Annotated in this window: 55 protein-coding genes (2 of these 55 only partly in view); 31 read left to right on the top strand and 24 right to left on the bottom strand. The window is 72.5% G+C overall.

Features of this window, described 5'->3' with window-relative positions:
- Together ung and ACZ69Q_RS14570 are read left to right on the top strand one after the other, a co-directional pair.
- Window positions 1-517 carry the 3' portion of a uracil-DNA glycosylase gene (gene ung / locus ACZ69Q_RS14575; protein ID WP_471041429.1) on the top strand. The gene continues 167 nt to the left of window position 1, outside the view, so 517 of the gene's 684 nt are visible here — the last part of the coding sequence; its start codon lies beyond the left edge, outside the window; it ends in the stop codon at window positions 515-517.
- Between the two features lie 105 nt (window positions 518-622).
- A complete protein-coding gene (locus tag ACZ69Q_RS14570; RefSeq protein WP_471041555.1) occupies window positions 623-1,078 on the top strand; it encodes a hypothetical protein in 456 nt (151 codons plus the stop codon).
- A 31-nt stretch (window positions 1,079-1,109) separates the two neighbouring features.
- Here ACZ69Q_RS14570 and ACZ69Q_RS14565 read toward each other — a convergent pair whose 3' ends face one another.
- From ACZ69Q_RS14565 to ACZ69Q_RS14555, 3 genes are all read right to left on the bottom strand, one after another.
- Window positions 1,110-1,622, bottom strand: coding sequence for a hypothetical protein (locus ACZ69Q_RS14565; RefSeq protein WP_471041427.1), 513 nt, complete (start codon window positions 1,620-1,622; stop codon window positions 1,110-1,112).
- Between the two features lie 112 nt (window positions 1,623-1,734).
- Complete coding sequence (locus ACZ69Q_RS14560) at window positions 1,735-2,247, bottom strand: DinB family protein (RefSeq protein ID WP_471041425.1); 513 nt, start codon at window positions 2,245-2,247, stop codon at window positions 1,735-1,737.
- Between the two features lie 19 nt (window positions 2,248-2,266).
- The gene (locus tag ACZ69Q_RS14555) at window positions 2,267-2,905 is read right to left on the bottom strand and encodes a TetR/AcrR family transcriptional regulator (protein ID WP_471041423.1); all 639 of its coding nucleotides are present in this window, start codon (window positions 2,903-2,905) and stop codon (window positions 2,267-2,269) included.
- An 84-nt stretch (window positions 2,906-2,989) separates the two neighbouring features.
- On the opposite strand from ACZ69Q_RS14555, the gene ACZ69Q_RS14550 reads away from it, so the two are divergent.
- On the top strand, window positions 2,990-4,192 hold the full coding sequence (locus ACZ69Q_RS14550) for an FAD-dependent monooxygenase (RefSeq protein ID WP_471041422.1): 1,203 nt from the start codon (window positions 2,990-2,992) through the stop codon (window positions 4,190-4,192).
- A 13-nt stretch (window positions 4,193-4,205) separates the two neighbouring features.
- Entirely contained in the window at window positions 4,206-5,111 is a 906-nt protein-coding gene (locus ACZ69Q_RS14545; RefSeq protein WP_471041420.1) for a Gfo/Idh/MocA family protein, read from the top strand.
- On the opposite strand, the gene lnt is transcribed toward ACZ69Q_RS14545, so the two are convergent.
- Both lnt and ACZ69Q_RS14535 read right to left on the bottom strand, forming a co-directional pair.
- On the bottom strand, window positions 5,035-6,621 hold the full coding sequence (lnt, locus tag ACZ69Q_RS14540; RefSeq protein WP_471041419.1) for an apolipoprotein N-acyltransferase: 1,587 nt from the start codon (window positions 6,619-6,621) through the stop codon (window positions 5,035-5,037). The two genes, ACZ69Q_RS14545 and lnt, sit on opposite strands and share 77 nt — an antisense overlap.
- A 73-nt stretch (window positions 6,622-6,694) precedes the next feature.
- A complete protein-coding gene (locus ACZ69Q_RS14535; RefSeq protein WP_471041417.1) occupies window positions 6,695-7,180 on the bottom strand; it encodes a nuclear transport factor 2 family protein in 486 nt (161 codons plus the stop codon).
- 94 nt (window positions 7,181-7,274) lie between these two features.
- Between ACZ69Q_RS14535 and ACZ69Q_RS14530 the strand changes: the two genes are divergently transcribed.
- On the top strand, window positions 7,275-7,913 hold the full coding sequence (locus ACZ69Q_RS14530) for a DUF4291 domain-containing protein (RefSeq protein WP_471041415.1): 639 nt from the start codon (window positions 7,275-7,277) through the stop codon (window positions 7,911-7,913).
- Window positions 7,914-7,992: 79 nt separating this feature from the next.
- Here the strand turns inward: ACZ69Q_RS14530 and ACZ69Q_RS14525 are convergent, their stop codons facing one another.
- The 3 genes from ACZ69Q_RS14525 to ACZ69Q_RS14515 all read right to left on the bottom strand — a co-directional run bounded on the left by ACZ69Q_RS14525 (window position 7,993) and on the right by ACZ69Q_RS14515 (window position 9,751).
- Window positions 7,993-8,172: a hypothetical protein gene (locus ACZ69Q_RS14525; RefSeq protein WP_471041414.1), complete on the bottom strand. Its 180-nt coding sequence runs from the start codon at window positions 8,170-8,172 to the stop codon at window positions 7,993-7,995.
- Between the two features lie 168 nt (window positions 8,173-8,340).
- Complete coding sequence (locus tag ACZ69Q_RS14520) at window positions 8,341-8,859, bottom strand: DUF1877 family protein (RefSeq protein ID WP_471041412.1); 519 nt, start codon at window positions 8,857-8,859, stop codon at window positions 8,341-8,343.
- Window positions 8,860-8,875: 16 nt separating this feature from the next.
- Entirely contained in the window at window positions 8,876-9,751 is an 876-nt protein-coding gene (locus ACZ69Q_RS14515; protein WP_471041411.1) for an undecaprenyl-diphosphate phosphatase, read from the bottom strand.
- A gap of 292 nt (window positions 9,752-10,043) precedes the next feature.
- On the opposite strand from ACZ69Q_RS14515, the gene ACZ69Q_RS14510 reads away from it, so the two are divergent.
- Entirely contained in the window at window positions 10,044-11,252 is a 1,209-nt protein-coding gene (locus ACZ69Q_RS14510; RefSeq protein ID WP_471041409.1) for a Gfo/Idh/MocA family protein, read from the top strand.
- Complete coding sequence (locus ACZ69Q_RS14505; RefSeq protein ID WP_471041407.1) at window positions 11,249-12,175, top strand: DUF6807 domain-containing protein; 927 nt, start codon at window positions 11,249-11,251, stop codon at window positions 12,173-12,175. Before ACZ69Q_RS14510 ends, ACZ69Q_RS14505 begins: the two co-directional genes overlap by 4 nt.
- A 34-nt stretch (window positions 12,176-12,209) precedes the next feature.
- Here the strand turns inward: ACZ69Q_RS14505 and ACZ69Q_RS14500 are convergent, their stop codons facing one another.
- Window positions 12,210-12,680: a winged helix-turn-helix transcriptional regulator gene (locus ACZ69Q_RS14500; RefSeq protein WP_471041405.1), complete on the bottom strand. Its 471-nt coding sequence runs from the start codon at window positions 12,678-12,680 to the stop codon at window positions 12,210-12,212.
- 164 nt (window positions 12,681-12,844) lie between these two features.
- Here ACZ69Q_RS14500 and ACZ69Q_RS14495 point away from each other — a divergent pair, with 164 nt between their 5' ends.
- Complete coding sequence (locus tag ACZ69Q_RS14495; RefSeq protein WP_471041404.1) at window positions 12,845-14,014, top strand: thiolase family protein; 1,170 nt, start codon at window positions 12,845-12,847, stop codon at window positions 14,012-14,014.
- 67 nt (window positions 14,015-14,081) lie between these two features.
- Here ACZ69Q_RS14495 and ACZ69Q_RS14490 read toward each other — a convergent pair whose 3' ends face one another.
- Window positions 14,082-14,864 (bottom strand): TVP38/TMEM64 family protein, encoded by a 783-nt coding sequence (locus tag ACZ69Q_RS14490; RefSeq protein ID WP_471041402.1) that lies wholly within the window; start codon window positions 14,862-14,864, stop codon window positions 14,082-14,084.
- A gap of 49 nt (window positions 14,865-14,913) precedes the next feature.
- Here ACZ69Q_RS14490 and ACZ69Q_RS14485 point away from each other — a divergent pair, with 49 nt between their 5' ends.
- From ACZ69Q_RS14485 to ACZ69Q_RS14475, 3 genes are all read left to right on the top strand, one after another.
- On the top strand, window positions 14,914-15,636 hold the full coding sequence (locus ACZ69Q_RS14485) for a DNA alkylation repair protein (protein ID WP_471041400.1): 723 nt from the start codon (window positions 14,914-14,916) through the stop codon (window positions 15,634-15,636).
- A 272-nt stretch (window positions 15,637-15,908) separates the two neighbouring features.
- Window positions 15,909-17,078 (top strand): elongation factor Tu, encoded by a 1,170-nt coding sequence (tuf, locus tag ACZ69Q_RS14480; RefSeq protein WP_471041398.1) that lies wholly within the window; start codon window positions 15,909-15,911, stop codon window positions 17,076-17,078.
- 97 nt (window positions 17,079-17,175) lie between these two features.
- A complete protein-coding gene (locus tag ACZ69Q_RS14475) occupies window positions 17,176-18,021 on the top strand; it encodes a spermidine synthase (RefSeq protein ID WP_471041396.1) in 846 nt (281 codons plus the stop codon).
- On the opposite strand, the gene ACZ69Q_RS14470 is transcribed toward ACZ69Q_RS14475, so the two are convergent.
- Complete coding sequence (locus tag ACZ69Q_RS14470; protein WP_471041395.1) at window positions 17,983-19,284, bottom strand: MFS transporter; 1,302 nt, start codon at window positions 19,282-19,284, stop codon at window positions 17,983-17,985. The two genes, ACZ69Q_RS14475 and ACZ69Q_RS14470, sit on opposite strands and share 39 nt — an antisense overlap.
- 133 nt (window positions 19,285-19,417) lie before the next feature.
- Between ACZ69Q_RS14470 and ACZ69Q_RS14465 the strand changes: the two genes are divergently transcribed.
- The 4 genes from ACZ69Q_RS14465 (at window position 19,418) to ACZ69Q_RS14450 (ending at window position 24,632) form a co-directional block, all read left to right on the top strand.
- A complete protein-coding gene (locus ACZ69Q_RS14465) occupies window positions 19,418-19,879 on the top strand; it encodes a DUF4442 domain-containing protein (protein WP_471041553.1) in 462 nt (153 codons plus the stop codon).
- Between the two features lie 473 nt (window positions 19,880-20,352).
- Window positions 20,353-22,194: an RICIN domain-containing protein gene (locus ACZ69Q_RS14460; protein ID WP_471041393.1), complete on the top strand. Its 1,842-nt coding sequence runs from the start codon at window positions 20,353-20,355 to the stop codon at window positions 22,192-22,194.
- 175 nt (window positions 22,195-22,369) lie between these two features.
- Complete coding sequence (locus tag ACZ69Q_RS14455; RefSeq protein WP_471041392.1) at window positions 22,370-23,914, top strand: carboxylesterase/lipase family protein; 1,545 nt, start codon at window positions 22,370-22,372, stop codon at window positions 23,912-23,914.
- A 73-nt stretch (window positions 23,915-23,987) separates the two neighbouring features.
- Window positions 23,988-24,632 carry a DedA family protein gene (locus ACZ69Q_RS14450; RefSeq protein ID WP_471041390.1) on the top strand — a complete coding sequence of 215 codons (645 nt, stop codon included), beginning with the start codon at window positions 23,988-23,990 and terminating at the stop codon, window positions 24,630-24,632.
- Between the two features lie 9 nt (window positions 24,633-24,641).
- Here the strand turns inward: ACZ69Q_RS14450 and ACZ69Q_RS14445 are convergent, their stop codons facing one another.
- Window positions 24,642-25,172, bottom strand: coding sequence for a gamma carbonic anhydrase family protein (locus tag ACZ69Q_RS14445; RefSeq protein ID WP_471041389.1), 531 nt, complete (start codon window positions 25,170-25,172; stop codon window positions 24,642-24,644).
- Window positions 25,173-25,281: 109 nt separating this feature from the next.
- On the opposite strand from ACZ69Q_RS14445, the gene ACZ69Q_RS14440 reads away from it, so the two are divergent.
- Entirely contained in the window at window positions 25,282-26,112 is an 831-nt protein-coding gene (locus tag ACZ69Q_RS14440; protein ID WP_471041387.1) for an acyltransferase, read from the top strand.
- Window positions 26,113-26,176: 64 nt separating this feature from the next.
- Here ACZ69Q_RS14440 and ACZ69Q_RS14435 read toward each other — a convergent pair whose 3' ends face one another.
- Window positions 26,177-27,034, bottom strand: a complete 858-nt coding sequence (locus tag ACZ69Q_RS14435; protein ID WP_471041385.1) for an EamA family transporter — start codon at window positions 27,032-27,034, stop codon at window positions 26,177-26,179.
- 108 nt (window positions 27,035-27,142) lie between these two features.
- On the opposite strand from ACZ69Q_RS14435, the gene ACZ69Q_RS14430 reads away from it, so the two are divergent.
- Window positions 27,143-27,715: a helix-turn-helix domain-containing protein gene (locus tag ACZ69Q_RS14430; RefSeq protein ID WP_471041383.1), complete on the top strand. Its 573-nt coding sequence runs from the start codon at window positions 27,143-27,145 to the stop codon at window positions 27,713-27,715.
- 43 nt (window positions 27,716-27,758) lie between these two features.
- Entirely contained in the window at window positions 27,759-28,316 is a 558-nt protein-coding gene (locus tag ACZ69Q_RS14425; protein ID WP_471041381.1) for a YbaK/EbsC family protein, read from the top strand.
- 10 nt (window positions 28,317-28,326) lie between these two features.
- On the opposite strand, the gene ACZ69Q_RS14420 is transcribed toward ACZ69Q_RS14425, so the two are convergent.
- The gene (locus ACZ69Q_RS14420) at window positions 28,327-29,532 is read right to left on the bottom strand and encodes a cation diffusion facilitator family transporter (protein ID WP_471041379.1); all 1,206 of its coding nucleotides are present in this window, start codon (window positions 29,530-29,532) and stop codon (window positions 28,327-28,329) included.
- Between the two features lie 61 nt (window positions 29,533-29,593).
- Between ACZ69Q_RS14420 and ACZ69Q_RS14415 the strand changes: the two genes are divergently transcribed.
- Complete coding sequence (locus ACZ69Q_RS14415; protein WP_471041377.1) at window positions 29,594-29,953, top strand: ArsR/SmtB family transcription factor; 360 nt, start codon at window positions 29,594-29,596, stop codon at window positions 29,951-29,953.
- 57 nt (window positions 29,954-30,010) lie between these two features.
- Here the strand turns inward: ACZ69Q_RS14415 and ACZ69Q_RS14410 are convergent, their stop codons facing one another.
- Both ACZ69Q_RS14410 and ACZ69Q_RS14405 read right to left on the bottom strand, forming a co-directional pair.
- The gene (locus ACZ69Q_RS14410; RefSeq protein WP_471041376.1) at window positions 30,011-31,234 is read right to left on the bottom strand and encodes a 4-hydroxybenzoate 3-monooxygenase; all 1,224 of its coding nucleotides are present in this window, start codon (window positions 31,232-31,234) and stop codon (window positions 30,011-30,013) included.
- A 69-nt stretch (window positions 31,235-31,303) separates the two neighbouring features.
- Window positions 31,304-31,711: a CoA-binding protein gene (locus ACZ69Q_RS14405; RefSeq protein ID WP_471041374.1), complete on the bottom strand. Its 408-nt coding sequence runs from the start codon at window positions 31,709-31,711 to the stop codon at window positions 31,304-31,306.
- A 331-nt stretch (window positions 31,712-32,042) separates the two neighbouring features.
- On the opposite strand from ACZ69Q_RS14405, the gene ACZ69Q_RS14400 reads away from it, so the two are divergent.
- From ACZ69Q_RS14400 to ACZ69Q_RS14380, 5 genes are all read left to right on the top strand, one after another.
- Window positions 32,043-32,801 carry a hypothetical protein gene (locus ACZ69Q_RS14400; RefSeq protein WP_471041373.1) on the top strand — a complete coding sequence of 253 codons (759 nt, stop codon included), beginning with the start codon at window positions 32,043-32,045 and terminating at the stop codon, window positions 32,799-32,801.
- Window positions 32,798-33,340 (top strand): SixA phosphatase family protein, encoded by a 543-nt coding sequence (locus ACZ69Q_RS14395; RefSeq protein WP_471041372.1) that lies wholly within the window; start codon window positions 32,798-32,800, stop codon window positions 33,338-33,340. Before ACZ69Q_RS14400 ends, ACZ69Q_RS14395 begins: the two co-directional genes overlap by 4 nt.
- Before the next feature lie 111 nt (window positions 33,341-33,451).
- Window positions 33,452-34,078 (top strand): YigZ family protein, encoded by a 627-nt coding sequence (locus ACZ69Q_RS14390; RefSeq protein WP_471041370.1) that lies wholly within the window; start codon window positions 33,452-33,454, stop codon window positions 34,076-34,078.
- Window positions 34,079-34,212: 134 nt separating this feature from the next.
- Entirely contained in the window at window positions 34,213-35,376 is a 1,164-nt protein-coding gene (locus tag ACZ69Q_RS14385; RefSeq protein ID WP_471041368.1) for an exonuclease SbcCD subunit D, read from the top strand.
- A complete protein-coding gene (locus tag ACZ69Q_RS14380; protein ID WP_471041367.1) occupies window positions 35,373-38,408 on the top strand; it encodes an AAA family ATPase in 3,036 nt (1,011 codons plus the stop codon). Before ACZ69Q_RS14385 ends, ACZ69Q_RS14380 begins: the two co-directional genes overlap by 4 nt.
- A 16-nt stretch (window positions 38,409-38,424) precedes the next feature.
- Here ACZ69Q_RS14380 and ACZ69Q_RS14375 read toward each other — a convergent pair whose 3' ends face one another.
- Entirely contained in the window at window positions 38,425-38,871 is a 447-nt protein-coding gene (locus ACZ69Q_RS14375) for an Lrp/AsnC family transcriptional regulator (RefSeq protein WP_125527225.1), read from the bottom strand.
- Window positions 38,872-38,965: 94 nt separating this feature from the next.
- Here ACZ69Q_RS14375 and ACZ69Q_RS14370 point away from each other — a divergent pair, with 94 nt between their 5' ends.
- The 3 genes from ACZ69Q_RS14370 (at window position 38,966) to ACZ69Q_RS14360 (ending at window position 40,935) form a co-directional block, all read left to right on the top strand.
- Window positions 38,966-39,457: a rhodanese-like domain-containing protein gene (locus tag ACZ69Q_RS14370; RefSeq protein WP_471041365.1), complete on the top strand. Its 492-nt coding sequence runs from the start codon at window positions 38,966-38,968 to the stop codon at window positions 39,455-39,457.
- Window positions 39,458-39,514: 57 nt separating this feature from the next.
- Window positions 39,515-40,030 carry an immunity 21 family protein gene (locus ACZ69Q_RS14365; protein WP_471041363.1) on the top strand — a complete coding sequence of 172 codons (516 nt, stop codon included), beginning with the start codon at window positions 39,515-39,517 and terminating at the stop codon, window positions 40,028-40,030.
- Window positions 40,031-40,101: 71 nt separating this feature from the next.
- The gene (locus tag ACZ69Q_RS14360) at window positions 40,102-40,935 is read left to right on the top strand and encodes an SDR family oxidoreductase (RefSeq protein ID WP_471041362.1); all 834 of its coding nucleotides are present in this window, start codon (window positions 40,102-40,104) and stop codon (window positions 40,933-40,935) included.
- A 15-nt stretch (window positions 40,936-40,950) separates the two neighbouring features.
- Here the strand turns inward: ACZ69Q_RS14360 and ACZ69Q_RS14355 are convergent, their stop codons facing one another.
- Complete coding sequence (locus ACZ69Q_RS14355) at window positions 40,951-42,639, bottom strand: DUF885 domain-containing protein (protein ID WP_471041360.1); 1,689 nt, start codon at window positions 42,637-42,639, stop codon at window positions 40,951-40,953.
- Between the two features lie 64 nt (window positions 42,640-42,703).
- Entirely contained in the window at window positions 42,704-43,210 is a 507-nt protein-coding gene (locus ACZ69Q_RS14350; RefSeq protein WP_471041358.1) for an Lrp/AsnC family transcriptional regulator, read from the bottom strand.
- 93 nt (window positions 43,211-43,303) lie between these two features.
- On the opposite strand from ACZ69Q_RS14350, the gene ACZ69Q_RS14345 reads away from it, so the two are divergent.
- On the top strand, window positions 43,304-44,521 hold the full coding sequence (locus tag ACZ69Q_RS14345) for a trans-sulfuration enzyme family protein (RefSeq protein WP_471041551.1): 1,218 nt from the start codon (window positions 43,304-43,306) through the stop codon (window positions 44,519-44,521).
- A gap of 12 nt (window positions 44,522-44,533) precedes the next feature.
- On the opposite strand, the gene ACZ69Q_RS14340 is transcribed toward ACZ69Q_RS14345, so the two are convergent.
- The 5 genes from ACZ69Q_RS14340 to pdxR all read right to left on the bottom strand — a co-directional run bounded on the left by ACZ69Q_RS14340 (window position 44,534) and on the right by pdxR (window position 53,578).
- A complete protein-coding gene (locus tag ACZ69Q_RS14340) occupies window positions 44,534-45,967 on the bottom strand; it encodes a GNAT family N-acetyltransferase (RefSeq protein WP_471041357.1) in 1,434 nt (477 codons plus the stop codon).
- 154 nt (window positions 45,968-46,121) lie between these two features.
- On the bottom strand, window positions 46,122-48,782 hold the full coding sequence (locus tag ACZ69Q_RS14335) for a DUF7824 domain-containing protein (protein ID WP_471041355.1): 2,661 nt from the start codon (window positions 48,780-48,782) through the stop codon (window positions 46,122-46,124).
- Window positions 48,779-50,188, bottom strand: a complete 1,410-nt coding sequence (locus ACZ69Q_RS14330) for an SWIM zinc finger family protein (protein ID WP_471041353.1) — start codon at window positions 50,186-50,188, stop codon at window positions 48,779-48,781. The genes ACZ69Q_RS14335 and ACZ69Q_RS14330 overlap by 4 nt, the downstream gene beginning before the upstream one ends.
- Window positions 50,189-50,341: 153 nt before the next feature.
- Complete coding sequence (locus ACZ69Q_RS14325; protein WP_471041351.1) at window positions 50,342-51,913, bottom strand: alkaline phosphatase D family protein; 1,572 nt, start codon at window positions 51,911-51,913, stop codon at window positions 50,342-50,344.
- Between the two features lie 186 nt (window positions 51,914-52,099).
- Window positions 52,100-53,578, bottom strand: coding sequence for a MocR-like pyridoxine biosynthesis transcription factor PdxR (gene pdxR / locus ACZ69Q_RS14320; RefSeq protein ID WP_471041350.1), 1,479 nt, complete (start codon window positions 53,576-53,578; stop codon window positions 52,100-52,102).
- 47 nt (window positions 53,579-53,625) lie between these two features.
- Between pdxR and ACZ69Q_RS14315 the strand changes: the two genes are divergently transcribed.
- From ACZ69Q_RS14315 to ACZ69Q_RS14305, 3 genes are all read left to right on the top strand, one after another.
- Complete coding sequence (locus ACZ69Q_RS14315) at window positions 53,626-54,543, top strand: DMT family transporter (protein WP_471041348.1); 918 nt, start codon at window positions 53,626-53,628, stop codon at window positions 54,541-54,543.
- Window positions 54,544-54,607: 64 nt separating this feature from the next.
- On the top strand, window positions 54,608-55,102 hold the full coding sequence (locus ACZ69Q_RS14310; RefSeq protein ID WP_471041347.1) for a hypothetical protein: 495 nt from the start codon (window positions 54,608-54,610) through the stop codon (window positions 55,100-55,102).
- On the top strand, window positions 55,086-55,617 hold the 5' portion of the coding sequence (locus ACZ69Q_RS14305; RefSeq protein ID WP_471041345.1) for a bifunctional lysylphosphatidylglycerol flippase/synthetase MprF. It continues 431 nt past the right edge of the window; only the first 532 of its 963 coding nucleotides appear in the window; its start codon is at window positions 55,086-55,088; its stop codon lies off the right edge, out of view. The genes ACZ69Q_RS14310 and ACZ69Q_RS14305 overlap by 17 nt, the downstream gene beginning before the upstream one ends.

Here is a 55,617-nt window from a genome sequence, read left to right as displayed (position 1 = left end):
CGACAAGGTGAAGGTCCTGATCCTCGGCCAGGACCCCTACCACGGCGAGGGCCAGGGCCACGGCTTGTGCTTCTCGGTCCGTCCCGGGGTCAAGACCCCGCCTTCGCTGCGGAACATCTACAAGGAGATGCAGCAGGAGCTCGGCCACCCCGTCCCGGACAACGGCTATCTGATGCCCTGGGCCGAGCAGGGCGTCCTGCTGCTCAACGCGGTGCTGACGGTCCGCGCCGGCGAGGCGAACTCGCACAAGGGCAAGGGCTGGGAGAAGTTCACCGACGCCGTGATCAAGGCCGTCGCCGGGCGGCCCGACCCCGCGGTGTTCGTGCTGTGGGGCAACTACGCGCAGAAGAAGCTCCCGCTCATCGACGAGACCCGGCATGTGGTGGTCAAGGGGGCGCACCCCTCGCCGCTGTCGGCGAAGAAGTTCTTCGGGTCCCGCCCGTTCACCCAGATCGACGAGGCGGTTGCCCAGCAGGGACACGAGCCGATCGACTGGCGCATCCCGAACCTCGGCTGACCGGCGTCCCGCCGGCCCGGTGCCGTACGGAGCCGCCTGACCGGGAATGCCGGTGGGGGCGGCTAGCGTCGGGTGGGACCAGCCGACGAGGGGCCGGAGGACGCGGTGGCGGAGCGACAGGGGCAGACGGCGCCGGACGCCGTGCTGACGCGGATCGGGCAGGTCGTGATGCTCCATCACGCCGGGGACCGCGAGGAGGCCCGGCGCCGCCTGCTGGATCTGTGGGCGGAGCTCGGCGAGGACGCCGCCCCGCTGCACCGGTGCACGCTGGCCCACTACCTGGCCGACACCCAGGACGACCCCACGGACGAACTGGCGTGGGATCTGCGGGCGTTGAAGGCGGCGGAGGGGGCCGGCGGCGAGGTCGCCGTACGCGCGCTGTACCCCTCGCTGCACCTGAGCCTGGCGGCCGACTACGTGAAGCTCGACCGCACCGAGGCGGCCATCGCCCATCTGCGACGGGCACGGGGCGCGGCGGACGTGCTGGGGGACGACAGCTACGGAGACGGAGTGCGAGCGCAGATTCTGCGGCTGGAGGGACGGCTGGGGGAGGGCGTCTAGGGGGCCGGGCCGCCGGCGCGCGGGGTCGCCCTCAGCGTCCGTACGTCCGGTCGCAGATCTGCGACTCGGGGCTGTCCGGCCTCCAGCCGCCGTATTTCCTGCCCAGTGCGCAGACGTCACCGTTGCCCTGGACCTCCTTGGGCAGCGACTGCGACACGTCCGGGACCGGGACGGCCGGCTGTCGCGGGCCGTGGGAGCCGGGGTGCGGGCGGCCGGGTTCCCCGTGCTCCCGGTGATCTTCCTGAGCGTGCGAGCGCCGGGCCGGGGGCGTCGGCCGTTCCGGTGACGGGGGCGTGGGGGGCGCCGTGTGTGCGGCGGACGGCGAGGGCTCGGGGCTCCGGGACGGGTCGACGAGCGTCAGGGCTTCACGGGCCGGCGCCTGCACGACCTTGGGGTCGGTATGGACCCCCGGCCCGGGGACCGGCGGCCGGGACGGTGCCGTCGGCGCCCCGGAGACCGGCGGGTGATGGACCGTCGTGCAGCCGCCGAGGGCCGAGACGGCCACGGTGACCAGGAGCGTTGCGGTGGTCGTCGTTCGATGCACGCGCGCAACTCTGCTGGGTGGTCCGCCCGTTGGGACAGCGGACGAGCAGAGGTTGGTCCACACGGGTGATCTCCGGCCCCGTACGGGGGGAGCCGGGCCGCCCCGGCTGACGTCAGTCGCCGGTCGCGCCGTCGATGTGCTCGCGCAGCAGGTCGGCATGCCCGTTGTGCCGGGCGTACTCCTCGATCATGTGCGTGTAGATCCAACGCAGGTTGAACTGCTCGCCGGTGCGCCGGCTGCGGCCCTTGGAGAGGTGGGCCATGTCCAGTCCGGCCGTGTTGCGCCGGGCGACGGCTATCTCGGCCTGCCAGGTCGTGTACGCCTCCTGCCAGGTGTCCGCCTCGGTGAGGTGGAATTCGCCGTCCGGGTCCTCCTCGGAGCCGTAGATCGGCCCGGCGTCGTCGTCCATGAGCACCTGACGGAACCAGCCCCGCTCCACCTCCGCCATATGCCGTACCAGTCCCATCAGGGACAGCTCGGACGGCTCCAGGGAGGCGGTTCTGAGCTGGGCGTCGGTCAGGCCCTGGCACTTCCACGCGAGGGTCTGGCGGTGGTAGTCCAGCCAGCCCTCCAGCATCGGGCGCTCGTCGGCGGTGAAGGCAGGCTCGTTGCGTTCTGTCGTCATGCCCGCATCGTCGCTCAACTCACCCGGGCCCACCAGGGGTTTTGCCGGGCGCGGGCGCACCGTGGTGCGGCTCGCCGAACATCCCGCCGAGCAGCTCGCGCAGCCCCGCCCGCACCTCCTCAAGGCTCGGCACCTCCGTGCTGAAGGAGCCGGCCACACAACTGAACATCAGCCCGTCCGCCCAAGCGACCAGCGACAGCACGTGCCGGGCCGGGGTCGTCGAGCCCAGCGCGGTCACCAGGGCGGCGAGCTGGTCGCGGAAGCGGGCGCCGGTCGCGTCGAAGTAGGCGCGCAGCTCGGGGCGGCGCGTGGCCTCCAGGGCCAGTTCGTAGCGGGCGAGGGTGAGTTCGCGGTTGCGGGTCAGGGCGCGGTGTGTGGCCAGCGCCAGACCGTCGACCAGCGAGTCGAGACCGCCGCGCGGGTCCGGCAGCTCCTCCAGCGCCAGGACCTTCGCCTCGCGGTCCGCGAGGCGGCGCACCGTCAGCTCCAGCAGCGCCTGCCGGGTGCGCGCCACATTCGAGGTGGAACCCTGCGGCAGCCCGGCCGCCTCGTCGACCGCCCGGTGCGTGAGCCCGCGCATCCCACGCTCGGCGAGCAGCGCGAGGGCGGTGTCGGCGACGAGATCGGCGCGCGAGGCGCCCGTGGTGCGTTCGGACATGGAGATCAACCTACCCCTCTCACTACGTCTGTAGTACAGTCGGCGCCTGGAGGTACTACACCTGTAGTCAGCTCAGGAGGAGCCATGGCACAGTCGAGGCGGGCCGTAGTCATCGGCGGCGGCATCGGGGGCCTGACCGCGGCGGTCGCTCTGCGCATCGGCGGCTGGGACGTGACCGTGCTGGAGCGGGCCCCGTCGCTGGAGCCGGTCGGCGCGGCCATCTCCCTCGCGCCCAACTCGCTGCGGGCGCTGGACGTCATCGGGGTCGGCGAGGAGATCCGCGACCTCGCGGCCTGGCAGGGCGACGGAGGACTGCGCACCCCGTCCGGGCGCTGGCTCTCCCGCACGGACGCCGACGCCGTGGCCGCCCGCTTCGGCGGCCCCCTCGTCCTGCTGCACCGGGCCACCCTCATCACCAGCCTCGCCGCACGGCTCCCGTCCGAGGCCGTCCGCACCGGGGTCGCCGCGAGCCTCGCCGGCCCCGGCGACGCCGGCCGGCCGGCGCGCGTGAGCACACCGGACGGCGACCTGGAGGCCGACCTGGTGGTGGCCGCCGACGGCATCCAGTCCGCCGTACGGCGGGCGCTGTTCCCGCACCACCCCGGGCCCGTCTACTCCGGGTTCACCACCTGGCGGGTCGTCATCCCCGTGCCCGGCGCAGAGTTCGCCTCCCACGAGACCTGGGGGCGGGGCCGCATCTGGGGCTCGCACCCGCTCAAGGACGGCCGGGTCTACGCCTACGCCGCGGCCGTCACACCCGCCGTGCAGCGCGCCCCCGACGACGAGAAGGCCGAACTGCTGCGCCGCTACGGCGACTGGCACGACCCGATCCCCGCGATCCTCGCCGCCGCCCGCCCCGAGGACGTCCTGCGCCACGACGTCCACCACATCGCCGACCCGCTGCCCGCGTACCACCACGGCCGGGTCGCCCTGATCGGGGACGCCGCGCACGCGATGCCGCCGACGCTGGGGCAGGGCGGCAACCAGGCCATCGAGGACGCCGTCGTCCTGGCCCACCACTGCGACGACCTCGCCGACTACACCGCGGCCCGCCTGCCGCGTACGACCGCCATCGCACGCCAGGCCGTGCGCATCGGCAGGCTGAACATGATGACCGGCCGCGCCGGGATCGCTCTACGGAACACGGCGCTGGCCGCGGTGTCCAAGGCCGCGCCGCTGCTGTTCCTGCGGGGCTTCGAGGGCATCGCCGACTGGCGGCCGCCGCAGGCGCCGTATGCTGCCGGGAGGACCCGGCAGGCAACCGCTGGACCGGCCGGCAACCACTAGAGGAGACAAGCCTGTGAAGGTCGGCTGCATCGGACTCGGTGACATCGCGCAGAAGGCATACCTGCCGGTGCTCGGCGGCCGGCCCGGGGTCGAACTGCATCTTCAGACCCGTACGCCGGCGACGCTCGCCCGGGTCGCCGACGGCCTTCACCTTCCCGCCGGGCAGCGCCACGAGGACCTCGACTCGCTGCTCGCCCAGGACCTCGACGCCGCGTTCGTGCACGCGCCCACCGGCGCCCATCCGGAGATCGTGACCCGGCTGCTGGAGGCGGGCGTGGCGACGTATGTCGACAAGCCGCTCGCCTACCGGCTCGCCGACTCCGAGCGGCTGGTGGCGCTCGCCGAGCAGCGCAACGTCAGCCTCGCCGTCGGCTTCAACCGGCGCTACGCCCCGGGCTACGCGCAGTGCGCCGACCATCCGCGCGAGTTGATCCTGATGCAGAAGAACCGGATCGGGCTGCCGGAAGAGCCGCGCACGATGATCCTGGACGACTTCATCCACGTCGTGGACACCTTGCGCTTCCTGGCGCCCGGCCCGGTCGACGACGTGACCGTGCGCGCCCGCGTGGTGGACGGGCTGCTGCACCACGTCGTGCTCCAGCTCGCCGGGGACGGCTTCACCGCGCTCGGTGTGATGAACCGGCTCAGCGGCTCGGCCGAGGAGATCCTGGAGGTGTCCGGGCAGGACACCAAGCGTCAGGTCGTCAACCTCGCCGAGGTCGTCGACCACAAGGGGCAGCCGACGCTGCGGCGGCGCGGCGACTGGGTGCCGGTGGCCCGGCAGCGCGGCATCGAGCAGGTGACGCTCGCCTTCCTCGACGCCGTGCGCGCGGGCAAGGTGCTCAGTGCCCGGGACGCGCTGGCGACCCATGAGCTGTGCGAGCGGGTCGTACATGCGGTTCAGGAGCGGACCGCCTGAACCGGGGCCGCGGCGTCCGCATACCCTCGCTCACGCACCAGGCGGCCATGATCAGCAGCGCCACGTGCACCGGCCAGTCGCCGAAGCGGACGTAGGGCGTGACACCGCCGGACAGCGGCACCTCGTAGACCGCGCTCGTGCTCGCGCTGGTCCCCAGCCAGGGCCCTATGCGCTGCCCGCTCGGGCCGTACACGGCGGAGACGCCGGTCAGCGTCGCGTGCACCATCGGCCGGCCGGTCTCGGCGGCGCGCAGCGCGGCCAGCGAGGCATGCTGTTCCGGGGCCCAGCTCTGCTGGAACGTCGACGTCGCCGACTGGGCGATCAGCACCTCGGCGCCGTGGTCCGCGAGATTGCGGCTCATGTCGGAGAACGCGGACTCGAAGCAGACCATCGGACCGATCCGCAGCCCGTGCCCGGCGTCCATCACGACCTGCCGCGTGCCGCGCCTGCGGTCCTCGCCGGCCGCCTTGCCCACGGACGTGGCCCAGCCCAGCATCGAGCGCATCGGTATGTACTCCCCGAAGGGGACCAGCCGCATCTTGTCGTAGCGGGCGCCGGTCGGGCCGTCCGGGCCGACGAGGATGGAGCTCTTGTAGATGCCGGGCTTGTCGGAGCGCCGCGCGTCCACGTTGACCAGGATGTTCACCCCGGTCTCGCGGGAGAGCGCCGCGAGCCGGCGGGCGAGGTCGGGCCGCTCGCCGAGGTCGAAGCCGACGCTGCTCTCGCCCCACACGATCAGGTCGACGTCCTGGCCTGCCAGCTCACGGGTGAGCTGCTCCTCGCGTTCGAAACGCCGGTCCGGACCGTCCGGGCCGCCCTGGATGACCCCGGGCTGTACGACGGCTATCCGGACCCGGTCCCGGACGTCGGGGCGCGGGGACCACGCCCAGGCGGCCGAGGTGGCCACGGCCGTGGCGGTGAGACCGGCCACCGCGGGGACCCGGGATGCGCGCACCGTCACCAGCACGGCGACCGCGACGTTCACGGTCACCACCAGGAAGCTGATCAGCCATACCCCGCCGACGGAGGCGAGCCGCAACGCGGGCTCCACCTGCCACTGGCTGGAGCCCAGCACGCCCCACGGGCCGCCGAGGCCCTGCCAGGAACGGACGAGCTCGATCATCAGCCATCCGGACGGCAGGACGGCGAGCGCCGCGGCCACCCGGCCGGGGGAGGGGGTGGGCGCGCCCAGGAAGCGGCGCACCAGCCAGGCCCAGGGAGCCCACAGGGCGCCGAGCAGGCCGGCGATGACGAACGTGAAGACATGCAGGTTGGGAATCAGCCAGTGGTGCATCGCCAGCATGAAGCCGAAGCCGCCCCACCAGCCGTCGTGCAACGCCTGCCTGCCGGTCGGCGCCGTGCGGATCAGGGCGATCCACGGGACCAGGGCGACGTAGGCGAACCACCACAGGGACGGCTGCGGGAAGGCGAGTACGGGCAGCGCACCGGCGAGGACGGCGGCGGTGGAGCGCCGCCAGGGTGAGGCGAGCCAGTCGCTGATCGTCTTCATGCGGCCTCCCTACCCACCTCGTGGTACTTCCAGTGTGCTCACAGGCACTGACAGTGGGACAGTGGGCGTCCGCTCAGTCGATCACGGCCGACGCGGTCCGCTCGGGCAGCCGGCGCCATTTCTCCTGGACGACGACCTCGCGCAGCCGCCAGCCGTCGTAGGTGCGCAGCAGCCCGAAGGTGTACCGCCCGCCGCACACGAAGTCGGGGGCCGAGGAACCCTCGCCGTCCGCCGCGAACCGCATCGGATTGACGTAGTCGGCCTGGACGCCGGCCGTGTCGCCGGTGTCCTGCTCCAGGACCCCGAAGCGCACTCGGCGGTTGACGATGAGGTGCTGGCGCATCGAGAACAGCCGCAGACTTTCCGCGAGCCACGCGGCGATGCTGCGGGCGTCCCCCTCGATGCCACCGGCCGAGCGGTAGTCCGCGCGTCCGTCGGCGGTGAACAGGCTCCGGTACAACGACCAGTCGCCGTCGTCCACGGCCACCGCGTAGTCGGTGATCACTTCGTCGACCGCCAACCGGTCCCTGAGGGTGGCGACTTCCACACGCTGCGTCATCGGCTCAGTGTTGGGCATGAGGTGGACGGTTCCAAGAGGGCGGACGGCGATATTCGGTGGATGTGGGGTGGAGGTGCGGGTGAGGCTTGTTCCTGTGAACGATCAGAACGACCAGCCGGTCGACCTCGTCCAGTCCGCCCCGCAGGAGCCCAGGTTCCGCATACGGGCACACCACACCGAGTCGACGGTCACCGTCTACCAGGCCTACCGCCCGAAGATCGGCCTGGCCGCGGCTCGCAACGGCCGGTTTCCGTCGTCGTGGAGCCGTGAGCGCATGACGTGGATCAAGCCTTCGTTCCTGTGGATGATGTACCGCTGCGGCTGGGCCACGAAGGAGAACCAGGAGACCGTCCTCGCGGTCGAGATCACCCGCGAAGGCTTCGTCTGGGCGCTGCGTCACGCGTGCCTCTCGCACCATGTGCCCGTGCTGCACGGCGACCAGGACGCCTGGAAGCGGCAGTTGAGGGCGGCGCCCGCGCGTGTGCAGTGGGATCCGGAACGCGATCTGCGCCTCAACCCGCTGCCGTACCGTTCGCTGCAACTGGGGCTCGCCGGTGAGGCGACCGCTCGGTACGCCGACGAGTGGATCGTCGGCATCGAGGACGTGACGCCGCTCGCCACGGAGATCCATGCGCGGGTGCGGGCGGGGGAACTGGAGCGTGCGGCCGAGCTGTTGCCGCGGGAGCGGCCGTATCCGGTTGAGGACGACGTCCTCGCGCACCTGCGGGCTTAGGGGCGGCGGCGTGGCCTCGGGAAGGGCCGTCGGGGCTTGCCCGGTGTCAACTGGGGCTGTTCTTCCCAGGACTCCCTCTTCAAGCGGCCTTGATGACCTCGCCGCGGATGGCGGCGGCCCACTCGACCACCAGCAGTTCGTACTCCGCGCGCTCCTGAGGCGACAGCGAGCCGCCCGCGCGCATCCACAGGGCGCGAATCGCCTCGTTCACCTCGGTGGCAGACCGCACGGAACCAGGGCCTAAGGAATCGGGGGACATGCCGACAAGCCTAGGGGCAAGAACTGACGGTGCGCTACCGGACGGCTACGCGCAACGTATGTGATTGGTCACGGATTTCGGGCGGGCCCCGCATACTGACCGGCGCGTCAGCGAATCCGCGGCTCGGAACGCGGCCCGCACCCGTGGCCGGGGCCGTGAACCCGGGGCTCAGTCCGTCCAGACGATTACGCAGTGCCCGCGCCGCGCTGCCCCGCCGTAGAACTCCCGCATCGCTGCGAAGTGGTGGGTGAGGTAGACCCGTACGTCACCGTTGAAGCCACGGCCGAACCCGCAGGCGGCGGCCGCCTCTTCGGTGGTGGGCGGCAGATCCGCGAGGACGCCGTCGAGGTCGACGCAGCCCAGGGCGCGGGCGATGTCCGCGACGGCGGCGGAGGCGAGGAGCTGCGGCGGGCCGTCGAAGCCGTCGTACACCTCGGCATGATCGAGGAAGCCGATGTCCCCGCCGGGGTCCCCGGAGACGGCCCGGTCGAGGAGTGCGATCAGGTCCGCGCCGGCGGCTGTCGCGCGGCAGTGGCGGATGAGGCCCCAGATCGCCCAGTCCGTGTCGAGGAGGTCCTCGGGTGGCGGGTTCCAGCCGGGTGCCGCCCCGGGCGACTCGGCCGCCGATGCGCGGCACCGCTCCAGGTACTCCGGGGCGACACGGGCGAACTGCTGGGTCAGGGCCATGGTGATGCGGGGCTCGTCAGCCCGCCGACTCCGCCGCGTGCGGGCTCAGGACGCCCGCCGTCACCAGGACGATGATGACGATGCCGAGCACGATGCGGTACCAGACGAACGGCATGAAGCTCTTGGTCGAGATGTACTTCATGAACCAGGCGATCACCGCGTAGCCGGTCGCGAAGGCGATGACCGTGGCGAAGATCGTCGGGCCCCACGAGACGTGGTCGCTCTCCATCGCGTCCTTGAGCTCGAAGAGGCCGGAGGCCAGCACCGCCGGGATCGCGAGGAGGAAGGAGTAGCGGGCCGCGGCCTCGCGCTGGTAGCCCATGAACAGGCCGCCGCTGATGGTCGCGCCGGAGCGGGAGACGCCGGGGATGAGCGCCGCGGACTGGCACAGGCCGAAGATCAGGCCGTCCTTCACGTTCAGGCTCTCCAGCGACTTGCGCTGCTTGGCGGCGCGGTGCCGCCCACCCGTCTCGTCGCGGGCCGCCAGCCGGTCGGCGACGCCGATGACGATGCCGACGACGATCAGCATCGTCGCGGTGATCCGCAGGTCGCGGAACGGACCCTCGATCTGGTCCTTGAGCGTCAGGCCGAGCACCCCGATCGGAATCGAGCCGACGATCACCAGCCAGCCCATCTGGGCGTCGTGGTCCTGGCGCATCTCCTTGTTCGTCAGCGACCGCAGCCACGCCGAGATGATCCGCCCGATGTCCTTGCGGAAGTAGATCAGCACCGCGGCCTCCGTGCCGATCTGAGTGATCGCGGTGAAGGCCGCACCGGGGTCCTCCCAGCCCGAGAACGCCGCGGTCAGCCGCAGGTGCGCGCTGGACGACACGGGGAGGAACTCGGTCAGCCCCTGGACGAGTCCGAGGATGAGTGATTCAAACCAAGACATGAAGTTACGGAGTCCAAGTGCTGATCGTGGCAAGGGGTGATGGGGGACACGCGTCGGCGGCGCAGTGATCGCGAGTGTCGAGGGGCAGCGTAGCGTCCCGCGATGACGGCTCCGGCACAGGGTCCTGGGCGGCCGCCGGCCGACCGCGCGTAAACCGGTGTTGACCTGCTGCGGGGCCGCCGCTTACGTTGCAGCGAGCGGAAAGCGCTTGCTGCACTCGAAGCCGGTCAGCTTGCTGCACTCGAAGCCGGTCACCCGTCGTTCGCCGTCCCGGAGGAGTCTGATCACGCCCATGGCAACATCCGAGGCCCCTTCCGGTTCCGGCGCGCACCGGCCCCGCCCCGCTCCGCTCGCCGGCCGCCGCGTCAGGGTCGCCGTGATCGGCACCGGCGCCATCGCGAGTGACTCGCACCTGCCCGCGCTCGCCAGGCTCGCCGAGGAGGGCGAGACGGAGCTCGTCGCCGCCGTGGACATCGACGCGGCGTCGGTCGAGTCGTTCCGTGCCGTCGCGGGCGGAGACGTCCACGGCTACACCGATCTCGACCTGATGCTCAAGGAACAGCGCCCCGACCTGGTCGTCATCTGCACCCCGCCCACGCTCCACCGGGACCAGACCGTGGCCGCCCTGCGCGCCGGCGCCTGGGTGTGGTGCGAGAAGCCTCCCGTGCCGACTCTCGCCGACTTCGACGCCGTCGAGGCCGAGGAGGGCGCCGAGGGAGGGCCCTACGCCTCGATCGTCTTCCAGCACCGCTTCGGATCCGGCACCCGGCACGTACGGCGCCTGCTGGCCGAGCGGGCCATGGGCCGCCCGCTGGTCGCGCACTGCCAGACCACCTGGTACCGCGACACCGCGTACTACGCCGTGCCCTGGCGCGGCCGCTGGGGGACCGAGGGCGGGGGTCCCGCGATGGGGCACGGCATCCATCAGATGGATCTGCTGCTCGACCTGCTCGGACCGTGGAGCGAGGTGCGCGCCATGGCCGGCCGGCTGGTGCACGACGTGGAGACGGAGGACGTGTCGACGGCCCTCGTGCGCTTCGTGAACGGTGCGATGGCGACCGTGGTGAACAGTGTGCTGAGCCCCGACGAGGTCAGCCGCATCCGCGTCGACTGCGAGCGCGCCACCGTGGAGCTCACCCACCTGTACGGCCACCGCAACGCCGACTGGCGCATCACCCCGGCCCGCGACGTACCGGCCGCCGAGGCCGCCACCTGGCAGGACTTCGGCGCGGATGTGCCCAGTTCGCATCTGGAGCAGCTCCGGGAACTGGTCGCGAGCATGCGCGCCGGGCAGCGGCCGCGCAGCAGCGGCGCGGACGGGCGCACGAGCCTGGAGCTGATCGCCGCGCTGTACAAGTCGGCGTTCACGGACGCGACGGTGCGGGCGGGGGAGATCGGCCCCGGCGATCCGTTCCATGCGGCGATGCACGGGGGTGCGCCGGGCTGGGCGCCGCCCTCCCCGGGCGGCCGGCCCGACGCCGACGAGGAGACCGCGGCGTGACCGGGCTGCGCATCGTCCACTCCTACGGCGACCGCATCACCGTGACCGAGCCGGTCACCGGCGTCGAACTGCTCGCCTACGTCTACCGCGCGGAGGCCGCCTGGGAGGCGCCGAAGCCGTACGTCCACCCGCTGCGGACCCTGGCCGGCGACGTCGTCACCGACTACCGGCCCAACGACCACCGCTGGCACAAGGGCCTGTCGCTGACGGCATCGCATCTGTCGGGGGCGAACCTGTGGGGCGGCAACAGCTACGTCCACGGGCAGGGGTACCTCCAACTCCCCGAGCGCGTCGGGTCGATGGCCCACGCCGGATTCGACGAGGTCTCCTCGGCGGACGGCCGGGTCGTCATCGCCGAGCGTCTGACCTGGCACCCCCACAGCGGCGAGCTGTGGGCCGACGAGCGGCGCCGGATCGAGGTGCACGACGTCGAGCCGGAGTCCGGCTCATGGGCCCTGACCTGGACGACCGCGGTGACGAACCGGCGTGAGCAGCCGCTGCGGTTCGGCAGCCCCACGACCGCCGGGCGGGAGATGGCCGGTTACACGGGTCTGTTCTGGCGCGGCCCGCGCGCCTTCCAGGGCGGCCGGATCATCGCGCCTGACGGCGAGGGCCCCGGCCTGATGGGCGAACAGGCGCCGTGGCTCGCGTACTGCGGCGAGCACGACGGCACCGACGGTCACGCGACCCTGGTCTTCGCGCACGCCCCCGGGAACGACCACGCCGGCGACCGGGGCGCCCACCCCGCCCACTGGTTCGTACGCGACGAGCCCTTCGCGGGTGTGGCCCCGTCCTGGGCGTTCCACGACGAGCTGGAACTGGCGCCCGGCGACACCCTCACCCGTCGCTATCGGGTCGTCGTGGCCGACGGGATGTGGGAGCGCGAGGAGATCGCCAAGTACCTTCGGACGCATCCCTGGTGAGTATCGGGGAGCTCATGGACACCCCGGTCCTATCTCACGCCGCCGAAGGCCCCGCCGTCGTCCATCCCGGCACCTGCGGATGGGCCGTGAGGTCCTCGTGGCGCACCGGGTCGCCGCAGGCCCGGCAGGTGACGACCGGGACCAGTTCGTTGCCGCAGACGTGCTCGATCACCATGGGGCGGTCGTCGTCATGGCGCAGATGGCGGTCGCCCCACGCCATGAGGGTCATCAGGACCGGCTCCAGCTCCAGCCCGGCCTGCGTGGGCCGGTACTCGAACCGCTGCGGGCGCTCGCTGTAGGCCCGCTTCGTGAGGATCCCGGCGTCGACGAGGCGGCGCAGCCGGGTGGCCAGGATGTCGCGCGGGGCGCCGATGTTGCGCACGAGCTGGTCGAAGCGGCCGTTGCCCAGGCACACCTCGCGCAGCACGAGCAGGGAGTACTTCTCGCCGACGAGGGCCAGCGCGTCTGCGATGGAACAGGGGCGCGGATCTTTGGTGGCGGCCATGCCGCTCAGTCTAAGGGGCGGGTTCGGCTTTCCAACCTGGTGGGTTTGATTTTCCAACCCTGAGGGTTATGGTGAGTTCGGATTTCCTACTCACCGGTAATCGCGCCGGTCACCACACCGGCCCACGCGCAGATCACCGCCCGGCGGCCAAGGAGGCCCGCACCATGCGTGACGCAGTCATCGTCGAAGCCGTACGCACTCCTATAGGCAAGGGCAAGCCGAACGGCTCCCTCGCGCACGTCCACCCCGTCCAGCTCCTCGCCCACACCCTGCGCACCCTCGTCGAGCGCTCGGGCGTCGACCCGGCGCTGATCGACGACGTCATCGGCGGCACCGTCGACCAGGTCGGCGAGCAGGCCATGAACACCACCCGCTACGCCGCCCTGTCCGCGGGCTTCCCGGAGACCGTCCCGGCGACCACCGTGGACCGCCAGTGCGGCTCGTCCCAGCAGGCCGTGCACTTCGCCGCGCAGGGCGTGATCTCGGGGGCGTACGACATGGTCGTCGCGTGCGGCGTCGAGTCGATGAGCCGGGTGCCGATGTGGTCGAACGTGCCGCCCGGCAAGGACCCCTTCGGCCCCGGCATCGCCGAGCGCTACCCGGAGGGTCTCGTCCCGCAGGGCATCAGCGCCGAGCTGATCTCCGCGAAGTGGTCGATCGGCCGTGAGCAGATGGACGAGTTCGCCGTCTCCTCGCACTTCAAGGCGGCCGCCGCCTGGGAGCAGGGCCTGTTCGACGCCGAGGTCGCACCCCTGGAGGGCGTCTCGCGCGACGAGTGCGTACGGCCCGGCAGCACCACCGAGATCCTCGGCAGTCTCAAGCCCGCCTACCACGACCCGGCGTTCGCCGAGCGCTTCCCGCAGATCGAGTGGAACGTCACCGCGGGCAACGCCAGCCCCATCAACGACGGCGCCTCCGCCGTCCTCATCACCTCCAGCGAGACGGCGGCCCGACTGGGTCTGCGCCCCCTCGCCCGGCTGCACAGCTTCGCCGTCACCGGTTCCGACCCGCTGCTGATGCTCACGGGAGTCATCCCGGCGACCGAGAAGGTCCTGCGCAGGGCGTCCCTGTCCCTCGGCGACATCGACCTGTTCGAGGTCAACGAGGCGTTCTCCAGCGTCGTGCTGGCCTGGCAGCAGGAGACGGGCGCCGACCTCGACAAGGTCAACGTGCACGGTGGCGCGATCGCCCTCGGCCATCCGCTCGGCGCGAGCGGCACCCGTCTGACGACGACCCTGGTCCACGCGATGCGCGAGCGCGGCGCCCGCTACGCGCTTCAGACGATGTGCGAGGCGGGCGGGCTCGCCAACGCCATGATCGTCGAGTCGGTCTGACGGCCAGGGCGAGAGGCGGTCGGGGGAGCGGCCCGAGAGCCGCTTCGCCCCTGGCGGACCGCCCCCGTCAGCGGCGGCGCAGGTGGTGGCGCTTGCGCCAGGCCACCACCGCGCCCGCGAGCGCGGGCAGCGCGATGGCGGCCACCGCGATCAGGAACACCGGGGACGTCGGCTGCGAGGCCCGGGCTCCGGCGACGACGTACGCGGCGATGTTGGGGATCGAACCGAGCGCCGTGGCCAGCAGGAAGGAGACGTAGCCCATCCGGGAGACGGCGGCGGCGTAGTTCGCGGCCCAGAACGGCACACCGGGGAACAGCCGCACCGCCAGCATCGACCGGAAGCCGTGCCGGCTGAACTGCTTGTCCGCCGCCTTCAGAAGCCGGCCGCGCAGCAGTGGGCGCAGCGCGTCCTGGCCGAGCATCCGGCCGAGCGCGAAGGAGATCCCGGCGCCGATCACGGTTCCGGCCATGGCGGCGCCCATGCCCAGCGCGGAGCCGAAGAGCGCGCCCGCCGCGAGGTTCAGCAGCGGCCGCGGCACGAACGCCACCGTGATGAGTCCGTACCCCACGGCGAACAGCACCACCGCGACCGGGCCGCCGACCTGGGGCGGCCAGCCGTGCGCGAGGAGCTTGTGCGGCTCGAAGAGCAGCACGGACGCGGCGGCGCCCGCGAGCAGCACCAGCAGCAGGGACAGCCGCGACCACGGCGAGAGCAGAGCTCTGCCGCAGCGCGCGGCGAAGCCCGTGGGTAGGGGCGCCGGTACGGGCGCGGTGACGGCGAGTTCGTTGGCGGCGCCCTGCGGCGAGGCGATGGCGGTGCCCCCAGAGCGGGTGGTGGCATCGTCGAGCATTCGGCGACAGTAACCGACGAAGATGTGTGATCGCCGTATGGTTCGTCTCATGGGCGTCACAGGTACGGGAACACTGGAAGTTCCGCGCAGTGCCCTGGCCGACACGGTGCTGGCGCGGCTCGTCCCCGCCTACGCCGAAGCGGCCGACCCGGAACGTGCCGTGGCCATGCGGTCGTACATGAAGGACGTCGCCCCCTTCCTGGGCCTCACGACCCCGGCGCGCCGCGCCCTGACCCGCACCGTTCTCCAGGGCACACCCCGTCCCGACGAGGCCGACTGCATCGCCGTCGCCCTGCGCTGCTGGGAGCTGCCCGAGCGCGAGTACCACTATTTCGCCGTCGACTATCTGCGCCGGCACGTGGGGCGCTGCTCCTCCGGTCTCCTGCCGGTGGCCCGGCATCTGATCGCCACCGTCTCCTGGTGGGACACCGTCGACCTGCTCGCCGCCCATGTCGTCGGCGGACTCGTCGCCGCCGACCCGAAGCTCACCGCGGACATGGACGCCTGGATCGCGGACGACGACCTGTGGGTCGCCCGTACGGCCCTGCTCCACCAGCTCCGCTACAAGGAGCGCACCGACAGCGAACGCCTCTTCGCGTACTGCCTGCGCCAGTCCGGCCACAGCGACTTCTTCATCCGCAAGGCCATCGGCTGGTGCCTGCGGGAGTACGCCAAGACCGACCCTGAGGCCGTACGGGAGTTCCTGGCACGCGAACGCGGCCGGTTCGCGCCGCTGTCGGTGCGCGAGGCGCTGAAGAACATCGGGGCGTAGGGCGCGAACTCCCCATCCGCGGAAAACCATTCGACGTCGGGCATCGCGTCGACGATGATCGACCTCATGTTCCGGCACGCCTTCGTCCTCGCAGCATCCGCAGTCGCGGATGCTCCGAAGGCTGCCGTTCCGGTCTTCCTGGCCGCAGCCGACGGCGCCCGAAGCTGACCCTCTCCGGATAGTCCGGCGGACCCCGCAGGGGGAGGGTCGGCAAGTCCTTGGGGTCCCCATCTGCTTCGCAGAGACTTCTGCAGAGACTTCGAGGTACAGCCATGTCCAAGACGGCATACGTGCGCACCAAACCGCATCTGAACATCGGCACCATGGGCCATGTCGACCACGGCAAGACCACCCTGACCGCCGCCATCACCAAGGTCCTCGCCGAGCGCGGGTCCGGCACCTTCGTGCCCTTCGACCGCATCGACCGGGCGCCGGAGGAGGCCGCGCGCGGCATCACCATCAACATCGCGCACGTCGAGTACGAGACCGACACCCGTCACTACGCGCATGTCGACATGCCGGGCCACGCCGACTACGTCAAGAACATGGTCACCGGCGCCGCGCAGCTCGACGGGGCGATCCTCGTCGTGTCCGCGCTCGACGGGATCATGCCGCAGACCGCCGAACACGTCCTGCTCGCCCGGCAGGTGGGCGTCGACCACATCGTCGTCGCCCTCAACAAGGCCGACGCGGGGGACGAGGAGCTCATCGACCTCGTCGAGCTGGAGGTCCGCGACCTGCTCTCGCAGCACGGCTACGGCGGCGACGCCGCGCCCGTCGTACGGGTCTCGGGGCTGAAGGCGCTGGAGGGCGACCCCCAGTGGACGGCGTCCATCGAGGCGCTGCTCGACGCGGTGGACACCTACGTTCCGATGCCGGAGCGGTATGTGGACGCGCCGTTCCTGTTGTCCGTCGAGAACGTGCTCACGATCACCGGCCGGGGAACCGTGGTCACCGGGGCCGTCGAGCGGGGCACCGTGCGGGTGGGCGACCGGGTCGAAGTGCTCGGCGCCGGGCTGGAGAGCGTGGTCACCGGCCTGGAGACCTTCGGCAGGCCGATGGACGAGGCGCAGGCGGGAGACAACGTGGCGCTGTTGCTGCGCGGCGTCCCGCGGGACGCCGTCAGGCGGGGGCACGTGGTCGCGGCGCCGGGGAGCGTCGCGCCGCGCAGCCGGTTCACCGCGCAGGTGTATGTGCTCTCGGCCCGTGAGGGCGGTCGTACGACCGCTGTCGTCAGCGGGTACCGGCCGCAGTTCTACATCCGTACGGCGGACGTGGTGGGTGACATCGACCTCGGCGAGGCGGGAGTCGCGCGGCCCGGGGAGACGGTCACGATGACCGTCGAGCTGGGGCGTGAGGTGCCGCTGGAGCCGGGGCTCGGATTCGCCATCCGTGAGGGCGGCCGGACCGTGGGGGCGGGGACCGTGACGGCCGTCTCATAGGGGCGGTGCAGGTGAGCGGGGGACTGTGGGGCCGTCGTGGCCGGTCGCGTAGTCCCCCGCTCACCTTTGGGGCGCTTCACCCGGGCACAATGAGAAGGTGAGCGATCCCATACCCGTCACCCGAGCCGTCGACTACGGCGTCGCCAAGCTGATGCCCGACGTCGACCGGAAGCGGGCGTGGCTGCTGACCGTGGACGGGGCTCCGCAGTCGTACGTCGATCTCGACGAGCCGGAGTATCTGGAGTTCGAGTACGCCCGGCGGCTCGGGCACGTACTCGACACCGTCGCGGACGCCGGCCGGCCGCTGGACGTGCTGCATCTCGGGGGCGGAGCGCTCACGCTGCCCCGGTACGTGGCCGCGACCCGGCCCGGCTCGCGGCAGGATGTCGTCGAGGCCGACCGCGGGCTGATGGAACTGGTCGTCGAACATCTGCCGGTTCCGGAAGGGGACGGCGTCCGGCTGCACGGCCGGGACGCGCGCGCCTGGCTGGAGGCGGCACCGGACGACTCGGCCGACGTGCTTGTCGCGGACGTCTTCGGCGGCTCACGGGTGCCGGCGCATCTGACGTCGGTCGCGTACGTCCGTGAGGCGGGGCGGGTGCTGCGCGGCGGCGGTGTCTATCTGGCCAACCTGGCCGACGCCGCTCCCTTCGCCTTCCTGCGCTCGCAACTCGCCACCTGCGCGACGGTGTTCGAGGAGCTGGCACTGATCGCGGAACCTGGCGTGCTGCGCGGGCGGCGGTTCGGGAACGCGGTGCTGGTGGCCGCACACCGGCCCCTCGACACGGCCGCCCTGGCCCGGCGCACCGCCGCGGACACCTTCCCGGCCCGCGTCGAACACGGGGCCGCCCTGCGGGAGTTCATCGGTGGGGCGCGGCCCGTGCGGGACGAGGATGCGGTGCCCTCACCCGAGCCCCCCGACGGGGCTTTCAGCATCGGCTGAGCCGACCGGTTCGCTCGCGGTCACCCGCTTGGTACGGCGCCGCAGGTTGCGCACGTCCGGCACGCACAGCACCGCGGCCGTGACGACGACCACCAGCGCGGCGCAGCCCCACAGCGCCGACGTGCGCCCGAACGCCGTCTCCGCCGGGCCGGCCAGGGCCGTGGCCAGCGGGACCAGGGCGACCGAGCCGAACCAGTCGTAGGCGGCGACCCGGGAGAGCTTGTCCTCCGGTATCTCCTGATGGAGCGCGGTCATCCAGGAGACGCCGAACACCTCCAGCGTCACGCCGGTCAGGAACATCACCGCACAGAGCACGGCGATCGGCACCGGTACGGCCAGCGCGGCGGAGGGCAGGGCGAGCGGGAAGACGCACAAGGTGCCGGCGAGCAGGAGGCGGCGTGGCTTCCAGCGGGTCATCAGCAGGGCGCCCGCGACCGTGCCCGCCCCGAAGAAGCCCAGGGCGAGGCCCCATGGACCGGCCCCGCCCAGATGGTCCCGGGCGACCAGGGGGCCGTAGACGGCGTCGGCCGCGCCCACGACGGCGTTCGCGATGGAGAACTGGACGACGATGCCCCACAGCCACGGCCGTCCGGCGAACTCCCGCCAGCCCTCGCGCAGATCGGCGAGCATGCCGCCGCCCGGCACCCGCTGCGGTATGTGACCGACGTCGAGGAGCGCCCGCATCGACCCGGCGACCGCGAAGGCCGCCGCGTCCGCCGCCAGCACCCAGCCGGGCCCGACCACGGCCACCATGGCACCGCCGAGCGCCGCCCCGCCCACCGCCGCGCCCTGCATCGCCATCCGGAACACGGCGAACGCCCGGCTCGCCTGCTCTCCCCGGACCGACGACAGCAGCATGCCCTCGGCCGCCGGGCTGAAGAACGCCTGGCCGGTGCCGCCGAGCGCGGTCAGCAGCATCATCTGCCACAGCTCGGCCTCCCCGGACAGGACCAGCACGGCGAAAGCGGCCTGCGAGAGGCAGTTGAGGGCGTTGGCCGCGACCATCACCCGGTGCCGGGGGAGGCGGTCCGCGACGGCACCGCCGATCAGCAGGAACAGCACCAGCGGCAGGGTGCGGGCGGCGGCCACCAGGCCCACGTCGCCGCCGTCGCCGCCGGCCTCCAGCACCGCGAACGCCGCGGCGATCAGCGCGCCGTGACTGCCGAGGTTCGTGACGAACGCGGCGGCGGTCAGCAGGCTGTAGTTGCGGCCCGCCCAGGCGGGGCGGCGGGAACGGCGGCGGAGATCGACGGGGGAGGTCACCGGCAGACTATCCCCGCCGCGGCCTCGATTTGCCAAGCGGATTGCAGGTCACGGGCCCGATGAGGCCCACTCCCGCTCGTGCCGCCGGTCACATCGTGCGCAGCCTGTTCCCAAATTCCTACTCATGGGTAACATGACCGTCATGAGCGCAGACCAGATGTCCATCGGCGAGATGCTCGCCGCCACCGTGCCCATGGCCCGGACCCTGAACCTCCAGTTCCTGGAGACCACGCCGGACAAGGCCGTGGTGGCTCTGCCGGACCAGAGCGAGTACCACAACCACGTGGGCGGCCCGCACGCCGGCGCGATGTTCACGCTCGGCGAGTCCGCCAGCGGTGCGATCGTGCTGGCCGCGTTCGGCGACCAGCTCTCGCGCGCCGTGCCGCTCGCCGTCAGCGCCGAGATCGCCTACAAGAAGCTCGCCATGGGAGCCGTCACCGCCACCGCGACGCTGGGCCGCCCGGCCGCCGAGGTCGTCGCGGAACTGGACGCGGGGGAGCGCCCGGAGTTCCCGGTGACGATCGAGATCCAGCGTGCGGACGGCGCCGTCACCGGCGAGATGACGGTCGTATGGACCCTGCGTCCGAATAGCTGAGTTCCGGCAGTACGGCAGCGAACAGGGGCCCCCGTGGGGGCCCCTTTCCTTTTGGTCCGGGGCCGACCCCTCATGCCGCGAGCCGCCCTCACCCGGCCCCTGTGTCCGCAAAGCCCGCCACGAACCCCTTCAGCCGGGTGACCATCGCCGGGAGAACCTCGGAGCTCGCCGTGCGGTATGCGGAGTTGAAGATTCCGTGGATTGATGTTCTTTGGGCGTACACAACTTGACGTCCAGTCCGGTTACGACTCCGAAAACCGGTGCTGATACCGGCGGTAACTCATTTCAATTTCGGGCTCTTTGAACATCGGTCACTCGAACTTCTTGTTTCGTGTGCGCCGCTTGTGCGAAAGTGAGCGGCCCGATAGCCGGTCCACTGGTGACACGGCTCAGGTATGCACCAATCAGGCGCCTGCTTTTCCGAAGGACGTGCATTCCCCGCACCGTCCTGCGGCTGGAAAGGAAATGGCTCAGTGCAATCCCCCTACCCCCCACGACCGCCGTACCCCCCACGGCCCGGGGCGAGCCCCGGTGAGTCCGACCGCGATCTCGTCGCGAACCCGGGCAAGGACGGTGCGGACTCCCGAGCCGTTGCGCTGCTCATGGCGCGGCATTGGCGTGCGACCCACGACTACGCGGCCATCTGCCTGGCCGGCACGGAGAGTTCGGCCTCCATGGTGGCCGCCGCGGCCATGCACCGCGTGCTGTGCCGACCGGCCTCCGGCGCGCTGCGCCCCCAGCTCCTCGTCGCCGTGCGGGACATGGTGAAGGAGTGGGCGGCCGACGACGAAATTTCCGCCCTGCTCCCGGAACTCGGCAAACCGACCGGCGGTCGTGGGCTGCGTGCCGCGCGGCCCACGACGCCCGAAAGGCGGCAAATCGCCGAGCGTGCGTTCCAGGCCCTTTCGGGCGCTTCGCAATGCCTCCTCTGGCACACCGAGGTCGAGGCAGAACCGATAACCATACCCGCCGGTCTGCTGGGGGTCGACACATCCACCGCGTCGGCCGCGCTGGAGGGAGTGCGCGAGCAATTCCGCAGGGGTTGTGTCCGCGCCCACGGCGAACTCGCACCCAGCCGGGAATGCCGTTACTACAACCGTCTCCTCGACGTCCCCATTCGCCGCGGCGGCGCCCTGCTGCCCGATGTCCAGCACCATCTGATGGAGTGCCGTTACTGCAGGCACGCCGCCGAACAGCTCAGCCATTTCGAGGGCGGCCTCGAGGTGCTGCTCGCCGAGACCGTGCTGGGCTGGGGCGCCCGCCGCTATCTCGACTCCCGGCCCGGGCGCGGCGGCTCGTCGCCGGCGGCGTACGGCCACCGCAGACGGGGCGGACGCCACCGCCCGGAACGACTCGCTCCAGCGCGCACCCACGGCAAGGCCCTCGCCGTGGGCGTCACCCTGACCTCCCTCGCCCTGCTCGTGACCGTGCTCACCGCCAAGGGCTGGTCCGACGAGAGCGGCGTGCCCGACGCGCACGCCACCTGGGGCGTGGCCAGCGGCAACAGCGTCCATCCGAGCGCGGCGACCGAGCCGTCGTCCGGCGGCACACCGTCCGCCGCCTCGGCCGAGGACCCCGTCGAGATCGCCCAGGGCCGGCTGCGCAACCTCGACGGCGGACTCTGCCTCGACCTCCGCGCCGGCCAGGTCCGCACCGGAGCCCGGGCCGAACTGGCGGAGTGCTCGTCCGCCGCCTCCCAGCAGTGGTCGTACCGGGACAACGGCGTACTGCGCAGCGCCGTCGATCCAGCCCTCTGCCTCGACTCCGACCCCGACGGGGGTGCGGTCGTCCTGGCGAACTGCCTCGCCCATGCCGGCGAGACGCGCTACGACCTGACGATCCACGGCGAGCTGCTGCTGCGCCGGGCCGAGCGGCTGGCGGTCGCGCGCGGCAAGGGCGGCAGCGTGGTCGTCGCCGAACGCGACGGCTCGCAGGCCCAGCGCTGGATGCTCGACGGCGGCGTGGCGGACGTCGGCGGGCAGGAGTCACGGGACAAGGGGCTCCAAAAGGGCGGCGAAGAGGAGCGAGGCCGGGAGAAGAAGAAGGACGCCGCGCCCGCCGAGCCCGACCGCGGGTCCCCGCGCGACGCAATCCCCGAGCCGCGCGGCGCCGAGCCCACGCAGGACGGGCCGGACCGGCCGGCCGAGCCCCCGCCGTCGCGGTACGAGACGCGGTACGTCCAGGCCGACTCCGGCGACAAGGCCGCGTCCGACGCCCCCGTCGACACCGTCGCGGCGCTCCCCGCCCAGGTGGCGGACACGGTGTCCACGGTCGTCGGCACCGCCACGACGACGCTCGGCTCCGCTCTCCAGTAGTCGGGCGCAGGCACCACCAGGGGCCACTCCACCGGGGTGGCCCCGTTCGTTTCCTGACGGCATTCGGCCGTTTCTCGTTCACATGATTGACACGAGTCACCAGGGTCCATAGTTTTCCCGCCGCGCCAGTGCAGTCCCATGCTCACCAAGCGGAGGTGGACCGGTGATACGTCGTATGTCCGTCGCACTGATGGCCCTGGCGGCCGCGCTCGTCACGCCCGTGCCGGCGCAGGCCGCCGACCCACCCGTCGTCCGCACCGACGCCGGCTGGGTGCGGGGCGAAAGCACCGCGGAGGGACGGCAGTTCCTCGGAATCCCCTACGCGCAGCCGCCCGTCGGAGGGCTCCGCTGGCGGGAGCCGCGTCCGGTGCGGCCCTGGCAAGGCGTACGCGGCGCCGGAGACTTCGGCAACAAGTGCGTACAGGGCGCGAGTTGGGACCCCGGCTATGAGCAGCCGAGCCACACCGAGGACTGTCTCGACCTCAATGTGTACGTCCCCGAGGGTGCCGGAAGGCGCGCGGTCCTGGTCTGGTTCCACGGCGGCGGGCTCACGGCCGGGGCAGGTCAGGACGTCGTCCCCGACACCTTCGCGCGGCAGACCGGCACCGTCGTCGTGACCGTCAACTACCGCCTGGGCGCCATGGGCTTCCTCGCCACGGACGGCCTCGACGGCGAGGCCCGCGACGGGGTCTCCGGCAACTTCGGCATGCTCGACCAGCAGGCCGCCCTGCGCTGGGTGCGGGCCAACGTCGCACGCTTCGGCGGCGACCCGGGGCGCGTGACCATCGCGGGCGAGTCGGCGGGCGGCCGCTCGGTCTGCACCCAGCTCGCCTCACCGACCGCGAAGGGCCTGTTCCGCGCCGGGATCATCCAGAGCGGGGCCTACGGCGACTGCGATGCCCGCACCCACGGGACGGCCGTGGCCGAGGGCGCCGCCTTCGCGCAAGAGCTCGGCTGCGCCGACCTGGCGTGCCTGCGCGCCAAGCCGGCCGCCGAGGTCCTGGCCGCGCAGGGCCGCTTCGACTGGGCGCCGGTCGCCGGCGGCGCGTTCCTGCCCCGGCAGCCGAAGGAGGCGTTCGCGCGCGGAGCCGCAGCCGGCGTGCCGGTCATGAACGGGGCCAACCAGGACGAGGGGCGGCTGTTCGCCTTCGGCCGGTTCGACCTGAACGGCACCCCGCTCACCGCCGACCAGTACCCGGCCGTGATGCGCGCCGACTACGGCGACGAGGCCCTCGCGGCCTACCCCCTGTCGGCCTACCCCTCGCCGACGATCGCCTACGCCACGGCCCAGGGCGACCAGCTCTTCGCCTGCCCGGCGCTCCGCCTCGACAGCGCGCTCGCCGGGCGCGGCAAGGTCTACGGGTACGAGTTCGCCGACCGCACGTCCCCGCCCTTCGCCTCGCTGCGCAATCTCGGCACCGACTTCGACTTCGGCGCCACCCACGTCAACGAGGTGCAGTACCTCTTCAAGCACTTCGGCCTTCGGACCCCGCTGAACGCCGAGCAGGGTGCGCTGGCCCGGCAGATGGTCCAGTACTGGGGCTCCTTCGTGCGCGACGGGGTGCCGCGCGCCGCGGGACAGCCGGCGATGCCGGCCGGGTCCGGCGCGGTGCTGGCCCTGCGCACCGCTTCCGCCGGCGGCAACGAGCCGAGCGTCACAACGCATCGTGAGCATCGGTGCAACCTGTGGGACGCCGAGACCGTCACACAGAACGGGTAGGCTGCCCCGGCGCACGCTCACAGCGGAGCGTGCGCCGGGAACCACAGGGTCCAGCACACGAGAGGAAGCGGCGTTGCACGTCCAGGAATGGCTCGAAACGGTGCCACCGCTGGCGATCTATCTGCTGGTCGGCCTGGTCATCGGCCTGGAGAGCCTGGGCATCCCGCTGCCCGGCGAGATCATCCTGGTCTCCTCGGCGCTGCTCGCCTCGCAGCACGGTGAGATCAACCCCTTCGTGCTCGGCGCCTGCGCCAGCGCGGGCGCGATCATCGGCGACTCCATCGGTTACGCCATCGGCCGCAAGGGCGGCCGCCCACTGCTGGCCTGGCTGGGCGGAAAGTTCCCCAGGCACTTCGGCGAGGCCCACATCGCGACGGCCGAGCGCTCCTTCCAGAAGTGGGGCATGTGGGCCGTCTTCTTCGGCCGCTTCGTCGCCCTCCTGCGCATCTTCGCCGGCCCGCTCGCGGGCGTGCTGCGGATGCCGTACTGGAAGTTCCTGACCGCCAACGTCCTCGGCGGCATCGTCTGGGCGGGCGGTACGACGGCGGTCATCTACTACGTCGGTGTGGTCGCCGAGTCCTGGCTGAAGCGCTTCTCGTGGCTGGGCCTGGTGGCGGCGGTCCTGATCGGCCTGACATCGATGCTGATCCTGAAGCGCAAGGCGAAGAAGGCCCAGGCGGCCCACCAGGAGCCGGAACCGGTCGGCGCCGGGGACTGAAGCGCGACCTTATGCCCCGTGCTCTTCCCGGTGAGCCTTGGCCAACTCCGCGTACAGAGTCCCGTTGAGCGTCACACCCTGACGCTCCTCCTCGGTCAGCTCCCGCTTCACCTTCGCCGGCACGCCCGCCACCAGCGACCCCGGCGGGACCTGCATCCCCTGCGGCACCAAAGCCTGAGCGGCGATCAAGGAACCGGCCCCGATCACCGCACCGTTCAGCACGGTCGCGCCCATGCCGATCAGACAGTCGTCCCCGACGGTCGCCCCGTGCACCACGGCGTTGTGACCGACCGACACCCGCTCCCCGATGCTCACGGGAAAGCCCGGGTCGGCATGGAGCGTGCAGTTGTCCTGGATGTTCGACTGGGCGCCCACGGAGATCCGCTCCACGTCACCCCGCACCACCGCGCCGTACCAGACGCTCGCCCCCGCCTCCAGCGTCACATCCCCGATCACCGAAGAGGTGGGCGCCACGAAAGCGGCCTCGTCGATCTTCGGTTCCCGGCCTCCGATACCCATGACCAGCGCGCTCTGCGTCATCGCCCTCTCCTGTCACCGACGTGGTAGACGAACCGTACGCCACCCGTTGGGGCGAAGATCACAGCCCCTCGAGGTCATCAGGCCGCCGCGCGCTCAGTACGGTGAGGCCGTGCCCAAGCGCAAGAACACGTTCTCATCCTGGCGACGCCGACTGGCGCAGCGCGCCGTCCACGCGGGCTGGGCCTGGGTGCAGCGCACGGGATCGGTGACGGCCGAGCACCCCGGGCGCTTCCGCTTCGGCTCGATCGGCGAGGCCACCCGGCTGGCCTTCCCGCTGGGCACGGTCTTCGGTGAACCCTGGATCCACCTCGGCTCCCACTGCATCGTCGGCGAGCAGGTGACGCTGACGGCCGGTCTGATGCCCGACCTCGACCTCGGCCCTGAGCCGATCCTGCGCATCGGGAACGGCGTCGTGCTGGGACGCGGCAGCCATGTCATCGCCGACACGACGGTCACCATCGGCAGCGACTGCTACTTCGGGCCGTACGTCTACGTCACGTCCACGAACCACTCCTACGACGATCCGCACGAGCCCATCGGCAAGCAGTGGCCGCGCATGGAGCCCGTCGAGATCGGCCCGGGGTGCTGGATCGGCACCGGGGCCGTGATCCTGCCGGGCGCGCGGATCGGGCGGAACGTCGTCGTGGCGGCCGGCGCGGTGGTGCGGGGCGCGGTGCCCGACCACGCCGTGGTGGCCGGCGCGCCCGCCCGCGTCGTTCGGCGATGGACGCCCGACGACGGCTGGCAGCCGCCGCTGCGCACCCCGGCCCCGGTGCCGATACCCGACGGGGTCACCCCCGAACAGCTCCAGGCGCTGGCGGAGCTGGACGAGGAGACGGCGGCGAAGCTGGCGGAACTGGACGAGAAGGCGGCGACGAAGCTCGCAGGGCTGGACGAACCCGCGGCCGGCCGGCTCGCCGAGGTGGACGCGGAGTCCTGAGTCTGTCGGTCGCCGGTGGTGGGGTGCCGGCGGGTGTGAGCCGGGCGTCGGCACACCGCTACGGTCAACCGGTCGCCAGTAGCAGGGTGCCGACCAGTGCGAGCCCGGCACCCGCCGCCTGGACCGCGCGCAGCCGCTCGCGCAGGATGCCGCGTGCGGCCAGGGCGGTCACGACCGGGTAGAGCGAGGCGAGTACGGCGGCCACGGTCACCGGGCCGTGATGGGCGGCGATCACATAGGTGCCGTTCGCCGCGACATCGGCGAGACCGACGAAGCCCAGTGCAGGCAGCGACCGCCAGGGGAAGCCGCCTTCGGGGAGGGCGGCGGCGCCCCGCCGCGAGGAGGCGTACAGGGCGAGGCCGCCCGCGCCCACGTTCACCACGCGCTGGACGAAGAGCGCGAGGAACAGACCGGTGACGGTGGTCGACGCCTCCGCGATAAGCGCGAACACCGTGCCGAAGCCGAAGGCCGCGACGAGCGTGAGCAGGATCGCCTGCCGCTGCACGGGCGCGCCCCGAAGCTGCGGCCCGCCCGCCAGCACGACCCCGAGCACGGCGACCACGATGCCCGCGACCTGCATGAGCCCGGGCCGCTCGCCGAGGACGAGGCCCACGCCGACCGGGACGGCCACGCCGACGGTGCCGAGCGGGGAGACGACGCCCATCGGGCCCAGCGCGAGCGCCTTGTAGAAGCAGATCAGGGCGACCGGGCCCACCACACCGGCGGCGGCCGCGAACCAGAGCTGGTCGCCGGCCTCGCTCCAGGCACCCGTGAACACCACGATCACGCCGAGCACCACCGCCGCGATTCCCTGCGAGACGACCACCACCGTCAGCGCCGGGGTGCGCCGGGTCAGCAGTCCGCCGCCGAAGTCGGCCAGGCCCCACAGCAGGCTCGTGGCCAGGGCGAAGAGTGCTGTCACGGGTCGCCTCGCAGTACAGTTCGGTGCACGATCGGGTGCACCCCACCGTAGTGCAGTCGGGTAAACCCTGTCATCCAGAATATTGGACTCCGCAACGTTGGACGGAATGTGTCGGACCTCGACCTGCTGACCCAGTCCCTGGCGCGCAACGTCAAACACTGGCGCGCGGTGCGCGGCTTCACGCTCGACGTGCTCGCCGCCCGGGCGGGTGTCAGCCGCGGCATGCTCATCCAGATCGAGCAGGCCCGCACCAACCCCAGCCTCGGCACGGTCATCAAGATCGGTGACGCGCTCGGGATCAGCATCACCACCCTGCTCGACTACGAGCAGGGGCCGAAGGTGCGGATCGTCCCGGCCGACCAGGTCGTGCGGCTGTGGCACACCGACGCGGGCAGCCACAGCCGGCTCCTCGCCGGGACCGAGGCGCCCGGTCCGCTGGAGATGTGGCACTGGCGGGTGATGCCGGGCGAGAGCAGCGCCTCGGATCCGCACCCCGTCGGCACCGTCGAGATCGTCCACGTCACGGCCGGCGAACTGACCCTCACCCTCGACGGCACGGACTACCTCGTCCCGGCCGGCGCGAGCGCCACCTTCGAGGCCGACGCCCCGCACACGTACGGCAATCGGGGCGACGTCCCCACGGAGTGGATGCTCGCCGTCTCGGTCCCGCCCGCCCGCTGAGACATCGCCCCGACGGCGTCGGCGGTCCTGTTAGCGTGCGCCCATGGACGCCCCCATCGGAAACTTCGACAGCGCCACCCCCGCCCCCGACTGCCTCGACGAGCTCGTCACCCCGGTCGCCGAAGCCGTACGTCACTGGCACGGCAGCGTCCCCGCCGACCAGATCGTGTACGTCGAGACCGATCCGCAGTGGGCCGACACCGCTGTCTTCGTCGAGCACTACGGACGGGAACTGCTCGAACAGTCCGCGAACTGCGTGGTCGTCGCCGGCAAGCGCGGCGGCGAGACGACACTGGCCGCCTGCGTGGTGCTGTCCACCACCCGGGTCGACGTGAACGGCGTCGTGCGCCGCCAACTCGGCGCCCGCAAGGCGTCGTTCGCCTCCATGGACACGGCGACCGGCGAGACCGGCATGGAGTACGGCGGCATCACCCCGCTCGGACTGCCCGGCGGCTGGCCGGTGCTGGTGGACTCGGCCGTCGTCGACCTGCCCTACGTCCTGGTCGGCAGCGGGCGCCGGCGCGGCAAGCTGCTGGTGCCGGGGAAGGCGTTCGCCGAGCTGCCGGGGGCGGTCGTACTGGAGGGCCTCGGGGTCGCCTGAGTAACCGGGCTCAGGCCGCGGTGTGGTGGGCGAGGGCCAGATGCGGATCCGCCTCGCCCGGCACCGGCGCCGGGTCCGCGTGCACCAGGGCCGCGGTGAGCCGGGGTACGGCGTGCAGCAGGGCGTGTTCGGCCTCGACGGCGATGGCGTGTGCCTGGCGTACCGTCGCCTCGCCGTCCACGACGACCGCCACCTCCGCGCGCAGCCGGTGCCCGATCCAGCGCAACCGCAGCTCGCCCACCTCGCGCACACCCGCGACCTCCCGCAACGCCCGCTCGGCCTCGTCCACCAGCGCCGGGTCCACGGCGTCCATCACGCGCCGGAACACCTCGCGCGCCGCGTCCCGCAGCACCAGCGCGATGGCGGCCGTGATCGCCAACCCGACGATCGGGTCCGCCAGTTGCCAGCCCAGTGCCGCACCAGCGGCGCTCAACAGGACCGCCAGTGAGGTGAATCCGTCCGTACGGGCGTGCAGACCGTCCGCGACCAGGGCCGCCGAGCCGATGGCCCTGCCCACCCGGATCCGGTACCGGGCCACCCACTCGTTCCCCGCGAACCCCACGAGCGCCGCCACTGCCACCGCCGGGATCTGCTGCATGGGCCGCGGGTCGAGCAGCCGGTCGAACGCCGTCCACGCCGCGAAGGCCGCGGACGCGGCGATCGTCAGCACGATGGCGATGCCGGCGAGGTCCTCGGCCCGCCCGTACCCATAGGTGAAGCGGCGCGTCGCCGCCCGCCGCCCCAGCACGAAGGCGATTCCGAGCGGTACGGCGGTCAGCGCGTCCGCCGCGTTGTGCACCGTGTCGCCGAGCAGCGCCACCGACCCCGAGGCGACCACCACGACCGCCTGCACGAGCGCGGTCACACCGAGCACCGCCAGCGACACCCAAAGGGCCCGCATGCCACGGGCCGAGGACTCCAGGGCGGAGTCGAGCTTGTCGGCCGTCTCGTGGGAGTGCGGCTTGAGGAGATGCGTGAGGCGGTGGCGGAGTCCCGCGCCGGTGGGGGAGTGGGGGTGAGCGTGGGGATGGTGAGGGTGGCCGGGCGGGTGGTGAGGGTGGTGGGAGTGGCCGGGCGGGTGGTGAGCGTGGTGGGAGTGGCCGGGCGTGTGGTGAGGGTGGTGGGAGTGGCCGGGCGTGTGGTGAGGGTGTCCGTGCGGGTGTTCCCCGTCGTGCGCGTGCCCATGGCGATGCTCGTGCTCGTGCCGGTCGCTCACGGCGGTCCCCTTCCGGTGTGCGGGAGTGGACGCGGACCGCCCACGACGCCATTATGTGCGTATGAGCGCACGCATGCACCTATCACCTGCGCACGATGCGCATCCGCGCAGCCCGGGCGAGGAACAGTTCGCGCTCGCCGCGGAACTCCTCGCCCTGCTCGGCGACCGCACCCGCCTCACCCTGCTGCACGCCCTGACGGCGGGCGAGGCCGACGTCACGACGCTCACGGAGGCGTGCGGCGCGGCCCGTCCCGCCGTCAGCCAGCATCTGGCCCGGCTGCGGCTCGCGGGCCTGGTGAACACACGTAAGGAGGGCCGCCGGGTGATCTACTCCCTCGGCGACGGCCATCTGCGCCGGCTAGTCGACGAGGCGCTGAACGTGGCGGACCACCGGCTGACCGACCGGCCCCTGCACGATTGATCAGCGGGGGTCGCACTCGGCATCCGGTGCCCGGCCCTCGATGTCCGGCCGTGGGGTTCAGCCCTCCGGGTGCCTGCCCAGGTACTGCTCCGCGAAGGCCGCGGCGGCCTTCGGGGAGTCGAAGATGCGGCGGAGCCGGGCGAGCGTGGTACCCGCGCGGTACGGGTCGCCCGAGGACGTGCCGTGGTAGACCTCGGAGAGCCAGTGGGAGAACTCCTGGCAGTCCCACACCCGGTTCAGACAGGCCGTCGAGTAGCCGTCCAGACCGGTGCCGTCGCCCTTCGTGAGCTGGGCGACGAGTCCGTCGCCCAGCAGGAAGGCGTCGTGCAGGGCCAGGTTCATGCCCTTGGCGGCGATGGGGGCGGTCAGATGGGCGGCGTCGCCTGCCAGGAACAGGCGGCCGAACATCATCGGCTCGACCACGTAGTTGTGCATGTCCAGGACGCGCTTCTCGATCAGCGGCCCCTCGGTCAGCGGCGGCACGCCGTTCACGCCGAGCCGCTGCTGCAACTCCGTCCACACCCGGTCGTCCGACCAGTTCTCCGGGTCGTCGCCGGGCGGGCACTCGAGGTAGTAGCGGGTCACCTCGGCGCTGCGCGGCATGTGACCGGCGAACCCGCGAGAATGCAGGCCGAACAGGACGCAGTCGGAGGACGGCGGGGCCTGGGCGAGCAGCGCCAGCCAGCCGATTCCGTAGTCGCTGCGGGCGATGCGGGCACGACCGGCGGGCAGTGCCGCGCGCGTGACACCGCGCGCACCGTCGCAGCCCGCGACGAAGTCGCAGTCCACGACCTGCCGCTGACCCGTGTCGGGGCAGGTGTACGACACCGAGGGGCGGTCGGTGTCGAGGCCGTGCAGCTCCACGTCCTGAACGCCGAAGCGTATGGCGCCGCCACGCACGTCCGCGTACTCGCGCACCAGGTCCGTCACCAGCAACTGCTGTGGATAGACCCAGTGGTGAATCCCCGTCAGCTCGGCGTAACCGAACCGATAGCGCTCGCCCGCGAACCGGAACTCGCACTCGGTGTGCCGCTGTGCCCGCGCCAGCAGGTTGTCGGCGAGGCCGCGCCGCTGGAGTCCGCGTACGGCACTCTCCTCGAGCACCCCGGCGCGTGGCCGCTGCTCGATGAACTCGCGCGTCTCGGTCTCCAGCACCAGACAGTCGACGGACGCCGCCCGCAGGATGTTGCCGATGGTGAGGCCGGCCGGTCCGGCGCCCACGACGACTACCGGAAAGCGCTGCGCGGGGCTGGAGTTGTGGTGGGGGGAGGTGGAAGTCACCCGAGCATTATGCGGGCGCCCGACCCGGCCGGGGAGGGTTCCGGGGCCGGGCGGGCGGGCCCGGCCCGGCTAGCCCAGACGGGGTATCTCGATCGCCGGGCAGCGGTCCATGACCATCTCCAGGCCCGCCGCGCGCGTGCGGTCGTAGGCCGCCTCGTCGATGACGTCCAACTGGAACCAGACCGCCTTGGCGCCCTTGGCGACCGCCTCGTCGGCGACCGGCCCCGCGAGGTCGCTGTTCACGAAGACGTCGACCACGTCCACGTCGAACGGGATGTCCGCCAAAGAGGCGTAGCCCTGCTCACCGTGGACCGTCTCCGCCTTCGGGTGGACCGGCACGATGCGCTTGCCGTAGCGCTGGAGTACGTCGGCGACCCCGTAGGCCGCCCGCCGCTGGTTCGACGACAGGCCCACGATCGCCCAGGTGTCGCCCAGCTCGGTGAGGATCTTGCGAACCGCCGCCTCGTCGCCGTACACCACTGGCCTCCTCGTGCTTCGTGGAACCGCCGTCGTCCGTTCTCGGCCGTCTGCTCTCGTGAGCCACGGCCGTACGTTCTCGTGAGCCACAACGGACGACGGTCCACGAGGATTCCCGGCGCATGCGGCGCAGCGATCTTCCCCGGCCCCTCTCGGCCCTCCCCGGCCTTTCTGCGCGTCCGCGGACCGAACTGCTGTCCGGTCGGGCCGGTGCGCAGTACCGTTCGGGCAGTGCGCACCGCAGGGGGTGGCGATGCCCGGGTACGACACGGACGACCAGCGAACTCCCGACCGAACCTACTCCCGCCACGCTGCACGGAAAGCAGGCCGGATGGCTGCGGACGACCGCGCGTGCGCCTACGCTCGCTCCGTGCTGCGCATCATCGACGCCCGAACCGGCGTACCCGTCGACGCCGCGCCCGCCCGCCGCGGTCTGACCCGCATCGAGGTGCATCCCGAAGGCTTCGACATCACTGCCCTACGGGTGCTGCTGGCCGCGGACCTCCTCGTGCGCGCCCTGGAACTCGGCGGCACCCCGGTCTGGGCGCTGCTGGACGCCGAGCGGGAGCAGGCGGAGCTCAGGACCGGCGCCGCGGCACTCGGCATCCGGCCCTTCGAGGACGGCCGGGACGCCACCTCGGGCCTGGGCGAGGCACAGGTCATCCACGTCGTACGGGAGGGCGGCGCGGAACCCGACGGCGTAAGGCTCGCGGTCGCGCCGGCGCACTCGGAGGCGCCCTCCGGGGACGCCGACCCCGCCGCCCTGCGCCTCGCCCTGCTGTCCCGGCGCAGAAGCGTGCCCGTACAGCTCGACGCGGCCGCTCTCGCCGAAGCCCAGGACACCCTCGTACGCTGGCGCCGGTCCGTCGCCGCCTGGGCCCGGCAGCCGTCGCGGCCCATCCCCGACGAGGTGCGGACGGAGCTGCGCACCGCCTGGGAGGACGACCTCGACCTGCCCGGGGTGCTCGGGGTGCTGCGCTGGGTCGAGAGCGCGCCGGACCTGCCGGACGGCGCCCGCTTCGAGACCTACGCCTACGCCGACCGCCTCCTCGGCCTCGACCTCACCCACGACCTGGGAGCCCTGCAGTGACCGCACACTTCGGAGCGGGCCCGTTGCGCCGTCTGGTCGTCCTGCGGCACGCCAAGTCCGCCTGGCCGGACGGTGTCGCCGACCACGAACGGCCGCTCGCGCCGCGCGGCCGCCGGGACGCCCCCGTCGCGGGCCGGATGATCGCCGACGCCGACTGTCTGCCGGACCTCGCCCTGTGCTCCACCGCCGTGCGCACCCGGCAGACCTGGGAGCTGGCCTCCGCCGAATGGGGCACACCGCCCCCGGTACGCCACGATCCGCGCGTGTACGCCGCGGACGTGTCCGAGCTGCTGGAGGTCGTGCACGAGGCGCCGCCCGAGGTCGGGACGCTGCTCCTGATCGGGCACAACCCCGGCCTGGAGGACCTCGTCCTCGAACTCGCCGGTGACGGCCTCGACGACACCCTGGACGAGGTCCGCACCAAGTTCCCCACGTCGGCGATCGCCGTCCTCGCCTGGCACGGCACCACCTGGCGGGCCCTCGCGCCCGGCACGGCACTGCTGACGGGCGTGATGGTGGCCCGGGGCAAGAAGGAGTGACCCGGCGCCGGGCACGCGCGTGTGCCCGCGGTCCGGCGCGCGGCGCCCGGGGCGGCCCGCGCTCGCCCCTCCCGCTCGGGCGGCCGCGGACGCTGCGCATAGGCTGGCCGGATGCAGGACGAGTACCGCACAGTCGCCCAGGCGGGCGTGCACGAGACCGAGGTCAACCGCTCACGCTTCATCTGTGCGCTCGCCCCGGCGGCCACCGAACAGGAGGCCCAGGACTTCCTCGCCGCTGTCCGCAAGGACCACGCGGACGCCACCCACAACTGCTGGGCCTACGTCATCGGCGCCGACGCCGCGATCCAGAAGGCCAGTGACGACGGTGAACCGGGCGGCACGGCCGGTGTCCCCATGCTCCAGATGCTGCTGCGTCGCGACATGCGGTACGTCGTCGCCGTCGTCACCCGCTACTACGGCGGCGTCAAGCTCGGTGCGGGCGGACTGATCCGGGCCTACGGCGGAGCGGTCGGCGAGGCGCTGGACACCCTCGGCACGATCACCCGGCGCCGTTTCCGGCTGGCCACCGTGACCGTCGACCACCAGCGCGCCGGCAAGGTGCAGAACGACCTGCGCTCGACCGGTCGCGAGGTGCGGGACGTGCGCTACGCGGAGGAGGTCACCATCGAGATCGGCCTGCCGGACGCCGACGTGGAGGCGTTCCGTGCGTGGCTCGCGGACGTGACGGCGGGGTCGGCCGGGTTCGAGCTCGGGGGAGAGGCGTACGGGGACGCGTGAGGGGACGAACTGCGGGCAGGACCGGGTCGGCCGGGGTGAAATGTCCGTAACGGGCGTATGTCTGACCCGTCATGACGGGGCGATACGGGAGTAACCGTCCGTGCTGTCAGACCCGGCCGTTAGTCTCGGGGATCATGAGGCTGCTGCACACTTCCGACTGGCATCTCGGCCGGGCGTTCCACCGGGTGAACATGCTCGGTGCCCAGGACGGGTTCATCGGTCACCTCGTCACGACCGTCCGCGAGCGCGGCGTCGACGCGGTGGTCGTGTCGGGAGACGTGTACGACCGGGCGGTGCCGCCGCTCGCCGCGGTCGAGCTGTTCGACGACGCCCTGCACCGGCTCGCCGGCCTCGGAGTGCCGACGGTGATGATCTCCGGCAACCACGACTCGGCGCGCCGGCTCGGCGTGGGGGCCGGCCTGATCGACCGTGCGGGCATCCATCTGCGGACCGAGCCCTCCGCGTGCGGCACACCGGTCGTACTCCGTGACGACTTCGGCGACGTGGCCTTCTACGGCCTGCCCTATCTCGAACCGGCCCTGGTGAAGGACGAGTTCGGCGTCGACAGGCCCGGGCACGAGACGGTCCTCGCCGCCGCCATGGACCGGGTGCGCGCCGACCTCGCCACCCGCGCGCGTGGCACACGGTCGGTCGTCCTCGCGCACGCCTTCGTCACCGGCGGCGAGGCCAGCGACAGCGAGCGCGACATCACCGTCGGCGGGGTGGCCGCGGTGCCCGCCGGGGTCTTCGACGGCGTCGACTACGCGGCGCTGGGCCACCTGCACGGCTGCCAGACCATCACCGAGCGCGTCCGCTACTCGGGCTCGCCGCTGCCGTACTCCTTCTCGGAGGCTGACCACCGCAAGAGCATGTGGCTGGTCGATCTGGACGCCGACGGCGCGGTCACCGCCGAGCGCGTCGACTGCCCGGTGCCGCGCGCGCTGGCCCGGATCCGCGGGACGCTGGAGGAACTGCTCGCCGATCCCCGGCTCACCCGGCACGAGGAGGCGTGGATCGAGGCGACGCTCACGGACGCGGTGCGCCCGGCGGACCCCATGGCCCGCCTCGCCGAGCGCTTCCCGCACACGCTCAGCCTCGCCTTCGCCCCCGAGCGGGCGCCGGAGGACCCCGATGTGTCCTACGCGCAGCGGCTCGCCGACCGCAGCGACCAGGAGATCGCGCAGGACTTCGTGGCGCATGTGCGCGGTGCCGGGCCCGACGAGCACGAACAGGGCGTCCTGCGGGACGCGTTCGACGCGGTGCGGGCGGACGAGGCCGTACGGGAGGTGGCGCGATGAGGCTGCACCGCCTCGACATGACGGCGTTCGGGCCGTTCGGCGGCTCCCAGACCGTCGACTTCGACGCGCTGTCGTTGGCCGGCCTGTTCCTGCTCCACGGCCCCACCGGCGCCGGCAAGACCTCCGTCCTGGACGCCGTCTGCTACGCGCTCTACGGCTCCGTACCGGGCGCCCGGCAGAGCGGCCAGGGCATGACCCTGCGCAGCGACCACGCCGCGGCCGGTACCCGCACCGAGGTCCGCCTCGAACTGACCGTCGCCGGACGCCGGTTGGAGGTCACCCGGCAGCCGCCCTGGGAGCGCCCGAAGAAGCGCGGCTCGGGCACCACGCTCGACAAGGCGCAGACCTGGCTGCGCGAGTACGACGCACAGGCCGGGTCCTGGAAGGACCTCAGCCGCTCGCACCAGGAGATCGGCGAGGAGATCACCCAGCTACTGGGCATGAGCCGCGAGCAGTTCTGCCAGGTCGTGCTGCTGCCCCAGGGCGACTTCGCCCGCTTCCTGCGCGCCGACGCCGAGGCCCGGGGCAAGCTGCTGGGCCGCCTCTTCGACACGCACCGGTTCGCCGAGGTCGAGAAGCGTCTCGCCGAGCGCCGGCGGGCCGCCGAGGCCCAGGTGCGCGACGGCGACTCCGCACTCCTGGCCGACGCGCACCGCATGCAGCAGGCGGCGGGCGACGCGATGCGGCTGCCCGACCTCGCGCCGGGCGAGCCGGGCCTCGCCGAGGCCGTTCTGGGCGCCGCGGCCGTCGCCCGCAGCACCGCCCGCGAGCAGCTCACCGTCGCCCATTGCGGCCTCCTGGCCGCCGAGTCCGCCCAGGCCGCCGCCGACCGTGCCCTGAGCGACGTACGCGAAGTGGCCAGGTTGCAGCGGCGGTTCGCCGAGGCGCGGGAGCGGGCACAACTGCTGGACGAGCGGGCCGACGCGTACCGCGAGGCGCAGGCCCGCATGGAGCGGTCCCGCAAGGCCGAGATGGTGGCACCCGCACTGGAGCTGCGGGAGGCGGCCGACGCCGAGCACCGGCAGGCGGCCACGGCACACTCACGCGCGCGTGCGCTGCTGCCGGGAGCCTTCGGGGACGTTCTGCCGGGCGGGGGCGCAGAGACCGCCGGATCGCCGGCCGAAGCCGGTGCCGCCGGGCTCGCCGCGGCCGCGCGCCGGGTCGCCGAGGAGCTGGGCGGGCTCGAATCGGCCCGTCGCGGCGAACGACGGCTGGCCGAACTCATCGACGAGCGCACGCAGTTGGACCGCCAAGAGCGGGCCGACGACGACGTACGGCTGGACGCGGAGGCCTGGCTCGCCGGGTGGGAGGAGACCCGGGCCGGGCTCCAGGCGCGCATCGAGTCCGCGCAGGACGCCGCGAACCGCGCCGACCAACTGGCCGTACAGCGCGAGCCCGCGCGGCAGCGGCTGGCCGCCGCGCGGATGCGCGACCAGTTGGCCGGCGACACGGACACGGCCGCCCGGCACGCGACCGACACCCAGGAGCAGACGCTCAGAACGAAGGCGCACTGGCTGGACATCAAGGAACAGCGCCTGAACGGCATCGCCGCCGAACTCGCCGCGCAGCTCCAGGACGGCGAACCCTGCGCCGTCTGCGGGGCCGTCGACCACCCCGCACCCGCCCGCAAGGACGCCGGCCACGTCGACCGGGAAGCGGAGGAGCGCGCACAGGCCGCCTACCAGCAGGCGGAGGAACGGCACGCCGAGGCCGAACGGCGCCTGGGCGTCGTACGGGAAGCCCTGGCCGCGGCCACCGCGGAAGCCGGTGACATGCCGACAAGTCGACTTGCCCAGGCGGCCGACGAGTTGGAGCAGCGGTACACGCAGGCCCGCAGGGACGCCTCCTTGCTGCACTCCGCGCACGAGGAGCTGCGGCGGGCCGAGGCGGAACACGAGCAGCGCACCGCCGCCCATCAGCAGGCGGAGGTCCGGGCCGCCGCCCGCGTCGGCCACCGCGAGCGGCTGGACCGCGAGAAGTCCGCCCTGGAAGCCGAGTTGGCCCAGGCACGTGGCACCGCCGACAGCGTCGCAGCGCGCGCCACGCAACTGGAGCGGCAGGTCGCCCTGCTCACCGAGGCCGCCGACACCGCCCGCGCCGCCGAGGACACCGCGCAGCGCCTGAAGGACGCCGACGCGCGCCTCGCCGACGCCGCCTTCCGCGCGGGCTTCGACACCCCGCACGCCGCGGCCGCCGCGCTTCTCGACGACGCCGCGCACCGTGACCTGCAACGACGGCTGGACGCCTGGCAGTCCGAGGAGGTCGCCGTGCGCGCGGTGCTCGCGGAGGCAGACACGGCGGACGCCGCCCAGCAGCCGCCCGCCGACCTCATGAGTGCCGAGAGCGCCGCCTCGGCCGCCGCCCGGCGGACCCGCGACGCCGCCTCCGCGCGCGACGCGGCCGCCCGTCGCTGCACCGAACTCGACCGGCTGTCCGCCCGCGCGGCCACCGCCGTACGCCAACTCGCCCCGCTGCGCACGGAGTACGACCGCGTGGCCCGCCTCGCAGCGCTCACCGCGGGCACCTCGGCGGACAACGAACGCAAGATGCGCCTGGAGTCGTACGTGCTCGCGGCGCGCCTGGAACAGGTCGCCGCCGCCGCGACCGTACGCCTGCACCGCATGTCGTCCGGCCGCTACACCCTCGTCCACTCCGACGACCGCACCGGCCGCGGCCGAAGCGGCCTCGGGCTGCACGTCGTCGACGCCTGGACCGGCCGCGAGCGCGACACCGCCACCCTCTCCGGCGGCGAGACCTTCTTCGCCTCCCTCGCCCTCGCGCTCGGCCTCGCGGACGTCGTCACCGACGAGGCCGGCGGCGTCCGTCTCGACACCCTCTTCATCGACGAGGGCTTCGGCAGCCTCGACGACCAGACCCTCGACGAGGTACTCGACGTCCTCGACTCACTGCGCGAGCGCGACCGCAGCGTCGGCATCGTCAGCCATGTCCCCGACCTGCGGCGCCGGATCCATGCGCAGTTGGAGGTTGTGAAGGGGAGGTCGGGGTCGGTGCTGCGGCAGCGTGGTCACTGACGGGCTTACGGCCGGGTCACTGACCGAGAGGGCGGCGGGGCAGCGGTGATGAGTACACGACGCTCGTCGTCACCGAGCCCAGCGTGCCGATCTTGCCGGACACCTCCTCCAGGTGCCGCATCGAGCGGGCCGCGACCTTGATGACGAAGCAGTCGTCGCCCGTGACGTGGTGGGCCTCCAGGATCTCGGGCGTGGTGGCGACCAGGTCGTGGAAGGGCTTGTAGTTGCCGTTCGGGTAGCGCAGGCGCACGAAGGCCAGGATCGGCAGGCCGAGCCGGTCCGGGTCGACCACGGCGGCGTAGCCCTGGATGACGCCCGCCTCCTCCAGCCGCCGCACCCGCTCCGTCACCGCGCTCGGGGACATGGACACGGCACGGGCCAGCTCGGCGAAGCTGGCGCGGCCCTCGCGCTGGAGGACGTCGAGGATGCGCCAGTCGGTGGCGTCCGGGGAAAACGTGGTCATGAGTGAGAGATAGCAGGGGAATCACCGGCTGGACAAGAGGAAGGCCGGGGATTGCCACTTCAGGGAGAGGGGCGCTGACCATAGTTTTGTGGGCATGACGAACGCCACCGCCACCGCCACTGCCGCCAACGCCGTCCTGCGCGTCGCTCCCGCCTCCCCCGCCGAGGCCGCCGCCCACTTCCGTGCGAGCCTCGCCTTCCACGCCGACGTGTCCGACGTCGCCGCCGCGCTCGGCGCCGGTGGCGACCCCGGGTTCGTCGTCGTGGACTCCCGGTCCACCGAGTCGTGGGACCAGGGCCACATCCCGGGCGCGGTCCACCTGCCCACCGCCCTCATCCCCGAGCAGGCCGAGCAGCTCCTCGACAAGTCCGTGCCCGTGGTGACGTACTGCTGGGGCCCCGGCTGCAACGGCGCGACCCGTGCCGCCCTCGCCCTCGCCGAACTCGGCTACCGGGTCAAGGAGATGCTCGGCGGATTCGAGTACTGGGCGCGTGAGGGCTTTGAGATCGAGACGTGGCAGGGGCGTGAGCGACGTGTGCCCGACCCGCTGACGGCGCCGGTCGATGCGGACAACTGCGGCTGCTGAGGGGCCAGTTGGACACGGTGGGCCCGTGGGTCCGCTGTGCGTGTAGGTTCTGCTGCCATGGTGAGATACGCGGATCCGGGCACGGTGGAGTGGATCGAGTCGGGCGGCGGCCCCCTGATAGCCGTGCCGGAGACGGTGCTGCCGTTCTGGGCGGGTGCCGACGGCGACGAGACGGCCTCGGACTACGACCGGGCCTGCGAGGTCGACGGGTTCGTGGGACTGCTGCCGGTGGGGGACAGCGCGGCACTGGTCTTCGGTGACGAGCCCGCCTCGACCTCCTATCTTCCCGACCACGCCACCTTCGTACGGTGGTGCGCGGCCGACTCCGAGGCGGAACTGCTCGCCCGCGTCCCGGCCGCGCTCGCCATCGCGGACTGGGGACACGAGGTGCGCTGGAGGGTGCCGGGCACGGTGGTGCTGTTCGACTCGGTCTGGCCGGGACGGGACACGGAACGCACCGAGCATCTGCGGGTGGCCCTGGAGCCGGGAGCGTACGCGGTCCGGGCCGCCCAGGTGCAGCCCGGCCCCGAGACCTGGCTGGGTCTCGTTCAGCTTCGCCGGCTGCCGCACTGACCCGCGGGAACAGCGGACCGCCGGGAATAACCGGGTGCGCCGGAACCGGCCGTTCACCATCATGATCTGCCATGCCGCCTCTTCCGCACCCCGCCCCCGAAGACCTGCGCCGCGAACCCCTGCCCCTGCGTGGCCGGACCGCTCTGGTCACGGGGGCCAGCAGACGCGCCGGCATCGGACATGCCGTGGCCCGGCGGCTGGCCGCGTACGGCGCGAGCGTCTATCTGCACCACCATGTGCCGCACGACGCGGGCATGCCGTGGGGAGCCGACCGGCCCGAGGAGGTCGTTGCCTCCGTGCGGGAGGCGCTCGGCGATCCCGGGGCTCAAGTCCTCGCCGGTCCCGGTGACCTCTCCGACCCGGCCGCGCCCGCCGAACTGATCGCCACGGCCGCCTCCGCGCTCGGCGGACGGCTCGACATCCTGATCGCCAACCACGCGGTCAGCGGCTCCGACGGCACCCTCGACGAGATCGACGCCGCCATGCTCGACACGCACTGGGCGGTCGACACGCGTGCGGTGCTGCTGCTGGTACAGGCTCATGCCCGGCTGAGGCCCGCCGGTCCCGGCGGCCGCGTGGTGATGATGACCTCCGGCCAGGACATCGCCGGCGGAATGCCCGGCGAGATCGCCTACGCGCTCCAGAAGGGCGCCCTCGCCTCCATCACCCGCTCCCTGTCGACCACGCTCGCGGAACGGGGGATCACGGTGAACACCGTCAATCCCGGGCCCGTGGACACGGGTTACCTGACCGGCGAGGCGTACGAGGCAGTCGCGGAACGCTTGCCCGCCGGCCGGTGGGGGATGCCCGACGACCCCGCCCGCCTCATCGCCTGGCTGGCGACTGACGAGGCGGGCTGGATCACCGGTCAGGTCATCGACTCCGAGGGTGGATTCAGACGCTGATCACAAGGCGGACCGTCAGAGCGCGGACAGCTCGTCCACCAGGTCGTCCAGGCCCAGCGACCCCTGCGACAGGGCCGCCATGTGCCACGCCTTGAGGTCGAAGGCGTCGCCGTGCCGCTCGCGTGCCTTCTCCCGGCCCAGCAGCCAGGCCCGCTCGCCGAGCTTGTAGCCGATGGCCTGGCCCGGAATCGTCAGATACCGGGTCAGCTCGCTCTCCACGAAGTCCGCCGGACGGCTGCTGTGCGACCCGAAGAACTCCTGCGCCAGCTCCGGAGTCCAGCGCTCGCCCGGATGGAACGGGGAGTCGGCCGGGATCTCCAGCTCCAGGTGCATGCCGATGTCGACGATGACCCGGGCGGCCCGCATCATCTGCGCGTCGAGGTAGCCGAGCCGGTGCTCCGGGTCGGTCAGGAAGCCGAGTTCGTCCATGAGCCGCTCCGCGTACAGCGCCCAGCCCTCGGCGTTGGCGCTGACCCCGCCGATGGTGGCCTGGTAGCGGGAGAGGTTCCCGGCGACGTACGTCCACTGCGCGAGCTGGAGGTGATGGCCCGGCACGCCCTCGTGGTACCAGGTCGAGACCAGGTCGTAGACCGGGAAACGGGTCTGGCCCATCGTCGGCAGCCAGGTGCGGCCGGGGCGCGCGAAGTCCTCCGACGGGGCGGTGTAGTACGGGGCCGCGGCGCCGCCGGGCGGGGCGATGCGCGACTCCACCTTCCGCACCGGCTCGGCGAGTTCGAAGTGCGTGCCGTCCAGCTTCTCGATCGCCTCGTCCATCAGGCCCTGGAGCCACTCGCGGACCTCGTCGACGCCCTCGATGTGCTTGCCGTGCTCGTCGAGGTGCGCCAGCGCAACCCACGGCGTCGCGGCGCCCAGGAGGATCTTCTCTGCCTCCTTCTTCATCTCGCCCAGCAGGCGGTGGTACTCGGCCCAGCCGTACGCGTACGCCTCGTCCAGGTCCAGGTCGATGCCGTTGAAGTAGCGCGCCCAGCGGGCGTAGCGCTCCCGGCCCACTGTGTTCGCGGCACCCTCGATCGCGGGCGCGTACACGTCGCGCATCCAGTCGCGCAGCTCCACCACGGCGGCCGTCGCCGCGCGGGCGGCCTCGTCCAGCTCGGCGCGCAGCGCCTCGGGGCCGGCCGAGGCGAAGTCCTCGAACCAGCCGCGCCCCTCACCCGTGTCCGACCACTCGGTGAGCTGCTCGACGAAGGTGGCGGTCGGGCGCGGAGCCGCGTACAGCTTGCGCTCCAGACCCAGTTCGAGGGCCTCGCGGTAGCCCGCGTACGCGGTCGGCACCGCGCGCAGCCGCTCGGCGATCGCCGCCCAGTCCTCGTCGGTCTGGCTCGGCGTGACCGTGAAGATCTCGCGTACCGAGTGCGCGGGCGTCGCCATGTTGCCGACCGCGCGCAGGCCCTCGTCGGCGTCGTGCACGGCCAGTTCGGCGGTCAGCCGCTCGCGCAGCAGGCGCGCGCACCGGCGCTCGATGTCACTGTCCGCGCCGGGCCGGCGTTCGGCCTCGTCCAACCGGGCGAGCGTGTCCCGCCCGAGCTGCGCGAGCGCCTCCTGGCCCGCGGGTGAGAGGTCGGGGAGCTTGCCCGAGCTCTCCTTCACACCAAGATAGGTACCGGTGACCGGGTCGAGGGCGATGAGCTCGTCGACATACGCGTCGGCGACCTCGCGGGGGAGCGGGCTGTTGGTCTCAGACATGCGGTCCATCCTCATACGGCGACCACTGCCGCGTCAGCCCGGTGCCACCGGACCTTGTCCCAAGTCAGCCGGATTTCGCTGAGGGCGTGTTTCCCGCTGCGTCGGCCGGCAGCAGCGGCCCGCAGTCCCACTCCTGGAAGATCAGCCGCGTCTCGACGCGGGCCACCTCCCGCCGGGAGGTGAACTCGTCCAGCACCAGCCGCTGAAGATCGGCCATGTCCGCCACCGCGACATGGACGAGATAGTCGTCCGGCCCGGTGAGATGGAAGACGGTCAACGACTCAGGCAGCGCCCGGATCCGCTCCACGAACGGCCCCACCAGCTCCCGCCGATGCGGTCTGACCTGCACCGACAGCAGCGCCTGAAGCCCTCTGCCCAGCTTCGCCGGGTCCAGCCTGAGCCGGTGGCCGAGAATCACGCCGGAGCGGCGCAGCCGCGTCACCCGGTCCAGGCACGTCGACGGCGCGACCCCGACCTGGGCGGCGAGGTCGCGATAGGTGGTCCGGGCGTCGTTCTGCAACAGCCGCAGCAGATGCAGATCGACCGGATCCAGTACGACAGATTCGGCCATTGGCCGAACGTAACACGGGATTCGCACACCTGATCCCGGTCACTGTTCACTCTTCCGCCCATGGACCCCGCGATCAGGGAGGCGAACGACCGCATGCCCGGCTACGACGACGCACGCACCGCACCGAGAGCACTCGCCACCGAGGCCGTGCACGCCGGCCGTGACGACCTCGCCCGGCAGGGCCTGCACGCCCCGCCGATCGACCTGTCGACCACGTATCCCTCCTACGACAGCCGTGGCGAGGCCGCCCGCATCGACGCCTTCGCCACCACCGGCGCCGAGCCGGACGGCCCGCCGGTGTACGGCCGCCTGGGCAACCCGACCGTCGCCCGCTTCGAGACCGCCCTCGCCCGGCTGGAGGGCACCGAGGCCGCGGTCGCCTTCGCCAGCGGGATGGCCGCCCTGAGCGCGGTTCTTCTCGTACGGGCCTCGATGGGCCTGCGCCATGTCGTCGCCGTACGCCCGCTGTACGGGTGCAGCGACCATCTGCTCACCGCCGGGCTGCTGGGCTCCGAGGTGACCTGGACCGACCCGGCCGGCATCGCGGACGCGCTGCGCCCGGACACCGGCCTGGTGATGGTGGAGTCCCCGGCGAACCCGACCCTCGCCGAACTCGACCTGCGGGCCGTGGCCCACGCCTGTGGCTCTGTCCCGCTGCTCGCGGACAACACCTTCGCCACGCCCGTGCTCCAGCGCCCCGCCGAACAAGGCGCCCGGCTGGTGCTGCACAGCGCCACCAAATACCTCGGCGGGCACGGCGACGTGATGGCGGGTGTGGTGGCCTGCGACGAGGAGTTCGCCGGACGACTGCGGCAGGTGCGGTTCGCCACGGGTGGCGTCCTGCATCCGCTGGCCGGCTATCTGCTGCTGCGCGGCCTTTCCACCCTGCCCGTCCGGGTGCGCGCCGCCTCGGCGAACGCCGCCGAACTCGCCGGCCGCCTCGCCGCCGACCCGCGGGTGGCCCGGGTCCACTATCCGCGTATCGGAGGCGCCATGATCGCCTTCGAGGTGAACGGCGACCCGCACGAGGTCATCGCCGGCGTCCGTCTGATCACCCCCGCCGTCAGCCTCGGCAGCGTCGACACCCTCATCCAGCACCCGGCGTCCATCAGCCACCGCATCGTGGACGCGGACGACCGACGCGGCGCCGGGGTCAGCGACCGGCTGCTGCGGATGTCGGTGGGCCTGGAGGACGTGGACGACCTGTGGGCGGACCTGGATCAGGCACTGGGGGCGCTGCCGCGGCCCTTCAGGGGCGCGGGAAACTGCGCGACCAGCCACAACACACCCGCAGCCGCCATCGGGCACTGACCCTTCCCTCGCTCAGGCCTTCCCCCACTCACCCCCACTCGCGAGCCGCTCCGCAACCGGCTCCTCCCGCGGACCGTCCAGCCGAGCCGTGATGACCAGGGTCCCCTCCTCGATCTGATAGTCGAGGGGGAGGCCCAGGCCGCGCATCGCGGCGACCATCCCGGTGTTGGAGGCCTGCGTCACCGCGTACACACTGGCGCACCCGGCCTCGATCGCCATCGAGACCAACCTGCGGAGCAGCTCCGCGCCGATGCCGCAGCGCTGCCACGCGTCCTCGACGAGCAGTGCGACCTCCGTCTCGTCACCGTCCCACAGCAGGTGACCGAGGCCGACGATGCGCCCCGACGCGGTCCGCACGGAGAGCGTGCGGCCGAAGCGAGGGCTGAGCAGGTGATTCAGATAGCGGTCCGCGTCCCCGACCGGGCCGTGGTAGCGCATCGCGAGCGTGCGGGCCGAGCACCGCTCGTGCATCTCCTTCGCGGCCTCCAGGTCGCCGACGTCCGCCCGGCGCACGGTGATGTCGTTGCCCTTGGGCAGCGTCAGCACGTCCTGACTGCGCGGCACACGCGGCCCGAGCCGGGCGTCCAGCTCCACCAGGGCCCGCGCCCGCGCGAACTCGGTCGGCGTGAACGGCAGATACGGCCGCTCCACAGTGATCACTCCACCTTCCGGCGCCCGCAGCCGCATCACGGTGTCCTCGAGAGCCCCTTCCACCGGCACCGGCTCCGGTCGCCGACTGCCCACGGCGGGCACCGCGGGCAGCGACCGGATCGTGCAGCGGCCCAGCAACTGCCGCAACGCCAGAGGCAGTTCCGCCGCGTCAAGGGCCGTACGCGTGGCCAGGCCCAGCACCCGGGTCGGCGCGTCCACCAGGTCGTGGGCGTCGGCCCGCTCGATCCAGGTGCCGGCACCGCCGGCCGCCGAGACCGCGTCGCTGATCTCGTCCGCCCCGAGAGCGCCGGGCGCGCGGAGCAGGAACTCGTCCACCGTGCCCTCGGCCAGCGGATGCGTCTGGAGGCTCAGGATGTCGACCCGCAGGCCGGCGAGCGCCGCGCACAACGCGGCCAGCGAGCCCGGTTCGTCCTTCACCGTCGTCCGCATCCGCCACAGCGTGCCTTCCCGGGACACCGTCGAGGCCGTATCCCGCGGCTGGTCCGGCCGCCCGGCCCGCTCCTCGGAGCGCGGTCGGGCATCGGTATCGCTCGTCGGAGGGGCGTGACCGTGGCGGCGTGCCCTCCATGCGCGGAACCCCGAGCCGGCGACCAGCAGGGCCGCCACGGCCAGCAGCAGCGCCGGTCCGTCGGGCCCGGACCCGTCGAGGTTCGCCGCGGCCTCGGCCACCGCCACCGCCGTCAGGACCGCGGCGAGTTCGACGGCGTTCCGCCGCCAGTGGTGTACCGGACGTCCGTGTTTCGCACGTGTCACATCAGATATGTCTCGACTCATACACCCACTGTGAAGGAACGGTGTTGCGTGATCACGAACGCATTGTGACCGGGCGGTAAAGCTCCGCTATGCCGGTTTTATGGCATATTCAACTGTGTGGGATGCGACGACTTCTACGGCGGCCCGCTCCACCGTCGGGCCGCCCGCCCCGCCGTCAGGCCGCCAGGTCCTCCGCCAGCGCGCTGTGCAGCCGCCGTGCCTGCGCCACCAGCCGTGACGAGCCACGGCGCCCCGCCGTCCCCGCCAGATGCGGCAGCTCCTCGCGTGCCCCCGTTCGCTCCGCGCATTCCGCGGCGACGGCCAGGAGATCCGCGAGCCCGCGCGCCGGAGCGGCCGTCTCACCGGTCGCGAGGTCCGCGAGCAGGATGGGCAGCGTGTGCCGGAGCAGCGACCACACGGTGGCGTTCGCCCCCGTGGCCGCCGCCGTCCGCACCGACTCCACCAGCCGTGACGGCTTCACCGCGCCGCGTCGCACCAACTGCCCCAGATCAGCGCCCAGTCGGTCGGCGTCGAGCTGCCCCCGCGCCGCCAGCACCAACAGCGCGTCCACGGCGGCGAGCCGGTCCTCCGGATGCCGAGCGCCGAGCCCGTACGCCACGCACAGGTGCACCGCCTCGCCCGCCTCGCCGCCCGATTCGGCCAGTTGGGGAAGTATCGCCGCTTCTCCTCGTGAGTCGTCGACGGCGACCGTCGAGAGATCGCCCACCATTCTGACCGCCACCAGTTCGCGCTGTTCCGGCAGCAGGGCCAGCCAGTGCGGCCGCATGCCCTCGCTCCAGTGGTAGCACCGCCGGCGGTCCCCGAAGACGCTCACGGCCTGGCCCAACGAGCGCAGGCCGGGCGGGAGGTCCGCCTGGAGCTCGGCGATCTCCCCGGACTCGACGAGTATGCGGTCCCCTGAAGCCCGCCGCCGCAACGCCGGCGCCGCGCAACCGCCGGCGCGCAGCCACTCGGCGAGGCGCGTCCCCTCCGCCGTGCCGAGCGCCGCCGCACGCTCCGCGGCAGCCTCGGCCGGCGCACCCTGCACGCGGCGGACCCGCAGCAGCGCCTGCGCGAAGTCGGCCGCCGACACCCGCGCCCCGAGGCGCCGGTACTCGGCGAGACGTGCGAGAAGTTCGTCCGGCTCCAGCAGTCCCGTTCCCCAGGTGGGTGTGGATAGCAGGAACGGCAGGGGCTCGGTGCGGATCCGGTACGCCACCTCCCACAGGCGGGTCTCGAAGGCCCGGGTGAGCGGGCTGTGGCCGCACTCGCCGGCGACGGGCCCGCGCTGGAGGGCACGGCGGAGCGTGTCGGTGAGCAACTTCCCCCGCAGCGCCGCCAGCAGGAGCTCAAGACCGTGGGCCGGGCTGATCAGGCCGTGGTAGCGGGTGAAGTAGTCGTCCGCGGTCGACGCGTACTGCGGCTCCTGCTGCGCCCACCAGCGTTGCGCGATGACGGGCTGCAGCGCCTCCAGCAGAGCGTCCTGGTCGCCGTAGGCATGACGCACGAGCCCGTCCAGCGCCCGCTCGAACTCCGCGACGTCGCCGCCGGAGACCAGCAGCGCCCCCACCTCTTCGGCGAGTTCCGCCGCCGATGCGGGCGCGGGCGCCAGCCGCACCGGCTCCGGCGCGGGCGGCAGCACCTCCTCGTACGTCACCGGCTGCGACGGCACGGGCGAGGCGCCCAGGGTCTGGGCCGCCCGCTTGCGCAGCGTCGGGATCAACTGGTCGGCGGCGATGGCGAGTTCCTCCCGCACCTCGACGGTGCCCGCCCTCCCGGCATGCCGCTCCACCAGCTTCAGCGCCCGCTCCTGCACCTCCGCGTCCTCGTGCCCGAAGGCTTGGGCGACGGCGGGCAGCAGCTCCCCGGCGGTGGACGGATCGCGGGTGATCACCTTGCCGAGCAGCACGAGCTGGGCGCGCACGAGCTTCTTCTCGGTGCGGAACAGGACCGCGCCCGACATCTCGACGAGCTGACGCACCGTCACCTCACCGTCCAGGGCAAGCGACGCGAGCACCGACTGCGCGTGCGCCGCCACGACGGACGCGGCGTCCGCTGCCAGCGCCAGCCAGTCGGCGATGTGCTCGCGCCGCTCCTGAACGGTCAGGTCGAGCGCCTGGAGCATGCGCAGGAACACCCGGTGGTCGGCGGCCCGGCCACCCCGCAGCAGCCGCGCCAGACACGCGTCCACCGTCGCCTTCCGGTCCAGCACACCGTCGGCGGTGAGCTGGGCGATCGCCTCGTTCCAACTGTTCGGACCCTCGCCGGCGGTCCATGCCAGACGGCTGCCGATGTCGTTCGTCTCGAAGAGCGCCGCCGTGAGCCGGGCGAGGTGCGGGTCCTTGCGCAGCCGGGCCAGGACCGTGTCGCCGAGCTGCCAGACATGGCCGATGTGCTCCACCCAGCCGTGGACGTAGGCCTCCGTCGTCGGAACCTGGCAGCCGGAGAGCCGGACCAGGCCCGCCATCAGCTCGTACGGCACTCGCGCGGTCGGCGGCCGCTCGGCGATCCGGTGCGCCACGTCGCCGAGCCAGGCCGGCGCCCGGTCGCCCAGGACGTCGATCAGCACGCCCGGCGACGCAGGCCACCAGCGCATGTCGGCGGCCGCGAGCCAGCTCGCCACACCGGCGGCACCGGTCTGGCAGGCGGCCCCCGCCGCGTGCAGGGCGGGGTAGGCGCGGTGGGCCTCGGAGGTCCACTGATCCGCCCTCAGCTCCTTGCGCAGCGCCCTCAACTCGGGGAAGAACGCCCGCCGTTCGGCGTCCGTCATCCCGTCCAGGAGGCTCACCACCTCGGCCGTCCGCCCCGCTCGTACCGCGTCCATCAGTGAAGTCATCGCGCGTCCACCTCGACTCGTGCCATGTCCCGCTCCGCCGCGGCGACGCCCCGCCGCACCATCCGTACCGCCAGCGCGTGCTTGCACGGCCCGCGCCCGCCCCGGTACTTCGCCCACCACAGGCAACTGCAACTGAGCACCCCGGCCTCGTCGCGCACTCGGTGCACATGTCCGTCCTCGGCCGTCACCGTGCCCAGTGCGCCGTCCAGCGCGACCGCGCCCGCCGCCACCAGCGCCTGCGCCGAGCGCAACCGGGGGTTGTGGCGCTCCACCCGCTCGGCGTCGTACGGCAGCTCCCGGTGGAAGTAGGCCGCCTCCGCCGTGTCGTACCCGACCCGGCCCGACGTGCCGAGGCGGGTCAGGGCCGCCCGGACCCGCTCGGGCGTGAGACCCGAGCCCGACGCCAGGTCGGCGACGTCGACGCGGGGCTCCCACGCGAGCAGCACCGAGATCAGTTCCGCGTCCTCGGCGGCCTCGTCGGTGGCGAGCGCGTCGAGGACGCCGCCCTCGCCGGAGAAGCCGCGTGAGGCGTCGGGAGACAGCGTCAGCGTCAGCCGCATTCCGGGCAGGACCACCTCCCAGGCACTCGCCGTGGCCGCCGCGCCGCCGGTGACCGCGGGGCCGTACACCCGCAGGGCCGTGGCATGCCGCAGCACCCGCTGGAGCGCGACCAGCCGCTCCGGACCCGGCAGGCACACCGCGCCGGGCACCGCCCGCGTCGTCGGCCGCAGCGTGTTCCCCGACGGCACCACCCACCGCGGGCCGGCCGAGGCGGCGCGCGCCCCGCCGCGCGGCAACGCCCGCAGGAACCGCACCGCATCGGCCGATGGCAGCTCGGCCCGCAGATCGAAGCCGGCCGCTGTCACCTGTGCCTCTGCGAAGCCCCGCAGCCAGCGGTCCGGCAGCGGCACCTTCTTCTCCACGACCGGCCCGTCCAGCGTGGTCAACGCCAGCTCCTCGGGGCCGACCCGCAGATGCAGCGGATCGTCCGAGCCGATCCTGGAAAGGGCCTCCCGCAGCGGGTTGTTGACGTCGACGTTCGTCGTGCCGTGCCCCACCTCGCCGCCGTCCAGGCCCGGCTCCAGCACGTCCAGGCGGGCGTACACCCCGCAGCAGCCGGAGAACGACTCGAAGCGCAGCCGGTCGCCGTTGCCCGTCACCACCGGGTCGAGGGAGGCCCGCAACTGCTGCTGGTAGTACCGGGCCGCCGCCACGTCGGCCACCGCGAGCAGTGCCGCCGAGGCCACCTGAGGGGACGTCAGGAAGCCCGCGAAGAACTGCGGATGGTCCGTCACTCCCGTGGGTGTCGCACCCCGGGAAGTCTCCAGCCCGAGCAACTGTCCGCCCGCTGCGGACTCCAGCACGGACGGTCGCCGATAAGCCACGGCCTGCAAAGATCGCGTCATGGAAAAACCGTAGAGGCGACCACTGACAATCGACTCTGACCTGCGAAAACGCCTTGCGGGAAGGGCTGATTGGCGTACCCCGGTCCCCGACGCACGAGTGCCGCGCACCAGGGGATGACTCAGGTGCGCGGCACTGTCTGAAGCGTACGGGACCTACTGGCCGACGCGTCCCGGCTGGAGCACCTGGGTGAACAGCACCGTGCCGTCCTGCTCGCGCAGCCGCACCGTCAGCTCACCGCTGTGTCCGTCGATGTCGACCTCGCCGAAGAACTGGTAGCCGCCGGCGGGGGAGACGTTCGCGGTGGTCGGCGCCTTCACGAACACCCGCTCCGGGCCGAAGGTGTTGTCGAGGGCGCTGGCCGGGAAGGCACCCGCGTTGAGCGGGCCCGACACGAACTCCCAGAACGGCTCGAAGTCCGTGAAGGCCGCCCGCGACGGCTGGTAGTGCTGGGCGGACGTGTGGTGGACGTCGGCCGTCAGCCACACCGTGCCGGTGATCCGCCGGTGCTTGATGAACCGCAGCAGCTCGGCGATCTGGAGCTCACGGCCGAGCGGGTTGCCCGGGTCGCCCTGCGCGACGGCCTCGATGTTCGGCTTGCCGTCGCCGGTGTCCGGCACGACCAGGCCCAGCGGCATGTCCGAGGCGATCACCTTCCACACCGCCCGCGAGCGGGACAGCTCACCCTTGAGCCACCTCAACTGCTCGGCGCCGAGGATGCCCTGCGCGTCGGTGGTCTGGTCGTCCGTGGAGTTGGCGTTGCGGTAGGTGCGCATGTCCAGCACGAACACGTCCAGCAGCGGCCCGTGGTGGATCGTCCGGTACACGCGGCCGTCGGGGCGGCGCAGGGTCGAGATGGGGAAGTACTCCGAGAACGCCTGCCGTGCGCGCGAGGCGAGGACGTCGACGCTCTTCTCCGTGTAGCGGGAGTCGCCGAGGATCTCGCCGGGGTACCAGTTGTTTGTCACCTCGTGGTCGTCCCACTGGATGATCGAGGGGACCTGGGCGTTGAACCGCTTGAGGTTGTCGTCGAGCAGGTTGTACCGGAAGTTGCCGCGGAACTCGGCCAGGGTCTCGGCGACCTTGGACTTCTCCTCGGTGGTGATGTTCCGCCAGGTGCTGCCGTCGGGCAGCGCGACGGACGACGTGATCGGCCCGTCGGCGTAGATGTTGTCGCCGCTGCACAGGAAGAAGTCCGGGTCCAGCGCGCCCATCGCGTTGTAGATGGTGTAGCCGCCGAAGTCCGGGTTGATGCCCCAGCCCTGCCCGGCCAGGTCGCCCGACCAGACGAACTTGACGCCGTCGCGCCGCCGCGCGGACGCGGTGCGGAACGTACCGGTGACGGGCTCGCCGGTGCGGCGCGGGTCGTCCGGGTCGGCGAGCCGTACGCGGTAGTGGATCTGCTCGCCGGACGGCAGGCCGCGCAGCCGGGTCGTGCCGGTGAAGTCGGTGTCGGCGCCGAGCAGCGGACCGTGCCATCTGCGCGGGTTGCGGAACGACTCGGTCGCGGACGTCTCGACGATCATCCGGGCCGGACGGTCGGAGCGCACCCACACCAGACCCGAGTCGCAGGTCACGTCGCCCGTCTGCACGCCCCAGGCGGCCTTGGGACGGCCGGAGAGGGCGAACGCCGGGGCCGAGCCGAGCGCCGTGGGCAGGGTCAGGGCCGCCGACGCGGCGAGCGAGCCGCGCAGGACGCTGCGGCGGCCGAACGGACGGTGTGACATAGGGGGCCTCCAGGGGCGGGATCCGGCCAGTGTGCAGAGCCACAACTACTGGTGCGCCGCAGCGCACACGGAAACCACAAGTGAACAACTGATCGCCTGTGCAAAGGAACCGGCACGTCATGCCGCAGACGCGCCGACGTGGCGCCGCGATCACCAGCCCTTAGCCTCGGCGAGCGCGCGGCAGCGTCAGTCCCGCCCCGCGGCGACCGCCCGGGCCATCAGCCGTACGCCGTCCCGGATCCGCGCGGGCGACAGATGGGCGTATCCCAGCACCAGCCGCACACCCCGCCGCCCGCCGTCACCGCTCCCGTCCCCGTACTCGCCCTCCTTCGCGGCACGCGCGTGTGCGTAGTCCGTCAGGGGCCGCACCGCCACACCGGCCGCCGCGACCCGCGTGAGGAACCGCTCCTCGGGGCCGTAACGCTCCGGCAGCGCGGCGATGACGTGCAGCCCCGCGGCGATGCCGGTGACCTCCGCGCCCGGGAAGTGATCCTCCAGTGCGGCGACGAGGGTGTCGCGGCGCTCCCGGTACGCGCGCTGGCAGCGGCGCAACTGGCGGTCGTAGTCGCCGCGCTCCACGAACCGGGCGAACAGCGCCTGGTCCAGGGTGGGATGACCGAGGTCCATGGTCCGCTTGCGCTCGACGACGTCCTCGGCGAGCGCCTCCGGTACGAGCAGCCAGCCGAGCCGCAGCCCCGGCGCGAGGGACTTGCTGACCGACCCCGCGTACGCGACGCGCTCCGGGTCGAGCCCCTGGAGGGCGCCCACGGGAGCACGGTCGTAGCGGAAGTCGCCGTCGTAGTCGTCCTCCAGGACGAACCCGTCGACGGACCGCGCCCAGTCCAGGAGTTCGGCCCGACGGCGCGCGGAATAGGCGATGCCGGTGGGGAACTGGTGGGCCGGCGTCGTGACGACCGACCGTACGCCCGACTCCCGCAGCGGGCCGATGGCGAGCCCCTCGTCGTCCATGGGCACCGGCACCGTGGCGACGCCCGCCGCGGCGTAGAGGGCGTCGTGCTGCGGGCTTCCGGGGTTCTCCACGCCCACCTCGCGCATCCCGCGCGCGTGCAGCACGAAGCCGAGCACCGCCGTCGCCTGCGACACCCCGGAGACGATCACGAGGCGCTCGGGGTCCGCGACCACGCCCCGGCGGCGCGCCAGCAGCTCCGCGAGCGCCGTGCGCAGCCGGGGCAGCCCGCGCGGGTCGGGATAGCCGAGCTCGTGGTGCGGCAGCTCGGCCAGCACCCCGCGCTGCGCCGCGGCCCACGCGGCCCGCGGGAACAGCGACACGTCCGGCGTCCCGGGGACGAAGTCGGCCCGGGCGCCGGTGGAACGCGGCGCGAGGTCACGCGCGCGTGGCCGGGCGGCCCGGACCGCGTCGCCCACCCACGTCCCGGCACCCCGGCCGCTGCGCAGATAGCCCTCCGCCGTCAACTGCTCGTACGCCTCGGTGATCAGCCCGCGCGACACCCGGAGATCGGCGGCCAGATCCCGGGTCGACGGCAGCCGCGTGCCCGGCACCAGTTGCCCCGAGCGCACCGCCTCGCGCAGTGCCGCCTGGAGCGAACGCCCACGCGCGCGTGCGGGCGCCGAGGCCGCCGGCAGCAGCAGCTCCCAGGCGGGGGACCCGGCGTCCAGGTCCGGATTGGTCTCCGATGCCGTCATGAAACTGGACCTTAATGCGGACCGCCGCGCTTCCTAGCGTCGCAGCCATGAACGCCACCACCACGCGCGGAGCCCTTCTCGCCGCGCTCGCCTGTGTCCTCGTCGGAGGGTCCTTCACCGCCAACAGCCTGCTCGGCGACTACCCGTACGCGGGCGGCCAGTTCCTGCGCTACGGGCTCGCGTGCCTGCTGCTCCTGCCGATCGTCGGGCCGGGCGCCGGGGACCGGCTCCGCGCGCTCACGCCCCGGCAGTGGGCCCGCCTCGCGCTCCTCGCGGCCCTCGGCATGGTCGGCTTCAACCTCGCCGTCATCGCCGCCGAACGCACCGCCGAGCCGGCCGTGCCCGGCGTCTTCGTCGGCTGCGCACCCGTCGTCGTGGCCGTGCTGGTGCCCCTGCTGGAGGGGCGCAGGCCCCAACGCGTCGTTCTGAGCGGCGCGTCGCTCGTCGTCGCCGGTGCCTGCGCCGTCCAGGGCTGGGGGCGCACGGACGGCACCGGCATCGCCTTCTCGGCGTGCGCGCTGGCCGGCGAGGTGGGGTTCGCGGTGCTCGCCGTGCCCGTGCTGCGGCCGCTCGGCCCGCGGCTGCTGTCCGCCACCGTGTGCGGCGTCGCGGCCGCCGAGTCCGCGGTGGCCGGGGTCGCGCTCGACGGCGCCGGCTGGCTGCGCCGGCCTGACGCCACCGAGACCGCGGCCCTGCTGTGGCAGGCGGCCGTCGTCACCGTCATCGGCTTCGTGTGCTGGTACATGGGCATGCAGCGCATCGGCGCCGAACGGGCCACGCTGTTCTCCGGACTCATCCCCGTGGCCGCCGCCTGCACCGCTCCGCTCGTCGGCACCGGCTCCTACGGCGTTCCGCAGGCGGTCGGCAGCGCGCTGGTCGGCGCCGGAGTAGCCCTGGGATGCCGTACGCGCCCCTCGCCCCCGCGATACGAGGGGTTGCCTCTGCCAGCGCGTAAACAGGTATGAAAGCCCGCAGGGAAGGAGCCGGATCGGCCCGGCCCTCGTATCGCACGCGCATTCCTGGAGCCCCGTGGACGCCAAGAACCGATTCGAGACGAAGACCACCTTCGCATTCTCCAGAATGGAATGGATGGCCCTTCTGGTCATTTCCCTCGTGCTCGCCTTCCGGCACCATTCGGAGATCCGCTGGGGCGTGTTCGCGGCGCTCTTCGCGGTGATCGACGTCATCGGCTACATTCCCGGCGCGATCGCCTATCGGCGCAGCCCGGACAAGCGGATCGCACGTGGCTACTACGTGGCCTACAACGTGATGCACAGCCTGGTCACGGCAGGTGTCATCGCCGGGGCGTGGGCCTTGTTCGCCGGACCGGAATGGGCCCTTATCGCCCTGCCCGTCCATCTCCTCGGCGACCGAGCCCTGTTCGGGAACTCGTTCAAACCCTTCGGCGTCGCATTCGAACCGGAAACCCATCCCGCCTATCGCCTCTTCGAGCAGCGGTACCGGACCGCCGTCGCCGAAGAGGCCAGGCGCCAGGAGGAGGGCGCGCATGCCGTCCGTGCTTGACACCCTCACCGAACACAGCGACAACCCCAGTTCCTTTCTCGCCCTGAACAGCGGCAACGAGTATTTCCGCGACGGGTCGATCGACGGCGTGTGCGCCTATCGCCGCTCCGGACGCCATGTCCTGCAATTCGGCGGCCCCTTCACCGCCCCGGAACACCGGGCGCGGCTACTGGAATCCTTCGTGACCCACGCCGGACGCCGGCTGGTCGCCGTGCAACTCCAGCGCGAGGACGCCGAGTTGTACGCGGGACACGGCTTCACGGTGAACCAGATCGGGGCGTCGTACGCGGTCGACCTGGACCGGTTCACCCTGCGCGGCTCCCGGTTCGTACGGCTGCGGAACAAGATCTCGCGGGCCAGGCGCGCGGGTCTCGAAGTGGCCGAGGTCCAGCCCGGCGACGACTGCACGGAACTGGACCGGGTGGACGAACCCTGGCTGCGGGAGAAGGGCCGGCACGTCAAGGAGCTGCAGTTCCTCGTCGGCCAGCGGACCGGGCCGCTGCAACGCCACCGCC

Source organism: Streptomyces sp. NPDC036764, assembly GCF_055609385.1.
Note: the sequence above shows the minus strand (reverse complement) of the source record. Positions and strands in the feature narration are given on the sequence as shown.

Coding starts and splice junctions, on each gene's coding strand:
- ACZ69Q_RS14560 (WP_471041425.1), bottom strand. CDS start 2,247: ATGACGACAGAACGCAACGAGCCTGCCTTCACCGCCGACGAGCGCCCG.
- ACZ69Q_RS14555 (WP_471041423.1), bottom strand. CDS start 2,905: ATGTCCGAACGCACCACGGGCGCCTCGCGCGCCGATCTCGTCGCCGAC.
- ACZ69Q_RS14550 (WP_471041422.1), top strand. CDS start 2,990: ATGGCACAGTCGAGGCGGGCCGTAGTCATCGGCGGCGGCATCGGGGGC.
- lnt (WP_471041419.1), bottom strand. CDS start 6,621: ATGAAGACGATCAGCGACTGGCTCGCCTCACCCTGGCGGCGCTCCACC.
- ACZ69Q_RS14535 (WP_471041417.1), bottom strand. CDS start 7,180: ATGACGCAGCGTGTGGAAGTCGCCACCCTCAGGGACCGGTTGGCGGTC.
- ACZ69Q_RS14525 (WP_471041414.1), bottom strand. CDS start 8,172: ATGTCCCCCGATTCCTTAGGCCCTGGTTCCGTGCGGTCTGCCACCGAG.
- ACZ69Q_RS14520 (WP_471041412.1), bottom strand. CDS start 8,859: ATGGCCCTGACCCAGCAGTTCGCCCGTGTCGCCCCGGAGTACCTGGAG.
- ACZ69Q_RS14515 (WP_471041411.1), bottom strand. CDS start 9,751: ATGTCTTGGTTTGAATCACTCATCCTCGGACTCGTCCAGGGGCTGACC.
- ACZ69Q_RS14510 (WP_471041409.1), top strand. CDS start 10,044: ATGGCAACATCCGAGGCCCCTTCCGGTTCCGGCGCGCACCGGCCCCGC.
- ACZ69Q_RS14500 (WP_471041405.1), bottom strand. CDS start 12,680: ATGGCCGCCACCAAAGATCCGCGCCCCTGTTCCATCGCAGACGCGCTG.
- ACZ69Q_RS14495 (WP_471041404.1), top strand. CDS start 12,845: ATGCGTGACGCAGTCATCGTCGAAGCCGTACGCACTCCTATAGGCAAG.
- ACZ69Q_RS14490 (WP_471041402.1), bottom strand. CDS start 14,864: ATGCTCGACGATGCCACCACCCGCTCTGGGGGCACCGCCATCGCCTCG.
- ACZ69Q_RS14485 (WP_471041400.1), top strand. CDS start 14,914: ATGGGCGTCACAGGTACGGGAACACTGGAAGTTCCGCGCAGTGCCCTG.
- tuf (WP_471041398.1), top strand. CDS start 15,909: ATGTCCAAGACGGCATACGTGCGCACCAAACCGCATCTGAACATCGGC.
- ACZ69Q_RS14465 (WP_471041553.1), top strand. CDS start 19,418: ATGACCGTCATGAGCGCAGACCAGATGTCCATCGGCGAGATGCTCGCC.
- ACZ69Q_RS14455 (WP_471041392.1), top strand. CDS start 22,370: ATGTCCGTCGCACTGATGGCCCTGGCGGCCGCGCTCGTCACGCCCGTG.
- ACZ69Q_RS14445 (WP_471041389.1), bottom strand. CDS start 25,172: ATGACGCAGAGCGCGCTGGTCATGGGTATCGGAGGCCGGGAACCGAAG.
- ACZ69Q_RS14425 (WP_471041381.1), top strand. CDS start 27,759: ATGGACGCCCCCATCGGAAACTTCGACAGCGCCACCCCCGCCCCCGAC.
- ACZ69Q_RS14415 (WP_471041377.1), top strand. CDS start 29,594: ATGAGCGCACGCATGCACCTATCACCTGCGCACGATGCGCATCCGCGC.
- ACZ69Q_RS14400 (WP_471041373.1), top strand. CDS start 32,043: ATGGCTGCGGACGACCGCGCGTGCGCCTACGCTCGCTCCGTGCTGCGC.
- ACZ69Q_RS14390 (WP_471041370.1), top strand. CDS start 33,452: ATGCAGGACGAGTACCGCACAGTCGCCCAGGCGGGCGTGCACGAGACC.
- ACZ69Q_RS14385 (WP_471041368.1), top strand. CDS start 34,213: ATGAGGCTGCTGCACACTTCCGACTGGCATCTCGGCCGGGCGTTCCAC.
- ACZ69Q_RS14380 (WP_471041367.1), top strand. CDS start 35,373: ATGAGGCTGCACCGCCTCGACATGACGGCGTTCGGGCCGTTCGGCGGC.
- ACZ69Q_RS14375 (WP_125527225.1), bottom strand. CDS start 38,871: ATGACCACGTTTTCCCCGGACGCCACCGACTGGCGCATCCTCGACGTC.
- ACZ69Q_RS14370 (WP_471041365.1), top strand. CDS start 38,966: ATGACGAACGCCACCGCCACCGCCACTGCCGCCAACGCCGTCCTGCGC.
- ACZ69Q_RS14365 (WP_471041363.1), top strand. CDS start 39,515: ATGGTGAGATACGCGGATCCGGGCACGGTGGAGTGGATCGAGTCGGGC.
- ACZ69Q_RS14360 (WP_471041362.1), top strand. CDS start 40,102: ATGCCGCCTCTTCCGCACCCCGCCCCCGAAGACCTGCGCCGCGAACCC.
- ACZ69Q_RS14355 (WP_471041360.1), bottom strand. CDS start 42,639: ATGTCTGAGACCAACAGCCCGCTCCCCCGCGAGGTCGCCGACGCGTAT.
- ACZ69Q_RS14350 (WP_471041358.1), bottom strand. CDS start 43,210: ATGGCCGAATCTGTCGTACTGGATCCGGTCGATCTGCATCTGCTGCGG.
- ACZ69Q_RS14345 (WP_471041551.1), top strand. CDS start 43,304: ATGCCCGGCTACGACGACGCACGCACCGCACCGAGAGCACTCGCCACC.
- ACZ69Q_RS14340 (WP_471041357.1), bottom strand. CDS start 45,967: ATGAGTCGAGACATATCTGATGTGACACGTGCGAAACACGGACGTCCG.
- ACZ69Q_RS14335 (WP_471041355.1), bottom strand. CDS start 48,782: ATGACTTCACTGATGGACGCGGTACGAGCGGGGCGGACGGCCGAGGTG.
- ACZ69Q_RS14330 (WP_471041353.1), bottom strand. CDS start 50,188: ATGACGCGATCTTTGCAGGCCGTGGCTTATCGGCGACCGTCCGTGCTG.
- ACZ69Q_RS14325 (WP_471041351.1), bottom strand. CDS start 51,913: ATGTCACACCGTCCGTTCGGCCGCCGCAGCGTCCTGCGCGGCTCGCTC.
- pdxR (WP_471041350.1), bottom strand. CDS start 53,578: ATGACGGCATCGGAGACCAATCCGGACCTGGACGCCGGGTCCCCCGCC.
- ACZ69Q_RS14315 (WP_471041348.1), top strand. CDS start 53,626: ATGAACGCCACCACCACGCGCGGAGCCCTTCTCGCCGCGCTCGCCTGT.